At 61.1% G+C, this 56814-nt stretch carries 53 protein-coding genes, 1 tRNA gene and 1 pseudogene (2 of these 55 cut by a window edge); 25 read left to right on the top strand and 30 right to left on the bottom strand.

The annotated features are described in order from the left end of the window. A protein-coding gene (locus J3P73_RS09240) for an arylsulfatase (RefSeq protein WP_130717122.1) crosses the window boundary here: on the bottom strand, positions 1-1106 show its 5' portion. 574 nt of this gene lie to the left of the window's left edge; only the first 1106 of its 1680 coding nucleotides appear in the window; the start codon lies at positions 1104-1106; the stop codon falls past the left edge of the window. Between the two features lie 396 nt (positions 1107-1502). Here J3P73_RS09240 and J3P73_RS09235 point away from each other — a divergent pair, with 396 nt between their 5' ends. Both J3P73_RS09235 and J3P73_RS09230 read left to right on the top strand, forming a co-directional pair. Continuing rightward, positions 1503-2462 (top strand): formylglycine-generating enzyme family protein, encoded by a 960-nt coding sequence (locus J3P73_RS09235; protein ID WP_024321148.1) that lies wholly within the window; start codon positions 1503-1505, stop codon positions 2460-2462. A gap of 454 nt (positions 2463-2916) precedes the next feature. After that, on the top strand, positions 2917-3405 hold the full coding sequence (locus tag J3P73_RS09230) for a HEPN domain-containing protein (protein ID WP_075224201.1): 489 nt from the start codon (positions 2917-2919) through the stop codon (positions 3403-3405). A gap of 70 nt (positions 3406-3475) precedes the next feature. Here the strand turns inward: J3P73_RS09230 and J3P73_RS09225 are convergent, their stop codons facing one another. The 8 genes from J3P73_RS09225 to bcsN all read right to left on the bottom strand — a co-directional run bounded on the left by J3P73_RS09225 (position 3476) and on the right by bcsN (position 14213). Beyond that, entirely contained in the window at positions 3476-3964 is a 489-nt protein-coding gene (locus tag J3P73_RS09225) for a hypothetical protein (protein ID WP_029767859.1), read from the bottom strand. Between the two features lie 143 nt (positions 3965-4107). Next, positions 4108-4184: transfer RNA gene (locus J3P73_RS09220), tRNA-Pro, on the bottom strand. A 98-nt stretch (positions 4185-4282) separates the two neighbouring features. After that, entirely contained in the window at positions 4283-4951 is a 669-nt protein-coding gene (locus J3P73_RS09215; RefSeq protein WP_018070479.1) for an HAD family hydrolase, read from the bottom strand. A 74-nt stretch (positions 4952-5025) separates the two neighbouring features. Continuing rightward, positions 5026-7371: a cellulose synthase gene (locus tag J3P73_RS09210; protein ID WP_207579898.1), complete on the bottom strand. Its 2346-nt coding sequence runs from the start codon at positions 7369-7371 to the stop codon at positions 5026-5028. Then, on the bottom strand, positions 7368-8414 hold the full coding sequence (locus tag J3P73_RS09205) for a family 8 glycosyl hydrolase (RefSeq protein ID WP_024321152.1): 1047 nt from the start codon (positions 8412-8414) through the stop codon (positions 7368-7370). Before J3P73_RS09205 ends, J3P73_RS09210 begins: the two co-directional genes overlap by 4 nt. Further along, complete coding sequence (locus tag J3P73_RS09200; RefSeq protein WP_207579897.1) at positions 8411-10876, bottom strand: cellulose biosynthesis cyclic di-GMP-binding regulatory protein BcsB; 2466 nt, start codon at positions 10874-10876, stop codon at positions 8411-8413. Before J3P73_RS09200 ends, J3P73_RS09205 begins: the two co-directional genes overlap by 4 nt. Continuing rightward, on the bottom strand, positions 10873-13065 hold the full coding sequence (gene bcsA / locus J3P73_RS09195) for a UDP-forming cellulose synthase catalytic subunit (RefSeq protein WP_032997355.1): 2193 nt from the start codon (positions 13063-13065) through the stop codon (positions 10873-10875). Before bcsA ends, J3P73_RS09200 begins: the two co-directional genes overlap by 4 nt. 167 nt (positions 13066-13232) lie before the next feature. Next, the gene (bcsN, locus tag J3P73_RS09190) at positions 13233-14213 is read right to left on the bottom strand and encodes a cellulose biosynthesis protein BcsN (protein ID WP_207579896.1); all 981 of its coding nucleotides are present in this window, start codon (positions 14211-14213) and stop codon (positions 13233-13235) included. Positions 14214-14538: 325 nt separating this feature from the next. On the opposite strand from bcsN, the gene J3P73_RS09185 reads away from it, so the two are divergent. Next, complete coding sequence (locus tag J3P73_RS09185) at positions 14539-14853, top strand: DUF1236 domain-containing protein (RefSeq protein WP_018070485.1); 315 nt, start codon at positions 14539-14541, stop codon at positions 14851-14853. Between the two features lie 39 nt (positions 14854-14892). On the opposite strand, the gene J3P73_RS09180 is transcribed toward J3P73_RS09185, so the two are convergent. Continuing rightward, positions 14893-16539 (bottom strand): ATP-binding protein, encoded by a 1647-nt coding sequence (locus J3P73_RS09180; RefSeq protein WP_207579895.1) that lies wholly within the window; start codon positions 16537-16539, stop codon positions 14893-14895. A 273-nt stretch (positions 16540-16812) separates the two neighbouring features. Here J3P73_RS09180 and J3P73_RS09175 point away from each other — a divergent pair, with 273 nt between their 5' ends. Further along, on the top strand, positions 16813-17160 hold the full coding sequence (locus J3P73_RS09175) for a response regulator (RefSeq protein WP_024321156.1): 348 nt from the start codon (positions 16813-16815) through the stop codon (positions 17158-17160). Positions 17161-17252: 92 nt separating this feature from the next. On the opposite strand, the gene J3P73_RS09170 is transcribed toward J3P73_RS09175, so the two are convergent. The 6 genes from J3P73_RS09170 to J3P73_RS09145 all read right to left on the bottom strand — a co-directional run bounded on the left by J3P73_RS09170 (position 17253) and on the right by J3P73_RS09145 (position 21731). After that, positions 17253-17792 (bottom strand): MerR family transcriptional regulator, encoded by a 540-nt coding sequence (locus J3P73_RS09170; RefSeq protein WP_018070488.1) that lies wholly within the window; start codon positions 17790-17792, stop codon positions 17253-17255. A gap of 151 nt (positions 17793-17943) precedes the next feature. Next, positions 17944-18282 carry an integration host factor subunit alpha gene (locus J3P73_RS09165; RefSeq protein ID WP_003558352.1) on the bottom strand — a complete coding sequence of 113 codons (339 nt, stop codon included), beginning with the start codon at positions 18280-18282 and terminating at the stop codon, positions 17944-17946. Between the two features lie 104 nt (positions 18283-18386). Continuing rightward, complete coding sequence (locus J3P73_RS09160; protein WP_024321157.1) at positions 18387-19358, bottom strand: beta-ketoacyl-ACP synthase III; 972 nt, start codon at positions 19356-19358, stop codon at positions 18387-18389. Between the two features lie 20 nt (positions 19359-19378). Continuing rightward, positions 19379-20425 carry a phosphate acyltransferase PlsX gene (gene plsX / locus J3P73_RS09155; protein WP_020397442.1) on the bottom strand — a complete coding sequence of 349 codons (1047 nt, stop codon included), beginning with the start codon at positions 20423-20425 and terminating at the stop codon, positions 19379-19381. 98 nt (positions 20426-20523) lie between these two features. Then, the gene (locus J3P73_RS09150; protein WP_018070492.1) at positions 20524-21078 is read right to left on the bottom strand and encodes a YceD family protein; all 555 of its coding nucleotides are present in this window, start codon (positions 21076-21078) and stop codon (positions 20524-20526) included. Between the two features lie 11 nt (positions 21079-21089). After that, positions 21090-21731 (bottom strand): ubiquinol-cytochrome C chaperone family protein, encoded by a 642-nt coding sequence (locus J3P73_RS09145; protein ID WP_018070493.1) that lies wholly within the window; start codon positions 21729-21731, stop codon positions 21090-21092. 136 nt (positions 21732-21867) lie between these two features. Here J3P73_RS09145 and J3P73_RS09140 point away from each other — a divergent pair, with 136 nt between their 5' ends. Then, the gene (locus tag J3P73_RS09140; RefSeq protein ID WP_207579894.1) at positions 21868-22401 is read left to right on the top strand and encodes an outer membrane protein assembly factor BamE; all 534 of its coding nucleotides are present in this window, start codon (positions 21868-21870) and stop codon (positions 22399-22401) included. Between the two features lie 104 nt (positions 22402-22505). Here the strand turns inward: J3P73_RS09140 and J3P73_RS09135 are convergent, their stop codons facing one another. The 3 genes from J3P73_RS09135 to ribH all read right to left on the bottom strand — a co-directional run bounded on the left by J3P73_RS09135 (position 22506) and on the right by ribH (position 25784). Next, positions 22506-24644, bottom strand: coding sequence for a sodium-translocating pyrophosphatase (locus J3P73_RS09135; protein ID WP_024321158.1), 2139 nt, complete (start codon positions 24642-24644; stop codon positions 22506-22508). A gap of 198 nt (positions 24645-24842) precedes the next feature. Next, entirely contained in the window at positions 24843-25325 is a 483-nt protein-coding gene (gene nusB, locus J3P73_RS09130) for a transcription antitermination factor NusB (protein WP_024321159.1), read from the bottom strand. Positions 25326-25328: 3 nt separating this feature from the next. Further along, on the bottom strand, positions 25329-25784 hold the full coding sequence (gene ribH / locus J3P73_RS09125) for a 6,7-dimethyl-8-ribityllumazine synthase (RefSeq protein WP_018070495.1): 456 nt from the start codon (positions 25782-25784) through the stop codon (positions 25329-25331). Positions 25785-26130: 346 nt separating this feature from the next. Here ribH and J3P73_RS09120 point away from each other — a divergent pair, with 346 nt between their 5' ends. The 9 genes from J3P73_RS09120 (at position 26131) to rfbA (ending at position 34532) form a co-directional block, all read left to right on the top strand. After that, on the top strand, positions 26131-26490 hold the full coding sequence (locus J3P73_RS09120) for a hypothetical protein (protein ID WP_024321160.1): 360 nt from the start codon (positions 26131-26133) through the stop codon (positions 26488-26490). Between the two features lie 203 nt (positions 26491-26693). Continuing rightward, the gene (locus J3P73_RS09115; RefSeq protein ID WP_024321161.1) at positions 26694-27197 is read left to right on the top strand and encodes a cupin domain-containing protein; all 504 of its coding nucleotides are present in this window, start codon (positions 26694-26696) and stop codon (positions 27195-27197) included. A 27-nt stretch (positions 27198-27224) separates the two neighbouring features. Next, entirely contained in the window at positions 27225-27740 is a 516-nt protein-coding gene (locus J3P73_RS09110) for a GNAT family N-acetyltransferase (RefSeq protein ID WP_018070498.1), read from the top strand. A gap of 316 nt (positions 27741-28056) precedes the next feature. After that, entirely contained in the window at positions 28057-28863 is an 807-nt protein-coding gene (locus J3P73_RS09105) for a hypothetical protein (RefSeq protein WP_020397443.1), read from the top strand. 257 nt (positions 28864-29120) lie between these two features. After that, complete coding sequence (locus tag J3P73_RS09100; protein ID WP_024321162.1) at positions 29121-31097, top strand: CgeB family protein; 1977 nt, start codon at positions 29121-29123, stop codon at positions 31095-31097. A 23-nt stretch (positions 31098-31120) separates the two neighbouring features. After that, positions 31121-31699: a dTDP-4-dehydrorhamnose 3,5-epimerase gene (rfbC, locus tag J3P73_RS09095; protein ID WP_018070501.1), complete on the top strand. Its 579-nt coding sequence runs from the start codon at positions 31121-31123 to the stop codon at positions 31697-31699. Positions 31700-31705: 6 nt separating this feature from the next. Then, complete coding sequence (gene rfbB, locus J3P73_RS09090) at positions 31706-32761, top strand: dTDP-glucose 4,6-dehydratase (protein ID WP_207579893.1); 1056 nt, start codon at positions 31706-31708, stop codon at positions 32759-32761. 3 nt (positions 32762-32764) lie between these two features. Further along, on the top strand, positions 32765-33652 hold the full coding sequence (gene rfbD / locus J3P73_RS09085; protein ID WP_207579892.1) for a dTDP-4-dehydrorhamnose reductase: 888 nt from the start codon (positions 32765-32767) through the stop codon (positions 33650-33652). Between the two features lie 10 nt (positions 33653-33662). Further along, the gene (gene rfbA, locus J3P73_RS09080; RefSeq protein ID WP_207579891.1) at positions 33663-34532 is read left to right on the top strand and encodes a glucose-1-phosphate thymidylyltransferase RfbA; all 870 of its coding nucleotides are present in this window, start codon (positions 33663-33665) and stop codon (positions 34530-34532) included. Positions 34533-34653: 121 nt separating this feature from the next. Here rfbA and J3P73_RS09075 read toward each other — a convergent pair whose 3' ends face one another. The 7 genes from J3P73_RS09075 to J3P73_RS09045 all read right to left on the bottom strand — a co-directional run bounded on the left by J3P73_RS09075 (position 34654) and on the right by J3P73_RS09045 (position 41216). Continuing rightward, entirely contained in the window at positions 34654-35265 is a 612-nt protein-coding gene (locus J3P73_RS09075; RefSeq protein WP_026170782.1) for a riboflavin synthase, read from the bottom strand. Continuing rightward, positions 35265-36386, bottom strand: coding sequence for a bifunctional diaminohydroxyphosphoribosylaminopyrimidine deaminase/5-amino-6-(5-phosphoribosylamino)uracil reductase RibD (gene ribD, locus J3P73_RS09070; RefSeq protein WP_207579890.1), 1122 nt, complete (start codon positions 36384-36386; stop codon positions 35265-35267). Before ribD ends, J3P73_RS09075 begins: the two co-directional genes overlap by 1 nt. Before the next feature lie 3 nt (positions 36387-36389). Beyond that, complete coding sequence (gene nrdR, locus J3P73_RS09065) at positions 36390-36866, bottom strand: transcriptional regulator NrdR (protein WP_003547190.1); 477 nt, start codon at positions 36864-36866, stop codon at positions 36390-36392. A 9-nt stretch (positions 36867-36875) separates the two neighbouring features. Beyond that, positions 36876-38174 (bottom strand): serine hydroxymethyltransferase, encoded by a 1299-nt coding sequence (gene glyA, locus J3P73_RS09060; protein WP_207579889.1) that lies wholly within the window; start codon positions 38172-38174, stop codon positions 36876-36878. A 215-nt stretch (positions 38175-38389) separates the two neighbouring features. Beyond that, positions 38390-39691: a L,D-transpeptidase family protein gene (locus J3P73_RS09055; protein WP_075224211.1), complete on the bottom strand. Its 1302-nt coding sequence runs from the start codon at positions 39689-39691 to the stop codon at positions 38390-38392. A 443-nt stretch (positions 39692-40134) separates the two neighbouring features. After that, positions 40135-40650, bottom strand: coding sequence for a transcriptional regulator LdtR (gene ldtR, locus J3P73_RS09050; RefSeq protein ID WP_003547156.1), 516 nt, complete (start codon positions 40648-40650; stop codon positions 40135-40137). 128 nt (positions 40651-40778) lie between these two features. Next, complete coding sequence (locus J3P73_RS09045) at positions 40779-41216, bottom strand: DUF6163 family protein (protein WP_024321169.1); 438 nt, start codon at positions 41214-41216, stop codon at positions 40779-40781. A 231-nt stretch (positions 41217-41447) separates the two neighbouring features. Between J3P73_RS09045 and hemB the strand changes: the two genes are divergently transcribed. The 6 genes from hemB (at position 41448) to J3P73_RS09015 (ending at position 45747) form a co-directional block, all read left to right on the top strand. Continuing rightward, positions 41448-42461 (top strand): porphobilinogen synthase, encoded by a 1014-nt coding sequence (gene hemB / locus J3P73_RS09040; protein ID WP_130672339.1) that lies wholly within the window; start codon positions 41448-41450, stop codon positions 42459-42461. Positions 42462-42742: 281 nt separating this feature from the next. After that, positions 42743-43201 carry an RDD family protein gene (locus J3P73_RS09035; RefSeq protein WP_011651295.1) on the top strand — a complete coding sequence of 153 codons (459 nt, stop codon included), beginning with the start codon at positions 42743-42745 and terminating at the stop codon, positions 43199-43201. 207 nt (positions 43202-43408) lie between these two features. Further along, positions 43409-44185 (top strand): arginyltransferase, encoded by a 777-nt coding sequence (locus tag J3P73_RS09030; RefSeq protein ID WP_024321170.1) that lies wholly within the window; start codon positions 43409-43411, stop codon positions 44183-44185. Next, a complete protein-coding gene (locus tag J3P73_RS09025; protein ID WP_130661327.1) occupies positions 44186-45073 on the top strand; it encodes a DMT family transporter in 888 nt (295 codons plus the stop codon). It abuts the gene before it with no gap. Between the two features lie 57 nt (positions 45074-45130). Then, the gene (locus J3P73_RS09020) at positions 45131-45352 is read left to right on the top strand and encodes an AbrB/MazE/SpoVT family DNA-binding domain-containing protein (RefSeq protein WP_018070513.1); all 222 of its coding nucleotides are present in this window, start codon (positions 45131-45133) and stop codon (positions 45350-45352) included. Beyond that, complete coding sequence (locus tag J3P73_RS09015; protein WP_024321172.1) at positions 45349-45747, top strand: type II toxin-antitoxin system death-on-curing family toxin; 399 nt, start codon at positions 45349-45351, stop codon at positions 45745-45747. The genes J3P73_RS09020 and J3P73_RS09015 overlap by 4 nt, the downstream gene beginning before the upstream one ends. Here J3P73_RS09015 and J3P73_RS09010 read toward each other — a convergent pair. Both J3P73_RS09010 and parC read right to left on the bottom strand, forming a co-directional pair. After that, a complete protein-coding gene (locus J3P73_RS09010; RefSeq protein WP_207579888.1) occupies positions 45731-46189 on the bottom strand; it encodes an SRPBCC family protein in 459 nt (152 codons plus the stop codon). The two genes, J3P73_RS09015 and J3P73_RS09010, sit on opposite strands and share 17 nt — an antisense overlap. A 256-nt stretch (positions 46190-46445) precedes the next feature. After that, positions 46446-48701, bottom strand: coding sequence for a DNA topoisomerase IV subunit A (gene parC / locus J3P73_RS09005; RefSeq protein ID WP_018070515.1), 2256 nt, complete (start codon positions 48699-48701; stop codon positions 46446-46448). 235 nt (positions 48702-48936) lie between these two features. On the opposite strand from parC, the gene J3P73_RS09000 reads away from it, so the two are divergent. Then, positions 48937-50124 (top strand): YdgA family protein, encoded by a 1188-nt coding sequence (locus J3P73_RS09000; RefSeq protein WP_018070516.1) that lies wholly within the window; start codon positions 48937-48939, stop codon positions 50122-50124. A gap of 58 nt (positions 50125-50182) precedes the next feature. On the opposite strand, the pseudogene J3P73_RS08995 reads toward J3P73_RS09000, so the two are convergent. Both J3P73_RS08995 and aspS read right to left on the bottom strand, forming a co-directional pair. Continuing rightward, positions 50183-50374 (bottom strand): annotated as a pseudogene (locus J3P73_RS08995) (hypothetical protein); the annotation flags it as partial. A gap of 49 nt (positions 50375-50423) precedes the next feature. Continuing rightward, positions 50424-52214, bottom strand: coding sequence for an aspartate--tRNA ligase (gene aspS, locus J3P73_RS08990; protein WP_020397444.1), 1791 nt, complete (start codon positions 52212-52214; stop codon positions 50424-50426). Positions 52215-52469: 255 nt separating this feature from the next. On the opposite strand from aspS, the gene J3P73_RS08985 reads away from it, so the two are divergent. The 4 genes from J3P73_RS08985 to J3P73_RS08970 form a co-directional block, all read left to right on the top strand. Beyond that, a complete protein-coding gene (locus J3P73_RS08985; protein WP_130655142.1) occupies positions 52470-53861 on the top strand; it encodes a multicopper oxidase family protein in 1392 nt (463 codons plus the stop codon). A 161-nt stretch (positions 53862-54022) separates the two neighbouring features. After that, the gene (gene rnd, locus J3P73_RS08980; RefSeq protein ID WP_018070520.1) at positions 54023-55168 is read left to right on the top strand and encodes a ribonuclease D; all 1146 of its coding nucleotides are present in this window, start codon (positions 54023-54025) and stop codon (positions 55166-55168) included. Positions 55169-55354: 186 nt separating this feature from the next. Next, positions 55355-56416: an adenylate/guanylate cyclase domain-containing protein gene (locus J3P73_RS08975; protein ID WP_018070521.1), complete on the top strand. Its 1062-nt coding sequence runs from the start codon at positions 55355-55357 to the stop codon at positions 56414-56416. 154 nt (positions 56417-56570) lie between these two features. Beyond that, positions 56571-56814 carry the 5' end (the start) of an esterase-like activity of phytase family protein gene (locus J3P73_RS08970; protein WP_130661326.1) on the top strand. It continues 1115 nt past the right edge of the window, so 244 of the gene's 1359 nt are visible here — the first part of the coding sequence; the start codon lies at positions 56571-56573; its stop codon lies beyond the right edge, outside the window.

Here is a 56814-nt window from a genome sequence, read left to right as displayed (position 1 = left end):
ACCGTGCCGGGCTCGATGTGCCCGGGCCAGCGAACGACCAGCGGCGCACGCATGCCGCCCTCCCAGGTGCTCAGCTTGCCGCCCTTGAACGGGGTGGTGCCGCCATCGGGAAAGGTGATCGTCTCGGCGCCATTGTCGGTGGTGAAGACGACGATGGTGTTGTCGAGCTGGCCCATCTCCTCGAGCTTCTTGAGGACGTAGCCGATATTGTCGTCCATCTGCTTCATGCCGGCTTCGTTGACGCCCCAGTCCTTGCCGCCGGGCTCGCCCACCATGGCCTGGTACTTGTCCGGCAGCACGGTGGTGATGTGCATGCGCGCCGGGTTGTACCAGACAAAGAACGGCTTGTTGGTCTTCTTGGGATCGTTGCGGTCGAGGAAGTCGATGACCTTGGCCGAGATCTCCTCGTCAATGCCCTTCGAGCGATCCAACGTCAGCGGACCTTCGTCGGTGCAGCTCTGGTTGGCTGGGGATCCGTCGGACGACTTGCACGACAGCATCGGACGCGGCGGCGTCAGGCAGGTCGTGGTCTTCGGGTCCACGGCTGCGGGATTCTCCGCAAGTCCGGGGATCGGCGTGTTCTTGCAAGCCGGCGCGATCCCCTGCTCGGCCGCCGTCTTGTTGATGTCGGGGAAGCTCACCCCTTGCATGGCGTCGAGGTGGTAGAGGTAGCCCCAATATTCCTGGAAGCCGTGCGCCGTCGGCAGGGATTCGGTGGTATCTCCGAGATGGTTCTTGCCGAACTCGCCTGTCGAGTAACCGAGATCGTACAGGAACTTGGCGAGGTGAGGCGTGCCGGCCCGCAGGTAGGACGGGCTTCCGGGAATTTCCGGCAAAACCATGCCGACGCGCACCGGCTGCATGCCGGTGATAAAGGCAGTGCGCCCTGCCGTGCAACTCTGCTCGGCGTAGTAAGTCATGAACTTCGCGCCTTCGTGGCCGATGCGATCGATGTTGGGCGTTTCCCCGACCATCAGGCCCTCATGATAGATGCTCGGCTGCATCCAGCCGATGTCGTCACCCATGATGAACAGGATGTTGGGCTTCCTGTTCTCCTGAGCATGTATTGCCGCCGTGCTCGCCAACAGGCTGCCGGCGACCGCCATTGCTGCTGTTATGAACTTTGTAGTCCGTCTCATTTCGAATGCCTCCCTCAGGGGGTCGCCACATGGACGACCAAGGTTGGTTGAAAGACGAGTCGAAGCAAAAGAGGGTTTGTCGGCGACGTCCAATTTGCCGACTGGCAAATCGGACAGATCATTTCGGTAGAGACGCGGCTCTCGACCCGCGCGCGCGGTCACCCTCGACTTGCCGAAGAGGGCATGTCCACTCTTCCATCCATTTTCTACATTGTATTAGCGTAAGCAGATATTGCCCTTTGGGGAATCCCCGTGAGGGATTGCGAATTGCCACCGGAGCCGTCGCGAACACCCTCCCTAAAGGACAATAGGCACGATCAGAAACCGCATGTCATAGAGATACACAGGGACATTCAGGTGGGCATGGCCATGAGCGCAGCAGATGCATACGATCCCGCATTCGACGGGCTGGCCTGGGTGCCTGCACGGATGTTCACCATGGGATCGAACAGGCACTATCCGGAGGAAGCGCCTGCGCATCCGGTCAAGGTCGACGGCTTCTGGATCGACGCGACGCCAGTAACAAACCGCCAGTTTGCCGCCTTCGTCAAAGCCACCGGACATGTCACCGTCGCGGAAATGACGCCACAAGCTGCCGACTACCCAGGGGCACTTCCCGGAATGCTGCGGGCCGGCTCGCTCGTGTTCACCCAACCAAAGGCGGTCATCGGCTCCGACATAACACAATGGTGGTCGTTCAAGTTCGGCGCAGACTGGCGACACCCCTACGGTGGTCGCAGTGACATTCGTGGGAAGCTCGACCATCCCGTCGTTCATGTGGCCTACCGCGACGCCCTGGCTTACGCCCATTGGGCTGGCAAGGATCTACCAACTGAAGCTGAGTGGGAGCTGGCAGCGCGTGGCGGGATCGACGATGCCGAATTCGCCTGGGGCGACGAATTCAACCCAGATGGCAAGCTTATGGCCAATACGTGGCAGGGAACGTTTCCCACAATGAGCACGAAGCGGCCCGGCGCCGACAGGACTTCACCGGTTGGGTCTTTCCCCGCGAACGGGTACGGTCTTTACGACATGATCGGCAACGTCTGGGAGTGGACGTCAGACTACTGGTCAACCCGCCATCCTCAACCCGCGACCAAATCGTGTTGCATTCGTCAAAACCCTCGTGGTGGTGACCGAGAAGCAAGCCTCGATCCCCGCGAACCGAATGTTCGAATCCCAAGACGGGTGCTGAAAGGCGGGTCACATCTCTGCGCGCCGAACTACTGCCGTCGCTATCGTCCCGCCGCCCGTCATGCGGAACCGGAGGACACCTCCACCAGTCACGTTGGCTTCAGATGCGTCAAGCGAACCGAAATTTGACCCCCCCCACGGACCGCTCCAGTTCGATGACCGTCGAGGTGCCTGCTGCCTCGCTGGCGGCCCGGAAGGCCTAGCGAGGCGTCCTTGGAAAGCATCCAGCAGAATGGCGCCTTAGAAATCGTCGCCCGCCAACTTGATAAGGCCAACTGGCGTGGCCTCGCTTAGGCTTAAAAACAGTGGTGGCGTCCGACGAGCGATCAGCCGGACAAAGAGGGTCGGGCCGCCCAGCACCCCTGGGCCGCGGCTTGTCGGTCGAATGGCACTGCCTGCACTGCAAACGGCGCGCGCAACGGCCGCACGATGGCAAGAAATCTCTGGCATTGCCCAGACTACGGAGCGGCACCGATCGAAATCTTCGCGAAGACGCTGCGGAAGCGCTATCGCAAGCAGTTGGACATCGGCGCCGCGAAGCTCGAAGCCGCGCTGGTCGAGCGTCTTCTCCGCCTCGCAAGAATTGGAAGACGTTAGGAGGCTCTACAATCTCATCCTTGGACGGCGGGAAGAGAGGGTCGCGATAGCGCTCAAGCGACTGAACAGTTGCATGACGCGCGACGACGCCGTGGACGCGATCCTTGACGCGACGATAGGCCTTGAAGTGCTCCTCGGTGACCAGGAGAATCAAGCGCTCTCTTACAAGCTCCGCTTACGTGCGGGAGCGCTAGCAAGGCTCAGTGGAACGCGAAAACCAGCAGACGTCGTTGCGAGCGTTAAGAAAATCTATGAAGTTCGGTCAGCGATAGTCCACGGGCTGAAAACCAAGAAACCGAAAAAACGCCTCCTTGAGCCCGAGGCGGGACCATTTGCTGCTGAGCGTGCGGCGGCGGCGGACATGTTGCGATTCGCCATCGACCTCTTGCTTGAGCATCCAGTGTACTTGGATCCGCTAAAGATTGACGCGGACCTGCTAATCGAGCCGGCAGTGCCCGAGGGGCAAGGAGGATGAAAAGCCGCCGCGCTGCGATAAGGCCGAGCCGCGCGGCGCGGTCGGCATTCCTCTGCGGCAAAGCGGGACATCAGCGCCGCGTTGCCATCCGCCAGAGTTCGGCGAGATCGTCAAGGCTCATGCGCAGGCAATCCGCCGCAGTCAGCCGTTCCCGTTTTCGCGCGAAAATCTCAGTCAGTGCAAACCCCTCGCCGCAGACGGCGGAAACGAGGCCGTACATTCGGGCGCCGAGGAGAGCCCGACATCGGGCCAGCAAGTTGCCCGCATTCACTTGCCGTTCCGTGATGGGGTCGCGCGCCTTGCCGCCGTCGACATGTTCACGACCATAATCGATGGCCGAAGCACTTTTGCCACCCATCGATTCCCACCGCGCCCGGAAGTGCGTCGCGGCGGCCACCAGAGCAGCATCGAGAACACCTCTCGCCGCCAATGTCGTGATCGCGCTTTCGCGGATGTCCATCATCGCGGGAATCGTGCGCGGGTTCGTCGCATCTGGCGGATGGGCGCGGGAGAAGTACGGATTCTCAACGAGGGTGGGGCGAAGCTTCGGTGTGGGCATGTCGCGGAGAATGCCATAGCTGGGCCGAATCGTCACTAGGGTGCCGTGGCTGTCATGGCCCCAGAATGGCCCCAATTTTCGCAACCTGCCTCTTTCGAGGCTTTACTTTTTTCCGGAAAGACTAGGGTTTTCAAGGATTTAAATGGTCGGGGCGACTGGACTCGAACCAGCGACCCCTTGACCCCCAGTCAAGTGCGCTACCGGGCTGCGCTACGCCCCGACCTGCCGAAACGGCTTGCTTCGTTTAGTTTTTCAGCGCGTGCAATGCAAGCGGAAAAACCTTGCCTCCAACAAAAAGGGAGCGGTTTGCGCGAATGGTCAGATCGCCGCGAGCTTCAGCCGGCCTTCGGCGGTCTGGCGGGGCTGCCATGTCAGGTAGTTGGCGATCGAAAAATGCGGTGTTTCGAAGGGTGTGGCGTGGGTTTCGGTGATGACGGTGACGCCGGCGCCGGCAGCTTCGCCGGCGAGAATGCCGGCGACGGCATCTTCGAAGACCAGGCATTTTTTCGGATCGACGCCGAGGCGGCTTGCGCCGAGCAGATAACCTTCGGGGCTGGGCTTGCCTGATTTGACCTCTTGGCCGCTGACGATGACCTTCGGCATCGGGATGCCGGCGGCGGCCATGCGGCGCCTGGCGAGCTCGATCGGCGCCGAGGTGACGATTGCCCATCTGCCCTCAGCGATGGCGGAGAGGAAGCGGACGGCGCCGGGGATCTCGACGATGCCGGAGACATCCTCCATCTCCTCGGCGAGCAGCAGATCCGCCTCATGGGCCGGATCGACGCCGGGCAGGCCGAGCCCGCGGATCACGTCTGAGGCGCGGATGCCATGGATCGTCTTCAGGAAGACCTCCGGCTCGAAGCCGTGGCGTCTTGCCCATTCGCTCCAGACGCGTTCGACGACGGCAATGGAATTCAGCAGCGTTCCGTCCATGTCGAAAAGGAAAGCGTCGTAGGACCTATCGAGGATGTCATGGAGAGCGGGCACGGGTGTTCCTTCCAGCATGAGGCCGGGGCGGCCCCTGCGCAGGCGAGTAGCGGAGAGCTGCGGCGGCGTCAACGTCAGTCGTTGACGTCGGGATGCGTGACGTTTCTGACGTCGGCAAGACCGCGGGCAGCATCGCGGCTGCCGGTCGCGGCAGCGGCTTCGAAGATGCGGGTCGCATCGCCGTACATTTTGAGATTGAGGTAGCAGTAGCCGCGCAGAACCATCAGGTCGATGCGTTCCTGCTGCAGCTGGGCGCGCTGATCGAGATAGATCAGGGTTTCGCGGTAACGCCCGGCGTCGAAGGCCGAAAGCGCACGATCGGCGAGGATCGCCACCTGAAGCTCGGCGGCACGCTGGCGGTTCTGCGGCGCCTTGGTGGCTGCGACGGCGGCATTGCCCGAGAGGCCGGCGCGGAGATAAGCAAGGCTCTGGCCGTAGGCTGCGTCTTCGCGGACCTTGCGGGTCGGGCTCTGCAATGCCGCCTCGAAGGCCGAGATTGCCTCCATCGGCCGGTTGATATCCATCAGGCACCAGCCGCGCGACAGCGCGTCGGCCGGCTTAAGCTGCCCCGCATCGATTGTCGTTGAGCAGCCGCGTGTCTGGCGCGGACCACGCGGAACGGTCACCGTCTCCATCGCCGGCCTTGCCGCGCGAACGACCACTTGCGACCCCGGCTGCAGGGTGATGCGGCGCTCGGCCGGAAGCGGCTCGGTCGGGGGATTCTGCGTCGGCTGAGCCGCTGGTTGCTGTGCGGCAAGCGTGCCCTTCTCCGGCGGCGGCGTAACGGCATTCGGTATCAGGGAGGAGGTGTCTTCGAGATTGGTGATTCGGCTCGACCGGCCGGCCCAGGCGCGCTGAAGGTCGAGCACGGCCTTGCGGTCGCTCAGTTGCTCGCGGGTGATGACAAGACCATAGGCGGACGGCTCGTCATCGGGTTTCCAGGCAAGCGCCGTCTCGAACCAGCGTGCAGCAGTCTGGAACTGGTTGAGGGAGCGGGCATACCAGCCGAACTGCTGCGCCGTCGGCACGTATTTCCGGGCGATAACCTCGGTAGCGATGCGGTGCAGCACGTCTTCGGCCAGATCGGCCGGCGGCTGCAACGCCATCAGGTTGGCGGTGGCGGCGAGATAGGTTGATGTTGCATCCTCGGAATCGGCGCGCCAACGGAACATCACGTCCTCGGCTTCTTCAGGCGCCTTGCGGGCGATCAGCGCCAGCGCCAGTCCCTGCGAAGCGGCCGCCGAATCTTGCTTGGCTCGGGCAGCGCGGAACCACTTCTCGGCATCGGCATCGTTGTTGCGGCGAAGCTGGTACCAGCCGAGCAGTAACGCGTCGGAGGCGAGCCCCCCAGTCTCGGCGAGTTTTTCGAGACGGGCGATGTAGCCCGGCGCGATAACAAGCTTCGGATCGTCATTGCCCTCGGCCATGAAGCGTCGGGTGAGATTGTCGCGGATCGCATCGAATTCCTTGCTGCCGTCGGCAGCGGGCCTCTCCAGCGTGAGCAGTGCCTGCATCGGCTGGTAGGCAAGCAGCGTCGAGGCCTTTTCGACCGTCGCCTGCCGCTCGGCGGGATTGGCGCAGTTCTTCAGGATATAAGTGTAGGCGTCCTGGCCGCGCTGCGCCCTCTCCGTCTGGATGAAGGCTTCGGCGACGCGCCAGAGAACATTGACCTCGCTGCAGGTGAGCAGGCTCGGTGTTGCGGCAGCGATATCGACGACCGTCGCATATTGCTTGAGGTCCGACGCATTGACGAGACGGGCACGGGCCTCAGCGACGTCGAGTCGGTCGAGCAGATCGGCCGGCGGCTGCCATCCGGCATCGGCTGCCTGGCGGTCGGCGACCGCCTTGCGTAACTCCGCATAGCGACCATCGGAATAGAGCTGCCACATGGCCTCGAGTTGTTTGTCGCCATTCTGCGGCACGGCGAGCGGATCGGCCGGCGGAACCCAGTTTGGGTAGAGCGCCTGAAGGCGGGAGATTTCGGCTTGCAGGCGCACCTTGTCGCCGCGGCTGGCGAAATAACGAAGCGCACTTTCATCGACGGCAGGCTGCGCAGGCGCGGCCGCCTGTTGCGGTGCCGGCGGCGCGGAAACGATGGGGGGCGTGACCGGCGCCGGCTGGGCGACCGTCTGAGGTGCCGCCGGTTGCGGTGCTGCGGCATCCGGCTCGCGCGCGCCCGGCGCCGGCGGCGACGGGGATGTGATCGCCTCGATCTTGTCGGCCACCAGCTGCGCATTGAATTCAGGATTGCCGGCGGAAGCATCGGTCGGCTTGATGCGGCCCATCATCATCAGCTCCGGCCCCGGCTTGCTGGCAGACCCAAGGCCGAATCTTTCCTGCAGAGCGGCACGATCTTTCAGTCCGGTGACGAGGGTCGCCACCACGACTGCTGCTGAAATCGCCACGAGAGAAGACTTCACAGACACTCCGGATGCTTCTCCCCGATATAGGCCAGGCCCAGCAGCTGAAGCGTGGACGGATAATAGAGTGCGGGCGCAAATTGCAGGGCCGAGCCCGGCAGCTTGGCCCCATCGACTACACAGGCCACAACATCGTTAACAATTCGATAACCGGGATCCGGCAACACGGTCTTCGGCCGGCCGGTGGTCAGATCGATGGTGGCGGGAACGCCGTCTTGCGACATCCCCTCGCGCAGATGGGTCAGCAGCGCCTTGTCGGTGACGCCGCCACGAGCGAGATAGAGCGGGATGCGGATGGCGTTATAGGCAAACTCGGCGTCGAAACCCTGCGCCGGCTGCGGCTGGCCGCTGAGACTCACCCATTCGGCTGGAAGCTTGCGCGGGCCGAACTGCATCGTCTTCAATAGCGTTAGGCTATCCTCCGACAGCTTTTGCCAGGCATCCGACGGAGCGAGCGCCGCCATCACCGGGATCGCCTCGTAAATCCAGTAGGACGGGTTGACGACGGGACCGTCCTCACGGTCGGTAGCGGCAAAACCCTCACTCCCCGGCAACAGGAGTGTGTGCCCGGCCGCGTGCACGACGGTTTCGGCAAGCAGCGCCTGCGCCATGCGGGAGGCGGCGAGGATATAGTCGTTGCGTTTCCACGCCGTGCCGGCAAGCGCCAGTGCGTAGGCGATCAGCATGTCGCCGTCCGAGGCGTTGTTGGTGTCGGTGACGTGCGGCTTGACGTTCGGATCCCACTTCCAGACGGCCAGGCCATCGTCGCGCAGCAGCAGCTCGGTGCGGGTAAAATACCAGATCTGTTCGAAGTCGGCGGGGCTGGCTGCGAGATAGGCGAGCAGCATGCCATAGCCCTGCCCTTCGCTGTGGCTGATATTGCCGTTGCCGTTATCGATGATGCGGCCGGTCGCATCGAGAAATTTCGCCTTGTAGGCGGACCATGCGCCGGCATTGATCATCGCCTGCTGCGCGACGGCGGGCGGGTCTACAGGGGCAAGCGCGACCGTGGCCGCCAGCAGGAGTGCGCGCCACCGCCTCATTTGGACCGGCCCAGTCTTCTGAGCATGCTGGAGGTGGTGACGCCGATCAGCAGCACGAAGAAGACCAGCAGGAAGGCGTAGGAGAGGATATTCGTCGACAGCCAGTTGGCGGCGATCAGCCGGTAATTGGCGATCGACCAGGGGGTGGACGGCACGAAATCGAAACGGGTGACGGGCACGGTTTCGATCTTGCCTGTCTTGCTCGAATAGGTGGTGATGTGGCCCGATATCTGCGGCCAGTTCAGCTGCGCGGTCAGAACCTCGAGCCCTTCGCGCAAATCCTTCGCCGACGGCGCCGCCACCACGGTCCATGCGCCGGCTCCCGCGGGGCTGGAGCCCTGTGCAACCAGCAGCGTGTCGGCGTTGGCCGGCGTGAAAATCTGCTCGGCGCCGGGGATGAATTGCAGCGAGCTGCGGGAGATATCGAAATTGCGCGACAGCCACTCGCGGAAGGCGGTGACCCGGTTGTGCAAGACACCGCCGCTGACCTTGGAGTTCCACTCCTCGAAAGCCGTACCGGTATCGACGACGTTCGGCTGCGTATCCGCCACCGGACGCCACGAGGCCTGGCTCGTCGTGGAGATATTGGTCTGCGACAGTGCGGTTGTCGGCATCTGCGAGATGGAGCCGATGAAGATGGCATCGCGATCGCCGATCGTATTCGGCGAGGCGACGGTTTCGACGGCGATCGGATGGCCGGCCGTGATCGCCATCTGGCCGAGCAGCGTGGCGGCGGCCGAAAGCGTGTCGGCGTCGATGCGGTCGATGAAAAGCGGCGTCGGCTCCGTGGCCCGACCATAGGGATAGGCGGTGCCGGCCATTGCCGCCAGATTCGGACGCTGACCGACGCGGGCGAAATCCGGTATCTCCAGCTCGGAGGTATCGAACAGGGCAAAGCGCGGGGTCGCGCCGGCGGTCGCGCCCGGCGCGCAGACGGCGTCGTCCTTGGTCATCAGGATCGCTTCGATCGCCACCGAATTGAGGCCGGGCTTGAAGTGCCGCATCGTCACGCGGATCGGCAGATGACGGAGAATGCCGCCTGATGTCGTGGTGATCGGTACGGTGGAGGCGATGTTGTCGTTGACGTAAATATCGATGTGGCTGCCGGGCAGCACGTTATCGGTATAAGCGGCGTCGAGCAGCACCTTCGCCTCGCCATAGGCATTGGCATAAAAATCGGCCGGCACGGCGATATTGAAGCTGGTCCGCAACCGCCGGCCGGAGAATTCGGTGGTCTTCACGCCGAGCTGAGACAGGGCGATGTTCGTGTCGGAAAAGACCAGCGGCGCGTTCGGCGCGCTCCAGCGTTCGGTGGTCAGCACGTCGCGGCGGACATCCGAGGATCTGTCCGTCGGCGAGACGATGGTATCGATCGCCGAGGAGACCGCTTGCCAGGAAGGGCCGCTGATCAGAAGGACCGGCGAGCCGCTGCGCGGGTCGGTGACGAAAGCGGCGAGTGCTGCACTTTCGGCGCCGGGCGGCAGGCCGGGAAAGAGCGGCCGCAGTTCCGCCGCGGTACCGACGAGCACGCTGAGCTTGCCAGGCCCGGCGGCCGGAAGCGACGCGGTGCTGAAGGCAAAAATCTGGTTCGGCATACTGCTCAGCACCGACAGGCCCTGCGCCAGCCGTAGCAGCGGCTTGGTGGTTCCCGGCTGCTCCAGCGCCGGGACAACGATGTCGAACTCGGTCTTGCCAGCACCGTCGACGCCGATGGCGCGGATTGCGTCGGCGCTCGCTAGCGGGGCCGCATCCCTGCCGGCAAAGCTCAGATAGGTTCCGGCCGGATCGATGTTCGACCACAGTTCATAAGTCGATTGAATGCTGCAATCGGTGCGGTGGCGCTGATCGGCTTCGAAGGTGACGAGGTTAGCGCCGGGCTGCAGCAGACCGGGCGGAACCTCGAACGTGACGGTCGACGGGCCATCCGGCGAGCCGACGCGCTGTTGGCCGATCGGGCGGTTGTTGAGATAGACGGTCAGCGCCGAGGCCTCAGGCGCAACGACGATCGAATTCTGGTAGGCGAAGGTGAAGCTTGCCTTGGCCGCTGCCTGCTCCGGCGTCAGATAGACGGACCATGACCGTCGGTCGTATTCGCCGCCGAGGCCGAGTTTCGAAAAGGGCACGACAAAGCGACGAACATCGCCGGGGCGCGGCGGCGCAGCCGGGTTTACTACTGCTGCTGGCTGGAGCGCGGGCGTCGCCGGCTGCGGCTGGGCAGCGATCGGCGGAGGAACGGGAGCGGGAGCAGCCGGGGTTGCAGGTGCGGGTATGACGGAAACCGGAGGCGTGACGGGAACGGGCGCAATGACCGCAGGCGGCGCGGCCTGTGTGGGCGGCGTCAATCTCGGGCCAACGGACGCACCGGGCGGCCGCTCGCCGGACATGTCGAAGGGCGCCGTCTGCGCCTGGGCGAAGGCGGAGGCATTCAGCAGGAGAAGCGAGGCAGCGACGATCCTTCTCATCCGGCGTTGACCTTTGCCGCCTGCTGGTGGGCTTCCCGCTCCGGCCGCATGCTGCGGAAGAAGTAAACGAGGCCTCGGCTCGTCTGGTAGAACGACATGCCGAGAAACCAGATGGTGCCGCGGATCAGGCCCGGATTGCGGCGGCGCGAGGCCTGAAACTGGGTCCACTGGTCGGAATTGGCAAACATCAGATCGGCGATGAGGCGATGGTCGAGCGCGCTTTTCGGCACGTACTGGCAGCCGACATTGCTGATGTCGCCCGACGGCTCGATGTTACGGACGATGAGCGGCAGGGTTTCCAGATCCGCGCCGCTATAGGGCCGGAAGCGGATCTCGCCGACGGCGCCGACCAGCATCTCGTCGAGATGCTTGTTGAAGATGTGCAGCCTTGCGCCGTGGACGGAGACATCCTCGATCGAGGCCGTGTACCACTTGCCGTTGGCGCCGAATTCGCAGCGCCGGTTGACGCGGACGCGACGGGACGAGGCGCGCTCGCCGCGCTCCGACACGACACCAAGTGCGCAGCCGGCCATGATCAGGTTGATGACATTCCACCCGCCGACGACGAGCGTGACGTCGGCCTTATAGGGCTCGGCATAGATCTTGTAGATGGTGATGATGAGCGCGACGATCTGTACCGCAAAGATGACGAAGAACGGGCGGCTGATCTCCGACAGACGGCTGACGGCGATCGATTCGTCCTTGGCGGTGACCTTGAAGGTCGGCTTCCTCGGATTGAGCATGACGGAGACGACAGCCGGCAGCAGATGCACGGTCTGGACATATTCGTAGAGTTCGGAAATCCAAGGCCAGCGGAACGACCCGTAGAGGTAGTTCTGCATCATCAGATTCACGAGCATATAAGCAAGCGTATAGGCGAGGAACTCGCCGCCCGAGGCGGTGAAGATTTCCAGATCGAAGAACAGATAGAAGAGCGGCGCAAACAGAAAGATCGTGCGCGGGAACGGGAAGAGCCAGAACAGCGTGGAGGACATGTAGCAGAAGCGCTGCGGGATCGTCAGGCCGCGTTTTAGAAGCGGGAAGCGGAAGCGCAGGATCTGCATCATGCCCTGCGCCCAGCGGCTGCGCTGACCGATGAAGCTTGCAAAGGTGGCTGGCTGCAGGCCGGCGATCAGCGGCTTGTCGACATAGATGCTGTTCCAGCCGCTGCCGTGGAGCGCCAGCGCCGTCTCGCAATCCTCGGTGATGCTGATGCCGCTGAAGCCGTTCTGCGATTCGAGCGCCTTGCGGCTCAAAACTGCGGCCGAGCCGCAGAAGAAGGCGGCGTTCCATTTATCGAGGCCGCGCTGGATGATGCCGTAGAACATCTCGTTCTCGCTCGGCATCTTGTCGAAGGTGCGCAGGTTACGCTCCAGCGGATCGGGATTGATGAAGAAGTGCGGGGTCTGGACGAGGAAGAGCTTCGGATCGTCTTCGAAGTAACCGACGGTCTCGAGCAGGAAATCGCGGGCCGGCGCGTGGTCCGCATCGAAGACGGCGATGAGCTCGCCGGTCGAATGTTTCATCCCGTTGTTGAGATTGCCGGCCTTGGCGTGTTCGTTGCGGTCGCGCGTGAGGTATTTGACGTCAAGATCGTCGCAGAGCTGCTTCAGCTCGATATGGCGGGCAGCCGCCGCCTGGGCTTCGAGCAGCTTGCCGGAATTGCGCTTCTGCAAGGTGCCGCCGTCATCGAGCAGCCAGACATGCAGCTTGTCGGCCGGATAATCCATGGCCTTGGCGGCGGCTAGCGTGTTTCCCAGCAGGCCGGCATCCTCGTTGTAGGATGGCACGAAGACGTCGACATGAGGAAAACGTTCATTCTTGCCGGCGCGCGAGGGGCGCGACGGCAGCGGCGTAGCGACGATGAAGAGGCTGAGCGCCAGCATCGCAACGCTATACATTTCGGCAAGGTAAAGCAGCAGGCCGGGAATGAAATTTTCAGGCTGGTTCAGAGGCGGCAGCGTATTGGTGGTGCGCCAGTAAACATAGCGCAGCACGATCGACGTGCCGAAGGCGAGCGCCACCAGGCGCCACGTCCCCTCGCCCTTCAATACCTTGATCAGCGCCATGACGGTCACGACCGTGATGCTAGTGATGAGCTGGGTCTGCAGGTTGACCGGCAGCGTGATCAGCACGATCATGCAGAGCGAAACCACGGCCCATATGATGACACTGCGGGCTTTGCGCATTGACGTTCCTTCGAAATTGCTCAACCGACCAACGGGCGCCCGCGGGCATGCTCGCTAGAACAGGATGATTTTAGGCCGGGTCGGCCTAAAATCTGAATCCTGTTCTAAATTAAAGAGTTAGAGCATGATGTCGTCCGAAAACCGCTCACACTTTTCGGCATCATGCTCTATCTCCGGCAGGCGGCCGTCATGGCCGCGTCGCCTATGCAGTCCGGCGAAGGCACGGTGACGCCGATCGCCCTTACCGATTGTTCGATCGGCGCGGCGGCCGCATCCGGCCGTGCACTTGTCTGTGGCGTCTCGCCCGGCAGCGGCACGCGCGGGCCGATGGGCGCGGGCACCGGGGCGACGCCTTGAACCGGTTGCGGGATCGAGGCGCTGCGAACGGCAACTGCCCTCGGCCGGCTGACTATGGCCGGCGCCGGGTCGTAGCCGATCGGCATCGGGCTGGCGCGGTAACCGCCCTCGTCGGGATAGATCGGCTCGCCGGTGCGCCCGAGCGCGCCATCGGCAGGCGGCGGATTGCCGTAAGGGTTCCAGACCGCGCCGTCGAAGGTGCCTGATATGGTGTAGCCATAGACGATGCCGAGCAGCTGGCGCTCGCTCGCCCTCGCATCGCAAAGACGCAGGCGCAGCTGGATCATGCCGAAATTGCGCGCCTGGGTATTGGCAGCAGTGCTCGAGCGGATCTGCTGCCAGGCATAGACGCAGGTGTCGCCGGCCCTGCTGTGGCCGGAGGCATAACCGAACGGGCCATAGGCGTTCTGCAGGAAGGTCGCCGACGTCGCCATCGGCACGCTAGGGGCCGAACGGGCCACCTCGCGGGCAATGCCGCTCTCGTTGATCATGCTGAAGCCCGCGTTGCCAGTGCCGGGATTGGCTCCGGAAGCGCCGAAGAACTGGACCTTCAGGAAATTCTGACCGGGCACGGAGGATGAGGTAAACAGCGAGATCGTCTGCTCGACGCCGTTTCCACGCTTGCGCTCGACGACGCTGACGATCGACGGACCGCCCGGCGGCGGCAGGACCAATGCCTTTTCAGGCGCCACGGTTTCCGGCGCGGAAGGCTGGCGCACACCGCCTGTCGACGTGCAGCCGGCCATCATACCCGCCACTGCCACCAGCGATATCACCTTCCGCAATCGCATGTCTCGAGCCGCCGCAATCGTATTTCTAGAGATCCATTCGCAAGCCGAAACGCGACGGATCGTCGAATCAACGACCGGTTGGTCGTCCGTTCGGAATAAACGTCCAACATGGTTAGCGAAAAGTAAACAAGCGAGCCCTAACATCCCCGAATGGGCTTTTTTCGAACGTTGTTCAGGCAGCTCAACCGTATGATGTATAAATTAATTTAGTAACAACTTAATTACTCTCATTGCGCCTGTCTTCCGCTGCGGCGAAAAGCTCGCGGGGAACCATGCCGCATGGCCGACGTTGCCTTGATCTGGGGTAGGAAAAGGAGAACATCCCATGCGCAAGACCATGCTGGCTGCGGCCGCCATACTGACCATCAGCTCTGCCGCCTTCGCCCAGAGCACCGTCATCGTCACCGATCCCGCACCAACCGGCTCCGTCGTATTGCCCGGCGAGGTGCGCACCTATGTGATGGAGCAAAACACACCATCCGTCGTCTATGACGGCGATATCGTGGTCGGCACCACGCTGCCCGATACCGTCGAAGTGCACACGGTGCCTGACATGGACGGATACGGCTATACTGTCGTAAATGAGCGGCGCGTGATCGTCGAGCCGAAGACCCACCGCATTATCCAGGTGTTGGAATAACGCGATCGGGATTTGTGGACGTGCGGCCGTATTCCGGCTTCACGTCCGCTCGTCTCCCGCCCTCGCCGGTACATTCAGAAGTTCGCGGATCTTATGAGCGAGCTGCTCCAGGCTGAAGGGCTTGGCGAGCAGGGAAACGCCGTGATCGAGCACACCATTGTGGACGATGGCATTTCGGGTGTAACCCGTCGTGTAAAGGATCCGGATCGTCGGCCATTTCTCCTGGACGACATCGGCAAGCTGACGTCCGCTCATCTGCGGCATGACGATATCGGTGAAGATCAAGTCGACTGCCGGATTTTCTTCGAGCAACAGAAGCGCCTCTATGCCGCTTGCCGCCTGCAATACGGTGTAACCGAGTTCATGCAGGCTTTCGGCGGTCATGGTGCGGACGTGCTCATCGTCCTCCACCACCAGGATTGTATCATTGACGCTGCCGTGAGGAATCGGCAGGGCGCCGGCTGCACCCGACCGGGCGTCCGTCACACCGACACGACGAGGGAGATAGATCTTCACCGTCGTGCCCCTGTCGATCTCTGAATAGATCTTGATGTGGCCGCCGCTCTGTTTGATGTAACCATAGACCTGGCTGAGACCGAGCCCGGTGCCTTTGCCGGGTCCCTTGGTCGTATAGAACGGGTCGAAGGCGCGCTCGATCACATCCGGCGACATGCCGGTGCCAGTGTCAGTGATGCTGACCATCACATATTGGCCTGCCTCGACCTCCGAATGCATGCGGGAATATCGCTCATCGAGTTCGGTATTGGCGGTCTCGATCGTTAGATTTCCGCCGCCCGGCATAGCATCGCGGGCGTTGACGGCAAGGTTCAGGATGGCATTTTCGAGCTGGCTCAAATCGGCAAAGCTCGGCCAGAGACCGCCGGCAAGCACGGTCTCGATCCGGATCTGCTCGCCGAGTGTGCGCCGCAACAGCTCAGACATGCCGCCGACCAGCTTGTTAACGTCGATCACCTCCGGGGCGAGCGGCTGCTGGCGCGAGAAAGCGAGAAGACGCGCGGTCAGTACCGCCGCCCTTTGCGCGCCATCTTTGGCATTCTGGATGGAGTATAGCAGGCGGGGATCCTCGCTGCCGCTCAGGCGCCGCTGGGCGAGATCGAGGTTGCCGATGATGATCGCCAACATGTTGTTGAAATCATGGGCGACGCCGCCGGTCAGCTGGCCGATCGTCTCCATCTTCTGCAACTGACGGACCTGCGCCTGAGCAGCGGCATTCTCTTCCATCTCGTGTCTGAGCTCGGCAGTGCGCTGGACCACTGTCTCTTCGAGGCGCGTGTTGAAGCTGTTGAGCTCACTGCGAAGGCGGCTCTGCCGCTCATGCGCGATAATGATCATCTCCATCAGGCCGACGATGATTGCGGCATTGATGAGATATGTGGAAAGGCCGACCCATTGGCCGGCAGTGACCGGCCAGAAGATATTGTGCGGCTCGACGAAAAACTGCTGAACGATGAAAGCGGCAAGAATGGACGCGACCAGGCCCGGCCCGGCCCCGCCTATGAAACTGGCGAGCAATATCGCCGGAAGGAAGCTCAGGAAGGGAAAGCCGGAGAGAGTGTCGCTGGCGGCAAGCCTCAGAAGAAAGGTCAGGCCAACGAAGGCAACGGCCATCGGATAGGTAAAACCCGGCTTGTGACGCAGCCAATCCGTGGCACTCAGCAAATCCATTCGACACCCCTTCTTACAGCGCCGCGATGTCTTTTCAGACGCGCAAAGGACGCTGTAACACTTTGGATTACTGCATAATTTTATCCATAGATCGATTCCGATTTAAGGAATTATGCAGTCGCCGTTGCGGAGACGGCATCCCAGCTTTTGCACATCAAATTTCACCGGGCAATATGCTGTTTCTCGTACTGCTGGGCACGACGTCTTGACGAGCCGTGCAAGCAGTCCACATAAATCTCCATGCCCGGCAAGGGGAAATGGGTGGACGGGATCATGAAAGACATATTCATCGTCGAAGACGACACGCTGATTGCCATGCTGCTCGAGGACATGCTTGCCGATTTGGGTTACCGGGTCTGCGCCAGCGCGCCCGATCTGGAGCGGGCGTTGGCAACCGCCAGGGATACTGAGTTCGACGCTGCAATCCTCGACGTCTCGCTTGCCGGGCAGAGTTCGCTGCCGGTCGCAAAGCTGCTCGACGAACGCGGTAAACCCTATCTCTATGCGACGGGATATGGCACCGCACCTGATGGCAGCAGCCCAAGCACGTTGCCCGTGCTGCAAAAACCCTTCCAGCTCAGCGAACTCGAACAGGCCATGAAACAGCTTACCGAAGCCTGAACTTCCCTGCGCCGCGCGTCTTTTCAGACACGCAAAGGACGCTGTAACACTTTCAATCCTCGCATCGTGCTTTCCGAAAATCGATTCCGATTTTAGCGCACCTGATCGAGCAGGCGCTTGCATTCCAGGAGATCGTAGAGCGCCTCCTGCAGCAGCGCCCGGTCTTCCTTGCCGATGCTCGACTTCCCGATCGAGACTTCCTGCTCATCGTCTCCGGCGACGAAATTGAAGAACCGGCGGGTGATCGGCGGCTTGGCGCGGCCGACAATCTGGTCTTCATCGGCCATGCCGACGCGCGGTTCCCCGGCACCCACCTCCTGCACACCCGACGCAAGCGCCTCGACGCTGGCGAGATCGCCGTGGCCGACTGATATGACGAACTTGTTGCCGTTGGTTTTCAGAAGCTTCTGCACACCCTTGATCGTATAGCCGTGATCATACAGTAGATGCCGGATGCCCTTGAGAAGATCCACGTCCTCCGGCCGGTAGTAGCGACGGCCGCCGCCGCGCTTCATCGGCTTTATCTGGGGAAAACGCGTCTCCCAGAAGCGCAGCACATGCTGCGGCAGATCAAGATCGTCTGCGACTTCGCTGATGGTGCGAAAGGCATCGGGGCTCTTGTCCAACGTCATACTGCTACGCGACCTCGCGGCTCGATCCTACGGCGACTCATCATATTTCAACGGTTTGGCGCCGACAATTCAAGTCATGTCTTGACGTTGCGCACAAGGATGGAGAGTGCGAGGGAGAAAAAAAGCCGTTTCCGAAACGGGAAGCCGATTATCAGGGAGCCGGATTCTGCGGCTTCAGCTTGATCTTGCGAGCGACATGCGACTTGAGGATGCGTGTCTTCAACACGTTCGACGCCTTGAAGGTCATGACCCGGCGGGGGGAAATCGGAACCTCCTCGCCGGTCTTCGGGTTGCGGCCGATCCGCTCGTTCTTGTCGCGCACCTGGAAGGTGGCGAAGGAGGAAAGCTTGACGGTTTCACCACGCACGATGGCATTGCAGATCTCGTCGATGACGGTTTCCACAAGTTCGGCAGATTCTGTCCGGGAAAGCCCAACCTTTCGGAAAACGGATTCCGCCAGGTCTGCTCGCGTCACTGTTTTTCCGGTCATGGTTTCCCCGCCCATACAAATATTTTGTGAAATCGCACGAAGAGTATTTGTCTTGCGCCTTACGGTCAAGCTCTTGTTCGCCGCCAGTTTTTTAGGATTCGTGCCTACCAGCGCAGCAGAACCGCACCCCAGGTAAAGCCGCCACCCATCGCTTCGAGCATCACTAGGTCGCCCTTCTTGATGCGGCCGTCGCCGGCAGCGGTCGCAAGTGCCAGCGGGATCGAGGCGGCCGACGTATTGCCGTGAAGGTCGACTGTGATGACGACCTTCGCCGCATCGATGTTCAGCTTTTTCGCCGAACCGTCGATGATGCGACGATTGGCCTGATGCGGTACCAGCCAGTCGAGGTCATCGGCGGTGGTCCCGGTCGCATCGAAAGCTGCCTGAATGACGTCGGTGATCATGCCCACGGCGTATTTGAAGACCTCGCGGCCTTCCATGCGCAGCTTGCCGACAGTGCCCGTCGTCGACGGTCCGCCATCGACATAGAGCTTGTCCTTGTGCGAGCCGTCGGAACGCAGATGCGCTGTCAGCACGCCGCGATCGGCAACGGTGCCCTCGCCTTCGGTCGCTTCGAGTATGATCGCGCCGGCGCCGTCGCCGAAAAGCACGCAGGTGGTGCGGTCGTTCCAGTCGAGAATGCGCGAAAAAGTTTCGGCGCCGATGACGAGAACGCGCTTGGCAAGCCCGCCGCGAATATAGGCATCGGCAGTCGTCACCGCATAGACGAAACCGGTGCAGACGGCCTGGACGTCGAAGGCGAAGCCGTGGCTCATGCCGAGGCGGTTCTGGATGTTGACCGACGTTGCCGGAAAGGTGTTATCCGGCGTCGAGGTGGCACAGATGACAAGATCGATATCGGCAGGCGTCAGGCCGCCATTGGCAAGGGCTGCGCGTGCGGCGGCCTCGCCGAGTGACGCAGTCGTTTCGTCATCGCCGGCGACATAACGCTGGCGGATGCCGGTGCGCTGGACGATCCATTCGTCTGATGTGTCGACGATGGCCTCCATGTCACGATTGGTCATCACGCGCTTCGGGAGTGCGGCTCCGAACCCGCGAACCACTGAACGGATCATCTTTGATTGAACCCCATCGCTCATGCCGCTTCCGGGCCCATCGGGGGCAGCCGCTTGGCATGATATTTCTTAAGATCGTTTTCTATTTTCTGATTGAGGCCGTTCTTGGCCATGTCGTAGCCGACCTCGATGGCGGCTGCGATGCCTTCGGCATTCGCCCCGCCATGGCTCTTGATAACGATGCCGTTCAGGCCGAGAAACACGCCGCCATTGACCTTGCTCGGATCGAGCTTCTCGCGAAGCATGTCGAAGGCGCTTTTGGCGAAGAGGTAGCCGATGCGGGCCAGCAGCGTGCGCGACATGGCGGCACGCAGATATTCGCCGATCTGCTTGGCTGTGCCTTCGGCGGTCTTGAGGGCGATATTGCCGGAAAATCCTTCGGTGACGACGACGTCGACCGTGCCCTTGCCAAGGTCGTTGCCCTCGACGAAGCCGGAATATTCGAGCGAATCGATGTTCGCCTCGCGCAACAGCCGGCCGGCCTCCTTGACTTCCTCCTGGCCCTTCATCTCCTCGACGCCGACGTTGAGAAGACCGACCGTCGGACGTTCGACCTCGAAAAGCGCGCGCGCCATGGCGCCGCCCATCAGGGCGAAATCCATCAGCTGCTGAGCATCGGCGCCGATCGTCGCACCGACATCGAGCACGATGCTCTCACCCTTCAGCGTCGGCCAGATCGCGGCAATCGCCGGACGCTCGATATTGGCCATGGTGCGCAGACAGAACTTCGCCATCGCCATCAGCGCCCCGGTATTGCCTGCCGAGACAGCGACATCGGCGTCACCCGTCTTCACCGCCTCGATCGAACGCCACATGGTGGAGATATAACGGCCACGGCGCAGCGCCTGGCTCGGCTTTTCATCCATGGCGACGGCAAGCTCGCAGTCGTGAAAGAGCGATTTTTCCTTGAGTTTCGGAAATTTGGCGAGAACCGGGTCGCACTGTTCCTTGAGACCATAGAGAACGAAGGAAATATCCGGATGCCGATCCAACGCCTTGGCGGCGCCGGGAATGACAACCTGGGGACCAAAGTCGCCACCCATGAGGTCGAGAGATATTCTGATCACGCGTCCCTGATCCTTCTTTTCGCCGACGGCGAAATTTCGGCCAAAATACCGGTTTTGGCGTCGCTTACAACTGAATTGTGTCAAATGCCAGAGGGGCTTCAGTCCTTTTTCCAGTCCTTGAGGACGGCGAAAGCGGAAGGCTTTTTGTCGTCCTCGCCGCTGTCCTCGACATGGCCGGCGAATTCGATGCCCTGCTTGCGTGGGTAGGGATCGATTGCGAGAGCAGCGAATTCGGCAACCACTTCGCCGGCATCGATCGTATCGCCGACGAAGGTCTCGGGCAGATCGGGACCGTCCGGATCGAGCAGCATCTCGCCGGCGTCGTTGCCGGGCTGGCGGGCAAGCTTGGAGCCCTCCGGCACGAAGATCTGCTCGAAATTCTCGTCGATGGCGGATTCGACCGGTTCCAACGTCACGACGCAGGACTGGACGATCTTCGCCTGCACGCGGCCCTTGATGCGTACGCCGTCGCGCTTCCAGCGGGCAATCTGTAGATCGGCGCGGAGATCGTCGACGGAGACGACGTTCCAGGTCTCGGCAAGCGCCTTCAGTTCGCTGGCGTCGGCCTCGACATGGACCTCGACGGGGTTGGCCGAGATATGGCCGACCTTGACTTGATAGGAGAAGGGAACATCGTCCCGATCGTTCTTCATCGTTTCCTCCTTCAGATGACCGGCGGGAGCGTCGCCGAACCGGTTGCGATCACCTCTTCGGCAACGGCGGACAGATGCGATTCTGCGGTCATCATCCATCCGGCGAGGCCGGACATATCGGCCGGCGTCGAGGTTTCGGGGTAGATATTGCGCTGAAGGGCGAGAGCGAGCTCTTCGGCATCGCCTGTGTCCATCGCCTTCGAATAGGCTTCAAGGCGGCCGTAGAACATGCCGGCGAGCTTCTTCATGCGCTTCGGCACGCTGTTGTCGCCGATGCCGAGTTCGCGGATCGAATAGTCGATATCCTGGAAGAAAGCGTCGACGATCTCCTGGGCGATCTCCTGGCCGCTGGTGGCTGAAGCACGTGTGCGGCGAAAAAACAGAATCATGGCAATCGACAGCATCTCGAAACGACCCATGACCGTATCCGGCACATTGAGCCGCTCATAGATCTCCGGCATGCGCGCGGCCGCCGTCAGGGCCGCATATTGCCTGTCGACGATCGCCTGATTGTTGTTTTTCTTGCGGAAGAGCCCGAAGATCATTGTTTTTTCCGGAAATGCCTCATTCTTCATGCCGGCTGGCGTCTGGCCTTGTTGCATGATTTCGAAAGCTGGTTTACCGAAGCAGGCGCGAATTGCAATGCCGATCATGGCCTGTTTCGGGACGACGCCTTCGATGCGTCAGCGAAGCGAATTCGGGAAATTCGACCCGGAATGGCCACAATGGTTTTGCAGGAGGAAAGCGTGCAAGGCCCCAAATGGCTGCTATCGACACTCAAGGGAGTAGATGTCGTTGAATAAACGGTATTTCAAGTCTGACGTGAAATTCTTCAGCAGTGCGGCCATTGCCTTAATAATCGCCTCCACCACCGCTCTTTCCGGTTGCCAGACCAGCACCGTGCTCAATGGCGGCTACGTCGCCGACCAGCAGTCGCTGAACCTCGTTCCGGAAGGCTCCAGCCGCGAGCAGGTGCTGCTTTCGCTCGGCACCCCGTCAACGACGGCGACCTTCGATGGCGAAGTCTTCTATTACATCTCGCAGCGGCGCACGCGTGCGGTCGCCTTTCAGAAGCTGAAGGTCGTCGATCAGAGCGTTCTGGCGATCTATTTCGACAAGGACGGCGTCGTCAGCCGCCGCGCCAACTATGCGCTACAGGATGGCAAGGTGTTCGACACGATCGGGCGCGTCACGCCGACCGGCGGCAAGGAACTCACCTTCCTGCAACAGATGCTTTCCGGCGGCAGCGCCGCCAGTGCTGCCCGCAGCCTGTTCGGCGGTGGCGCCGGCGGCACGCCGCAGAACCCAAGCAGCCTGCGCTGATCGGACACACGCCTGATACGAAAAACCCGCCGGATCGCTCCGGCGGGTTTTTTAATGGCCTCTGCTTCTGCGTGAACTGTACCACGCCAAGCCGGCGGTCTTGTTTATCCGGCGAGAACGGCGAGCAACAGCAGCGCGACGATGTTGGTGATCTTGATCGCCGGGTTGACGGCGGGGCCGGCGGTATCCTTGTAGGGATCGCCGACGGTATCGCCGGTGACGGAAGCCTTGTGCGCATCCGAACCCTTCATGTGGCGCACGCCGTCCTTGTCGACGAAACCGTCCTCGAAGCTCTTCTTGGCGTTGTCCCAAGCACCGCCGCCCGATGTCATCGAGATGGCGACGAAAAGGCCGTTGATGATGACGCCGAGCAGCGATGCGCCGAGGGCGGCAAAGGCGGAGGCCTTGGAGCCGGAGATGAGCAGCACGCCGAAATAGACGACAATGGGCGCCAGCACCGGCAGCAGCGACGGCACGATCATTTCGCGGATGGCGGCCTTGGTCAAAAGGTCGACCGCCCTGCCGTAATCCGGCTTTTCCGTGCCCTGCATGATGCCGGGCTTTTCCTTGAACTGACGACGCACTTCCTCGACGATCGCGCCGGCCGCCCGGCCGACGGCGGTCATCGCGATGCCGCCGAAGAGGTAGGGAATGAGACCTCCGAAAATCAATCCCGCCACCACGTAAGGGTTGGAAAGATCGAAGGAAATTTCGCCGATACCGGCAAAATAAGGGAACTTGTCGCCATTCGCCGCAAAATATTTGAGGTCGTAGGAGTAGGCGGCGAAGAGAACCAGGGCGCCGAGACCGGCGGAGCCGATGGCATAACCCTTGGTGACGGCTTTGGTCGTATTGCCGACGGCATCGAGCGCATCGGTGGATTTGCGCACCTCCGGCGGCAGATGCGCCATTTCGGCGATACCGCCGGCATTGTCCGTCACCGGTCCGAACGCGTCGAGCGCGACGATCATTCCGGCGATGCCGAGCATCGCCGTGACCGCAATGCCGGTGCCGAACAGACCGCCGAGCTGGTAGGTGGCGAGAATGCCGCCAACGATGACGATCGCCGGCAGTGCCGTCGATTCCAGTGAGACGGCCAGACCCTGGATGACATTGGTGCCATGGCCGGTGACCGAGGCCTGGGCGATCGAGACGACCGGGCGCTTGCCCGTGCCGGTATAATATTCAGTGATCACCACGATCAGCGCGGTGACGACGAGGCCGATGATGCCGCAGAAGAAGAGGTGCGCGCCTGATATGTCGGCGCCTCCGACGGAGCCGATCGATCCCCAGCCGATGGTGAGCGAGGTGGCAGCACCAAGGCCGACGATCGACAGTAGGCCGGTGACGATGAGGCCCTTGTAGAGAGCGCCCATGATCGAGCCGTTCGAACCGAGCTTGACGAAGAAGGTGCCGATGATCGAGGTGATGATGCAGGCACCGCAGATCGCCAGCGGATAGACCATCGCAGACTGGAGGATCGGCGCGCCGGCAAAGAAGATCGCGGCAAGAACCATGGTGGCGACGACCGAAACCGCATAAGTCTCGAAAAGGTCGGCAGCCATGCCGGCGCAGTCGCCGACATTGTCGCCGACATTATCGGCGATCGTTGCCGGGTTGCGCGGATCGTCTTCGGGAATGCCGGCTTCCACCTTGCCGACGAGATCGCCACCGACATCGGCGCCCTTGGTGAAGATGCCGCCGCCGAGACGGGCGAAGATCGAGATCAGTGACGCGCCGAAGCCGAGCGCCACCAGCGCATCGATGACTTCGCGCGAGCCGCTCTCATGGCCGAGCCCAACGGTCAATATCGTATAGTAAATGGAGACGCCGAGCAGCGCCAGGCCAGCCACCAGCATGCCGGTGATCGCACCCGACTTGAAGGCGATGTCGAGGCCGGCTGAAAGGCTCACGGAAGCCGCCTGGGCGGTGCGCACATTGGCGCGGACGGAGACGTGCATGCCGATGAAACCGGCAGCGCCGGAAAGCACGGCGCCGATCAGGAAGCCGATCGCGGCCTCGGCGGAAAGAAGCAGCCAGGCTAAGATGAAAACAACAACGCCGACAATGGCAATGGTTCTGTACTGGCGCGTCAGATAGGCTTGAGCGCCTTCGCGGATATAGCCCGCGATCTCCTGCATGCGGCTATTGCCCTGATCGGCGGCAAGCACCGACCGGGTTGCCCAGGCGGCATAAACCACCGAGAGCAGACCGCATGCGATTACGCATAAAAGAATCGTCATTTCGCTCTTTCCTCCCAAAGGCCGGAGCTCACTCCTTCTCCGGCAGATATGCCGCCGAATCGCCTTCCTCTCCACAGAAATGCCACAGCTAGGCGGTGCGGAGATTGCGTGGTCGATCACGTGGCGTCAAGACCGCAACGGGCGAAAACCATTGCGGTGCGAAGAAAGACGCAGGGGGATTGTTTGGCGGCTAAAGACTTATTTCTTCGCCTCGCCGCGGACCTGCTTTGCGATGCGGTCGAGCACGGCGTTGACGAGCTTCGGCTCATCGTCATCGAAGAAGGCCTGGGCGATCTCGACATATTCGGTGACGATGACCGCCACCGGAACGTCCTTGCGGTCGGTGAGTTCGAAAACGCCGGCGCGCAGGATGGCGCGCACTGTGCTGTCGAGGCGCGACAAGGCCCAATCATCCTGCAGGGCTGCAGCAATCAACGGATCGAGACGGACCTGATCGCGCACGACGCCGGAGACGATGGAACGGAACCAGGCGGCATCGGCTTTCAGATAAGTCGCGCCATCGATTTCCTGACCAAGACGGTGCGCCTCGTACTCGGCCACGATTTCCAGAACGCCCGTGCCGCCGACATCCATCTGATACAGTGCCTGAACTGCAGCAAGACGGGCAGCGCCCCGCTGGTTCGCAGTCTTGACCGGCCGTTCCGTCTTGTCGTCGTTCATTCGTTATGCACCCAGTTTCTGCTTCAGCTCGATCATGGTCAGAGCTGCACGAGCGGCAAATCCGCCCTTGTCCTTTTCCGAGCGGCGCACGCGCGCCCAAGCCTGTTCGTCGTTTTCGACGGTCAGGATGCCATTGCCGATGGCAAGTGACTCGCTGACCGCGAGATCCATCAAGGCGCGCGAGGATTCATTCGACACGATATCGAAGTGATAGGTCTCGCCGCGAATGACCATGCCGAGGGCGACATATCCGTCATAATGCGTTCCGCCATTGTCGTCTCCATCAAGCGACATGGCAATCGCCGCCGGAATTTCCAGTGCGCCGGGAACGGTTACGACCTCGAAGGTGGCGCCGGCCTCCGTCAATGCGGAGGTCGCGCCTTCGAGCAGGGCGTCGGCCATGTCGTCGTAGAAGCGGGCCTCAACGATCAAAATATGGGGAGCGGTCTCTCTCGACATGGTTCACCTTCGGTTGGCGGGACATTTACCCGCTCGGCAGCCCGCGGTCAAAACATGCCTTCGTCCGAATGGCAAGCAATTTCGCCCGATGCCGCAATGGGAAAGAGGAAATATCTGCAAGGGGATAACCGCGCCCTGTATGCACAGCTGGGCAAGCCTCTGAAATCAGCTTTCGCGGACACCTGGAAAGCGGCAATTCGAAGGCAGTTTTCATGAACAATTCTTAATGGATTTTCAGTGGCTTAACCCATTGAATCGCGAATGGGAGAACGCCAATTCCATGTCGTGACGCAGACGATCCCCTGCAACGACAGCCGACCGTCTAAGCAGATGAAAGGATACAATCATGCACCGCGTTCTCACCATCACTATCGCTGCAGCCCTCTCCTCCCTCGCCTTTGCCGGCGTCAGCCGGGCCGAAAGCCTTGGGATGAATACCGCCCAGGGCATCGAGCAGACGCTCCGGACCTTCCAGGGCAATGACTTCAATGTCCAGGAGGTTTACAACTGGCGCAACTTCGACGACGAGACGAGCGGCCCACACTCCGCACCGCAACGCTCCGGCGAGGCTATCCGCGGCATCCAGGCGTCGATCGATGCCAACAGGTCGCTTGCCCACCGGCTCAACAATGAGGGTGTCAATATTCGCAACGTCGTCAATGCCGAGCAGGCGGCCGATGGAAGCCTGACCTTCTACGTTCGTTGACGGCTCCAGCGCATACCCCGAAAATCGGATCGATTTTTGGGCGATGCGTGGGATTGGAAGCGATCGAGCGTCTCAGCGTATTGAACGCGCGGCGCTCAAAGCATGGGCGGCGGGCTCCTCTCCGCCCATGCCGGGGATTTCCGAGATAAGCATTGAATTTTCCGGCGTGATGATAGTTTCTCCTCCTGCAACAGGAGGCTATCATGACGACGGAAGCAAAAGCGGTGATCAATACCGCCGATCTCAAGCTCGACCACTGGAAACAGGGCGAATTCTACGAAAGCGCCGACACCTCGTTCGGCAAGCTTCTGGGCCTTGCCGGCCTCGGCATCAGCTACAACGAGGTACCATCGGGCAAATCGAGCTGTCCCTTCCACAATCACCATGTCGAAGACGAGCTTTTCTACGTGATCGCGGGTACCGGCGAATACCGATTCGGCGACGCGCGCCATGCGATCAAGGCGGGCGACACGCTCGGCGCGCCGGCCGGCGGGCCTGAAACGGCGCACCAGATCATCAATACCGGCACGGCCACACTCGTCTATCTCGGCATTTCGACGATGGCGAAGACCGAGATCGTCGAATATCCCGATTCCGGAAAGTTCCTTGCCAAGACGAACAGGGACAATGCAGAAACCAAGCGCTTCCGCCACATTGGACGGCCGGAAGGCGATCTCGACTATTGGGACGGCGAGCCCGGCGCCTGAGGATGTGTTTTTTCACAAGGACCCGACGTGACCGACATTCCGACCCTCGAAACGGCGCGTCTGACGCTTCGCCCTCACCGCCTCGACGATTTCGACGCTCATGCGGCACTATGGGCGGACGAGGATGTCGTGCGTTTCATCACCGGCGTGCCGTCGACGCGCGAGCAGAGCTGGAGTCGCATGCTGCGCCTTGCCGGCATGTGGCATCATATGGGCTTCGGCTTTCTCGCGATCGTCGAAAAGGAGAGCGGCCGGTTCATCGGCGAAGCGGGCTTCCTGGAAGCCCGGCGCGAGATGGAACCGTCGATCGAAGGGACGATGGAGGTCGGCTGGGCGCTGATGCCTTCGGCGCACGGCCGCGGTTATGCCACCGAGGCGCTGACCGTCCTGATCGGCTGGGCGGAAACGCATTTTCCCGAAAAACGAATGAGCTGCATCATCAGTCCCGAGAACCAGGCCTCGCTGCGGGTCGCAGCCAAGCTCGGCTTCGGCGAGACGGCGCGCACTCAGTACAACGGCGAGATCATTCAGTTTTCGCGTTAGGGAATTCCACCAAGCGGGAAACATAGCGCGCGCCATTGCGGGCTTGCTGACATTTGCTGATATCGCCAGCAGCAACAGCAAGTTTAAGCAAAAGGATATCGACGACCTCAGCTTGCGGCACCCGACTTCATCCCCGGATGGGTCCGGGCTTCGCACCTGCTACGCGCAAGGAACGCGCTTTAGAGTCGCTGACAAGAGGCAGAAACGCTCGGAATACTGACGTCCGCCACCTTGACACAACTAAGCATTGACGGGCGAGCCGTGTGGTAATTGCAGCCGGCAGAAACTCCCCATCGATAAGAGGCTGATCACAAATATGACCATTTTCATTGTTTGCCACAAGGATTTGCCGAGCTACCCTCCTCCCGAGGGCGCGAAAATCATATGGCTCAATTCTAAACCTCCTTTGGAAAACAAGGGAATGGATGTCATTGCCGGCTATGATTTTTTCAGCGAGCCGGAGGAGCTTCACGCTAAATTGTCAGGATCGCTGGGAACGATCGTAATCGCGAAAGTCGTTTCCGAAGAATCAACAAAGCCTCGTAACATTACCATCTGGCAGTATCGTAAATTTTTAACACGACTAAAAATCGGAACACCTAATCCCGAATATCCCGGGATGAATACAACGACTTCAGAAGAAGTAGAAGTCACAAAGCCGGAGAATCCGGCGATTTTTACAGAAAACTTCTTCCTGCCTCGGCCGTTAAATCTCCATAATATATCTCAACACTATGCACGCTTCCACAATATTGTTGACTTCCTGAGATATACAGCGTTTTCAATCGAAGCAAACACTTTAACCCAAGCCGAAGCTTTGCATTTTTTTAATTCCAGCACTTTCGTTCCTGGAGGCATTGAACTCGGCACGTATCCGACGGACTGGTGGCTGGAGACTTTTGTGCGCCTTGTGGCGCCGTCTTTTGAATTTGCGAAACGATATCAACCGTTTCAAGCCGAAGACCCCGTGCAGAAACGTGCGATCTCATTCTGCCAGGAGCGTCTGGGAAGCTATCTTCTCATCAAACGAATAGCCGAACTCTATGGCAATAGCTTACCTGGGTCCTTGTTCGGAGAAATAGCTACCGTATCGAATGATGGGGTCTATAAAAGCGGCGTATGAACCGAGGCGGCCCAATTCCAAACGTAACATCGCAACTCTTTGCGGATACTGGCAGCAGAAGCGGCTGAGCCAATGAAGCTGGCTAGAGAAGACTGACCACGGATGGTCGAGCTCCCACACCCCCTCCAGGCTGACCAGCGAAAGTTCTGCGAACAGTGTGGCGCAAGCTTCACCTCAAATAGTAGACACCAAACAGGCTCGAATTGCCGTTCTGCGGATTTCCCATGCAGACGGCAGCCCTTCGCGAAGGACATACCTTGACGATCAATCAGCCCACCTCTTCTTTGCCGGCCGGTCTTCCTGATCTGGCGCTTCTCACGGAGAAGGCTGCCGGCACGGGATCCGTCATTGTCTATCAGCCTTATCTCGATCCTTCGCAGCGCAGCCAGCTCGATGCGGCTGCCATGCCGCTCGACATCTCGTTCAATACGCAGGCTACGACCCGCGAATATGAACTCTTCCTCACCCTGCATCAGCATCACGAGGCGATCGGCCTCAGTGACGACGTGTTTTGGGGGCTTCTCTCCAGCAAATTCGAGATGAAGTCGGTGACGAGTTTTCCGTCTTTTGTCACGGAGGCGGAAAAGGCCAGGGCAGAAGGTGCGGACGCCTATCTTTACAACCCGCTGATCGGCCACGCGGCGATCTACAGCAACGTCTGGGAACATTCGCTGCTTGGCGGTCATCCCGGCATGGACCCGATCTTCCTGCATATCCAGGAGCTAGGCCATCCGATCGCACCGCCACAAGACAAAACTGCCTTCGCGTTCTGCAACTATTTCTGCGGCAACAGGAAGTTCTGGTCCGGATATTTCGCCTTCTGCGAATGCATTCTGGAATCGCTGGAAAATGAAGCGCGCCTCGGCACGCCGGCGGGCACTGCCTATGCCGGTTCGGCGCACTATTCACGCGACGCCAACGCGACGATGCGTCCCTTCGTGATCGAGCGCCTGCTCGGGCTCTATGTCCAGCAAGCTGCTGCCAAAGGATTGAAGATCGCCGCCTTCGTGCCGGCGCCTGCCGATTTCGAGTGGAAGTTCGGCGTCCGCCTCGGCCGGATGCTGCATGGCCTCTTCGCCGCCAAGGAAGCTTTTCTGCGGAGCCGTGACGAGGCTCTCCTGACCTCGTGGCAGCAAGGTCGCCAGCCGCTCATCAAGCAGCCGCACCTGATCTGGGGGGCTGATGATCCGCCCGGCTGGATGCCGCGCGGCCAATTTATCGGTGGCCGCGAATTGATGCGCGCCTATGCCCAGCAGGCGTCAGGCGCTTCCCCGGTACAGCAGCAGCCGGTGCGGACGGAAAGGCCCGCTGTACCAGCCGCGCCGAAGATCGACCAGCAGCTGCGCAACCTGTTGCAGCCCTTTGCCGGCGGATGGCAGGCACACCGGGACCGTCATTGCATCTGGATCGTGACGCCCGACAACTACAATCACAGCCACGCCTTCGACGAAGTCGCGCTTGGCCTACAGGGCGCCTTCGAGGAACTCGGCGGCTCGGCACCGATCACCCGGGACATGAACGCATTCGCCGGCCGTGCGCCGATCATCTATGGCGGCAATCTTCTCCCCGCCGAAATCGTCAGCCATCTGCCGAAGGACAGCGTCATCATCAATCTCGAGCAGGTGTCCGAAGAAAGCATCTGGATCAATTCGCGCTACACCTCGATCCTGAAGTCGTTTCCGGTTCTCGACTACAGCCCGCGCAACCGGGAAAATCTCGCCGCCAAGGGCATTGATCACGCCGGCGTGCTCGAAATCGGCTATAGCCGCTGCCTCAGCCAGATACAGCACGCCGCCGTCAAAGATATCGACGTGCTCTTCTACGGCTCGATGAACGAACGCCGCCACCATATCCTGAAGACGCTGAAGGACGGCGGGCTCAAGGTCGAGCACCTCTTCAACATCTATGGCGCGGAACGCGATGCGGCGATTGCCCGCGCCAAGATCGTGATCAACATCCATCATTATGCGAGCGGCGTCTTCGAGATCGTGCGCATTTCCTATCTGCTCGCCAATCGCGTTTGCGTGCTGACGGAAGGCGACATCCGCGATCCGGACCTCCAGTCCTTCATCGGCGGCTTGGCAATTGAGCCCTATGACGACATGATCGAGCGCTGCTACAAGCTGATCGCAAATGCCGACGAGCGCGATGCCATTGCCGCGAAGGGCCTTGCGGCCATGCAGAGCCGCTCGCAGGCGGACATGCTGATGAGCGTCATGAGGGCGGGCGCCTGATGAAGGCCGCAAAAAGGTAAGTCATGCGTATTGAGATTTCGGCCATCGAGGGCATCGTTGCGATCACGCCGCCACGCTTCGGCGATCACCGCGGCTACTTCTCCGAGGTATTCAAGGATGCCTGGTTCCGGGAAAATGTGGCTGACGTCACGTTCATCCAGGACAATGAATCGCTTTCGGCGCAGACCGGCACCGTCCGGGGGCTGCATTTCCAGATACCACCCTTCGCACAGGGCAAGCTGGTGCGCTGCCTTGCCGGCCGGATCATGGATGTCGTCGTCGATATCCGCGAGGGATCACCGAGCTTCGGCAAATGGCTCTCTCAGGAGCTTTCGCCGGAAAACGGCATGCAGCTCTGGGTACCGGCCGGATTCGCACACGGATTCGCAACGCTCGAGCCGAACAGCGTCATCAGCTACAAGGTAACCGCACCCTACAGCCCGCAGCATGATCGGGGCATCGCGTGGAACGATCCGGCGATCGGCATCCGCTGGCCCTTCGATGAGAGAGACATGGTATCGTCCGACAAGGACAAAACGCTGCCGCGGCTCACCGATCTGCCAAGCCATTTTTCCTATTCAACACAGCAACCCAAGGATTGATCGACGATGCGCATCCTGGTCACGGGCGGAGCGGGCTTCATCGGATCGGCATTGGTGCGTCATCTCGTCGGCGAGATCGGCGCCGAGGTCCTGAATGTCGACACGCTGACCTATGCCGGCAATCTGGCGTCACTAAAATCCGTCGAATCGGCGCCGAACTATCAATTTCTGCGCGCCGACATCTGCGACCGCGCCAGGATGCAGGAAGCATTCGCGTCCTTCCGCCCTGATATCGTCATGCATCTCGCGGCCGAGAGCCATGTCGACCGCTCGATCTTGGGCGCGGCCGATTTCATCCAGACCAACATCGTCGGCACATTCAGCCTGCTGGACACCGCACGGCACTATTGGGATGAGCTTGACGCTCGCCGCAAGAGCGCCTTCCGCTTTCTGCATGTCTCGACGGACGAGGTCTACGGCTCGCTCGGCGACGAGGGCCTCTTCGAGGAGACGACGCCTTACGATCCGTCCTCGCCCTACTCTGCCTCCAAGGCCGCCAGCGACCATCTGGCGATCGCCTGGCATCGAACCTACGGCCTGCCCGTCGTCGTCTCCAATTGCTCCAACAACTACGGCCCGTTCCATTTCCCCGAAAAGCTCATTCCGCTGATGATCCTGAACGCACTGGAGGGCAAGCCTCTTCCGGTTTACGGTAATGGCGCGAATGTCCGCGACTGGCTCTATGTCGAAGACCACGCCCGCGCACTCTTCACGATCGCATCCAGAGGGCGCCCCGGCGAAAAATACAATGTGGGCGGCCGCAATGAGCGCAGGAACATCGATGTCGTTCATCGCATCTGCGCTATTCTCGACGGCGTCTACAGTGACAGGGGACCGCATGCACGTCTGATCACCAACGTCACGGACCGCCCCGGACACGACGCACGCTATGCGATCGATGCCTCCAAACTCGAAAGAGAACTCGGCTGGAAGGCGCAAGAGACCTTCGAAACCGGCATCGAGAAGACCGTGCACTGGTACCTGGAAAACGAATGGTGGTGGCGGCCGCTGCGCGAAAACGTCTACTCCGGCGAACGCCTCGGCGTTTTCAAGGGACGATAAGCGATGCGCATTGCCGTCACCGGCAAACAGGGCCAGATCGTTCAGTCGCTGCTCAGACGTGGCGCCGAAATGGGCGTCGAAATCAGCGCGGTCGGGCGCCCGGAAATGGACCTCGCGGATCCTGCAAGCATCGCAGCCGCCTTCTCGGCTCTGCGCCCGGATGTGATCGTCTCGGCGGCCGCCTGTACGGCGGTCGACAAGGCCGAGAGCGACCCCGAGCTTGCTTTTTCCGTCAACGCAGCAGGCGCCGGGGCGGTTGCCGAGGCTGCTGCGCGGATCGGGGCCCCGGTCATCCACATTTCGACCGACTACGTCTTCAGCGGCGACAAGGCCTCCGCCTACTCCGAAGAGGATGCGACGGCGCCGGTCTCCGTCTATGGGCGTTCGAAGCTCGCGGGCGAGAAGGCCGTCGCGGCGGTGAACCCGAACCATGTCATCTTACGCACCGCCTGGGTCTATTCGCCCTTTGGCAACAATTTCCTGAAAACGATGCTGCGTCTTTCCGAGACGCGCGATTATCTTCGCGTTGTCGCCGATCAGACAGGATGCCCGACCTCGGCACTCGACATCGCCGACGCGATTCTTGCGATCGCAACCCGTATCGCAGCGGACCCTGAGCCATCGCTCCGCGGCACCTTTCACCTGACCGGCAGCGGCGAAGCAAGCTGGGCGGACTTCGCCGAAGAGATATTCACGGAGCTTCATAAATCCGGCGGCAGAAACGTCGGCGTCGAGCGCATCCCGACGGCGGACTATCCGACACCGGCGAAGCGTCCCGCCAATTCACGTCTCAACGGTGACAAGCTCGCCAGAACATATGGAATCCGGCTCCCGGAGTGGAAGCAGTCCATGACGATTGTCATGCAAGACCTTTTGACTAAGGGTTTTTAAGGAGATGGGCATGAAGGGAATTATTCTCGCCGGCGGCACAGGCACGCGTCTGCATCCGATCACGCAGGCCGTTTCGAAACAGTTGATGCCGGTCTACGACAAGCCGATGATCTACTATCCGCTGACGACGCTCATGCTCGCAGGCATCAGGGAGTTGCTGATCATCACCACGCCTCACGACGTCGAAGCCTTCAAGCGCCTTCTTGGCGACGGCTCGCAATGGGGAATTTCACTGACCTATGCCGTACAGCCGAGCCCGGACGGCCTCGCCCAGGCCTTCGTCATCGGCGCCGAGTTCCTGCACGGCGACAGCTCGGCACTCGTTCTCGGCGACAACATCTTCTACGGGCACGGACTGCCGGAAATCATGAAATCCGGCACGAGTCGGCGGGAAGGCGCGACGGTGTTCGCCTATCACGTCACCGATCCGGAACGCTATGGCGTTGTCGGCTTTGACGAAAAGATGAATGCGCTGTCGATCGAAGAGAAGCCGAAGAAGCCAAAATCGAACTGGGCGGTGACCGGCCTCTATTTCTACGACCAGCAGGTGGTCGATATCGCCGCCAACCTGAAGCCGTCACCGCGCGGCGAATTGGAAATCACCGATGTCAACCGCACCTATCTCGAGCGCGGCCAGCTCTTCGTGGAGCTGATGGGCCGGGGCTATGCCTGGCTCGATACCGGCACGCCGGACAGCCTGCTCGATGCCGCAGGTTTCGTCAGCACGCTAGAGAAACGCCAGGGCTTCAAGATCGCCTGCCCCGAAGAAGTCGCCTGGCGCATGGGTTACATCTCGCAGAACGACCTCGCCAAGCTCGCGGAGAAGCTCGGCAAGAGCGCCTACGGCCAGTATCTTACGAAGCTGTCCCCGGATTGGTGAGCTATCGGGCCGGCGCCGCGTCGCAGACGTGCAGTTGGATGCGTCGACGAGCGCCCGATGTTGTTCCGCGCCCAGCATGCCAGTCGTGGCGTGACCCTGGAAACGGTTACAGGTTTTTGATTCAGGTGCTTGGGAATTCCGCCAGCCGGGCGGCGTAACGCGCCATGGTGTCGACTTCGAAATTGACGAAATCGCCGGCCTTGCGATCGCCCCAGGTGGTCACCTCGAGCGTGTGGCGGATGAGCAGCACGTCGAAATCCGTGCCGTCGACCGCATTGACCGTCAGCGAGGTGCCGTCGAGTGCAATCGAACCCTTGGGGGCGACGAATTTCGCCAGATGTTCAGGCGCGCGCAGACGGTAGCGCGTGGCGTCGCCCTCTGCAGTCACCGAGAGGATTTCCGCCTTGCCGTCGACATGGCCGGAAACGATGTGGCCGCCGAGTTCATCGCCGATCTTCAGCGACCGTTCGAGATTGACGCGGCTGCCCTCCTGCCAGGTGCCGATCGTCGTCAGCCGCAGCGCCTCTTCCCAGGCCTCGACCTCGAACCAGCGGCCGTTGCTGCCCTCGGTCGGAAGGGCGGTGACAGTCAGGCAGATGCCGGCGTGAGAGATCGAGGCGCCCATGTCGATGGTTGAGGGATCATAGGCGGTCGCGACCCGCAGCCGGATACCTTCCTTCAGCGGGGAAACGGATTCGACCGTGCCGATATCGGTGACTATTCCGGTGAACATCAAAGCCCTCTTTCGTATTCGTCCAGGCGATCGCCGCCGAACATCAGCGTGCCCGTATGGGCAAAACCCGATGGTATGTCGGTTGCATCAAGCGGAGATTCAATACCGCCCTCGCCGATGACAACAGGCGCCTGATAAAGCTGGATGCGGTCGACGACGCCAGCCTCAAGGAAAAGCCGCGCCGTTTTTGCGCCACCCTCGACCAGAAGCGAGGAAATACCGCGAGTCGCGAGTGCCGGCAGCAGGACTTCCGGATGATAGGGATTGCAATGGACGACCTCGACGCCGGCGGCTTCGAGGGCTGCGCGGCGAGATTCCATCTCTGTGGATGCGATATCCCCCTCTGCCTGCGACAATGATCCTTCCTCACTCGCCACCACGATGACCGGCACGTCCCGCGCCGTCCCGACGAGCTTGCTGGTCAGCGGCAATGCCAGGGACGGATCGAGGACGATGCGGATCGGCGATTGCGATTCAAGACCTGGCGAACGCACCGTCAGCAGCGGATCATCCGCAATCGCGGTACCGATGCCGACCAGGATCGCATCGGTTTCGGCGCGTAGCGCCTGCACCTGGGCGCGAGCCTCCGGGCCTGTTATCGCCACCTGCCCTGCCCCGTGGCGGCCGATCATGCCATCGGCGGAAACGGCAAGCTTGAGAGTCACATAGGGCCGGTTCTTCGTCTGGCGGGTGAGATAGGCGGCAAGCGACTGCCGGCCCTCCGTCTCCAGCACGCCGGCATCCACCTCTATGCCGGCTTCGCGCAGCACGGCGATGCCGCGGCCGGAGACACGCGGATCGGGATCGGTGACGCTGATGACGACGCGGGCAACGCCATAGGCGATCAGCGCCTCGGCGCAGGGCGGCGTCCTGCCGTGATGCGAGCAGGGTTCGAGCGTCACATAGGCGGTGGCGCCGCGGGCGAGCACGCCGGCTTCGGCGAGCGCCTGCGTCTCGGCATGCGGGCGGCCACTGAGCGCCGTCACGGCACGGCCGACGATGACGCCGTCCTTGACGATCAGACAGCCGACGGAAGGATTGGTGGCAGTGCGGCCAAGATGCCAGCGCGACAGACGGATCGCCGCCGCCATGAAACGTTCGTCATGCGGCGTGATGCTCATGGCTCACCTGTCCAGCGGGTCGCGGGCAATCTTGGCGTTGATTTCGGAAATGACTTTCTCGAAATCCTCGGCAAGCGAGAAATCCCGATAGACCGAGGCGTAGCGCACGAAGCCGACATCATCGAGGCTCTTCATGGCTTCCAGCACCTGAAGGCCGATCTGCTCGGAGGAGATCTCGGTCTCGCCGGAGCTTTCAAGCCGCCGGACGATGCCGGAGACGGCGCGCTCTATGCGGTCCCGCTCGACGGGGCGTTTGCGTAGCGCCACTTCGAAGGAGCGCACCAGCTTGTCGCGGTCGAAGGGCACCTTGCGGCCGGTCTTCTTGATGACCATCAGCTCGCGCAGCTGCACGCGCTCGAACGTGGTGAAGCGGCCGCCGCAATCCGGACAGATGCGCCGCCGGCGGATGGATGTGTTGTCCTCCGCCGGGCGCGAATCTTTGACCTGGGTATCTTCCGAACCGCAATAGGGGCAGCGCATCCCTACTCCTTATCCCAAGTAATCATACATGGGGAAGCGGTCGGTGAGGCTGACCACCTTGCCGCGCACCGCGGCTTCGACGGCGGCGTTGCCTTCATCGGAATTGGCGACCTTCAGGCCGTCGAGAACCTCGACGATCAGATTGCCGATCTCGCGGAATTCGGCTTCCTTGAAGCCGCGGGTCGTGCCGGCCGGTGCGCCGAGGCGCACGCCCGAGGTGACGAAGGGCTTTTCCGGATCGAAGGGAATGCCGTTCTTGTTGCAGGTGACGTAGGCGCGGCCGAGAGCTGCCTCGGCGCGCTTGCCGGTGGCGTTCTTCTTGCGCAGGTCGACCAGCATCAGATGGTTGTCGGTGCCGCCGGAGACGACGTCAAGGCCGCCCCATATCAGCGTTTCGGCAAGCGCCTTGGCGTTCTTGACGACCTGGGCGGCATAGTCCTTGAATTCCGGCTGCAACGCCTCGCCGAAGGCAACAGCCTTAGCAGCGATGATGTGCATCAGCGGACCACCCTGCAGACCCGGGAAGACAGCCGAATTGAACTTCTTCGCCAGATCCTCGTCATTGGTGAGGATGACGCCGCCGCGCGGGCCGCGCAGCGACTTGTGGGTCGTCGTTGTCGCGACATGGCAATGCGGGAATGGCGACGGATGAACACCACCGGCAACGAGGCCGGCAATATGGGCCATGTCGACCATGAGGTAAGCGCCGACCGAGTCGGCGATCTCGCGGAAGCGCTTCCAGTCCCAGATGCGGGAATAGGCAGTGCCGCCGGCGATGATGAGCTTCGGCTTGGTTTCCTCGGCCTTGCGGGCGACTTCATCCATGTCGAGCAGGTTGTCGCCTTCGCGCACGCCGTAGGAGACGACGTTGAACCACTTGCCGGACATGTTGACCGGCGAACCATGCGTGAGATGGCCGCCCGAATTCAGGTCGAGACCCATGAAGGTGTCACCCGGCTGCAGCAGTGCCAGAAACACGGCTTGGTTCATCTGCGAACCGGAATTCGGCTGGACGTTGGCGAAATTGACCCCGAACAGCTTCTTGGCGCGCTCGATCGCCAGTTCCTCGGCGATATCGACGAACTGGCAGCCGCCGTAATAACGCTTGCCGGGATAACCCTCGGCATATTTGTTGGTCATGATGGAGCCCTGGGCTTCCAGCACGGCGCGGGAGACGATGTTCTCAGAAGCGATCAGTTCGATCTCGTGCCGTTGGCGACCGAGTTCCTTTCCGATCGCGCTGAAAATGTCCGGATCGACGTCCGCAAGCGAGCGATTGAAGAAGGATTCGGTGGAAGCATTGGTCATGGGCGGGCTCCTCAACTGGAATGCGCTGAGGTATTAGCCTTCCGCCGTGGCGAGGGCAATACGAAGAACGACATTTGCTGAGCAAAGCGCGCGCTCACGCTCTTTTGCGGTCGCGCCGCGCCGATACTTGGCGACCACATCGAGGGCGTCTCCTCGGACATAAAAAAACCGCGCCCGAAAGCGCGGTTCTCAAATTGCGATGCAGAGGTCGCCGCTTACTGGACCGGCTGTTCCATGCCAGCCGTGGTGTCGAGCGCCAGCTCGGCATTGCCGTCCATCTGATAGATGTCGTCGCGGAACTGGACGATGCCGTCGGGCATGCCCCAGGCGGAGATATAGACGAAATAGACCGGAACTTCCGTGGCGAGCTTGACCGGCGTGTTGACGCCGGTTGCGATCACCTGCTCCATCTGCTGGCGGTTCCAGCCGGGGGTCTCGCGCAAGAGCCAGTTCGACAAGTCGCGCACGTTCTGGACGCGGACACAGCCCGACGATTCAAAGCGCATCAGCTTGTTGAACAGGCCCTGCTGCGGCGTGTCGTGCATGTACTCGCCGTTTTTGTTGTAGAAGTTGATCTTCGTCGACGCCATGGCGTTGGTCTTGCCGGGGTCCTGACGGAACATCAGGTTCGGCGCCTCGCCGTTCCAGTCGATGGTCTCGGGGGCGACTTCGTTGCCCTTGCCGTCGATCAGGCGGATGGCGTTCTTTTCGAGATAGGTCGGATCCTTGCGCATCAGCGGCATGATGTCTTTCTCAACGATCGAGCGCGGCGCAGTCCAATAAGGATTGAGGATGACCTCGTAAATCTTCGAATTGACGAGATGCGTCGGGCGGCTGAGGCGGCCGACAACCGCGGTGTGGCGCGTCGCGACACTGCCGTCCTCGACAGCCTCCACATAGGCGGCCGGGATGTTGACCATCAGGTGACGGCGGCCCATGTCTTCAGGGAAGGTCTGCAAACGGACGACGTTGGTGTTCAGCTGCTGCAGGCGGACATCGGCGGGGATGTTCATCGCCTTCAGCGTGAATTCGCCGAGAACACCATCGGCCGGCAGGCCGTGACGCGCCTGGAAGCGCTTGACGGCGCCGTCGACATAGGAATCGAAGGCGTTGGACAGGCCGGCTTCGCGCGGCAGGTCGCCGGTGATCGCGAGACGCTGGCGCAGCGCCTGGACGGCGGGAGAGCTGACACCGAGCTGCAGGCGCTGATCACCGGGATTGACCTCAGGCCAGCCACCGGCTGCGGCAATCTGCTGATACTGCATGATCGCCTGCTGCGCGCTTGCGACCGACTGCGGGCCGAGGATCGGCGTGTTGGAAACCATGGCGTTTGCCGTGCGCGAAGCCGCCTTGGCGTCGAACTGGTCGTCCCAGTTGCCGCGGCGCGGCGCATTGATCAGCGTATCGAGCGCCGATTGCGCGAATGCCGGCGCGGCAAGCGCGCTGGCGCCAACCGTTGCCGCAGACGCAAGGAAGGCGCGGCGCGAGAGAGCTTCAATTCCGTTTTTCTTCGACATAGTCCCAACCACTGACTGCGGCGATAAAGAAATGCCGCGGTTCTTTGCGATATCACTGCGCTTTAACGCAGATCCCAGTCCATTCGTTGTCCGGCGCATCAAAAAATTCCGCTTGCCCCATCACAAGATTGCGATGCGACAGCCTGAGCATTCCTGATCGGCACATTGAAAGCACCGGTTGTTAAGCCTTCCGCTGCCACACCAATATGGCCAATTCGTGTTGTCGGGCCGGAAGGCAGACTGCCGACTGCCGGAAACAGGACGCGACGAAGCATATGATGGGGTAAAGCGTGCCGGTTAATAACGGCTAAAAAACGGCTTGAATACAGGCCTTTGTGCTTGCCTGCCATGCGTTGCAAAGATGCCACGCGGATGCAAACGGCAAATCGGACGTGCAGGGAACACGTCCGATTTTCTGCGACCCTGAAAGGAGGTCAGGGGTCTTAGAGACGGTAGAGGATCTGGTCGTTCCAGAAACGGTCCAGACGCTGGAGCAGTTTGTTCATCTGGGTGAACTCGTCGGTGCCGATGCCGCCGACCTTGTCGATCGAGGCGATGTGGCGTTCGTAAAGCTTGGCCACCGTTTCGGCGATGTCCTGGCCGGTTTCGGTCAGGCTGATGCGGACCGAGCGGCGGTCGATGCGCGAGCGCTGATGGTTGATGAAGCCGAGATCGACTAGCTTTTTGACGTTGTAGGAGACGTTGGAGCCGAGATAGTAGCCACGCGAGCGCAGCTCGCCGGCGGTTAGCTCGGAATTGCCGATGTTGAAAAGGAGCAGCGCCTGGATGGCGTTGACGTCGCTGCGACCCTGACGGTCGAATTCGTCCTTGATGACGTCGAGAAGACGACGGTGCAGACGTTCAACGAGATGAAGGGATTCCATGTAAAGATCACGGATGTCGTGGTCCTGCTGGTCACGGAAGGTCGATACCGCCTGCGGCTTGATTTTCGTGTTCATATTGACTGCCTCACTGTTTGTTTGGCGGTGTGTTTTCTTCCCGCCTTGAGTGAGACCCTATCGAATACATATAAAATTCGACTTAAACCGCAGGCTTAACGGAGCCTTACCGGTAACCCCACGTTGTCTCAGGGTAAATCAACACTTACCTGGCGGCGGTGACGGCGCTTTTCCAGCCACAGCAGCAGGCGGAAAATCAAGTAGACGACGGCGACCATGACATGCAACAGGATGATCATCTGGTTGGGGCCGAAAATATCCGGCAGCAGGCCATACATGAGGATTTGTCCGCCGGCAGCCAGCACCCAGATGACCGGTCCCCAGGAGACGGTGAGCCAGAGGCCGAGGGAGGCGACGGGGAAGAGCACGGCGAGGCTGGTGCTCGCCACCTTCCACGGCAGGCTCAAAAGATCGAAGCGACCGGCGCCGACCAGCGAATAGCCGACGAGCATCGCCCAATATTGCAGGCCGAACCAGAAGCAGGATACGGCAACCAGTCTCAGGAAGAGAATGAAGAGGATATCCGCCAGTGTGCGTTTCGGTATCGTCGGGGAATCGGTTTCCATAGCGCAGACATCGGTTTGGGGTTGCATCTTCACAAGGGCGCCCGAGCGTCTGGCAAGACGCGCCAAGGACGCTCTATAGCATTGAGTTGGCGCATAACCCCGAAAATCCACTCCGATTTTCGGGGTTATGCGCCAGAGGTTTTTCCGCCGCGGCCAATCGTCCGGTTTGGATTTTCCAGGCGCCATGATAATGAGCGCTCCGATAAATGGAATGGGCCAAGGACAGATATCATGCAGGACAGGACGCATCTCGTCGACGACATCACCGGTCATCGCCGCATGCGGCGCAACCGCAAGGCGGATTGGACACGCCGGCTGGTGCAGGAGAACCGGCTGACCGTCGACGACCTGATCTGGCCGATCTTCATCGTGCCGGGCTCTGGCATCATCGATCCGATCCCGGCCATGCCGGGCGTCAACCGGATGAGCATCGACAAGGCCGTGGAAGCCGCGCGGGAAGCCGCCGGCCTCGGCATTCCGGCGCTTGCCACCTTTCCAAATATCGAAATGGAACTGCGCGACGAGACCGGTTCGAACAGCCTCGAGGCCAACAACCTGATCAACATGGCGACGGCGGCGATCAAAAAGGCGGTGCCTAATATCGGCGTCATCACCGACGTCGCGCTCGATCCCTTCACCAGCCACGGCCATGACGGCATCCTCAGAGGCAGCGAGATCGTCAACGACGAGACGGTCGACCAGGTGGCGCGCGCCGCCGTGATGCAGGCGGATGCCGGCGCCGACATCATCGCGCCGTCGGAGATGATGGACGGACGCATCGGCGCGATCCGCATGGCGCTCGATGCGGCCGGCCACCAGAGCGTCGGCATCATGAGCTATGCGACCAAATTCGCCTCCGCCTTCTACGGTCCCTATCGCGAGGCGATCTCGACGGGCGGGCTGCTGAAAGGCGACAAGAAGACCTATTATATCGACCCTGCCAACGGCACCGAGGCAATCCGCGACGCGGCCCTCGACGTCGAGGAAGGCGCCGACATGCTGATGGTCAAGCCCGGCCTGCCCTATCTCGATATCTGCTGGCGGATGAAGGAGGCCTTTGGCCTGCCGACCTTCGCCTACCAGGTTTCCGGCGAATATACGCAGATCAAGGCGGCGGCGATGAATGGCTGGATCGATGGCGAGCGGGCGATGCTCGAAACGCTGCTGTCGTTCAAGCGGGCGGGATGCGACGGTGTCCTCACCTATTTTGCAGTCGAAGTGGCGAAAATTCTCGCAAAGCGGTGACTGCATAATTCCATAAATCGGAATCGATTTAAGGATAAAATTATGCAGCGATTCAAAGTGCTACAGCGTCCTTTGCGCATCTCAAAAGACGCGCGGCGCTGTAGTGCATGATGCCGAAAAGTGTCCGCGGTTTTCGGACGACATCATGCTCCATTTCTTTGATTTAGATGCGGATGGTTTTAGGCCGATCCGGCCTAAAACCATCCGCATCTGGGGCAGATTATTGCATTTTGCCCTGCCGATACCATATCAGCGGCATCGCTTTTCCTGAGGAGATTGAGATGAGCTACAACCCCAATCCGCTTTATGCCGCACCGGAGGACTGGCGCGCCTATAGCGGCGTGTTGAGCCGCCGGGTCTTCGCTTTCATTCTCGACTATGTCATCGTGGCGCTGCTGTGCATTCCCGCGGCGATCGTGCTGTTCTTCCTGTCGATCGTCACGCTCGGGCTCGGCTTCTTTCTCTACCCTGCCCTCTTCGTCATCGTCGCCGGCATTTACTTCGGCCTGACTGTGGGCGGGCCGAGCCAGGCCTCGCTCGGCATGCGCGCGATGGGGATAGCGATCGTGCGTGTCGACGGACGGCCGATGGATTTCATGACAGCGATCGTGCATCTGGCACTGTTCTGGATCCTCAACTCGGTGCTGACGCCGCTCATTCTGCTTGCCGGCCTGTTTATCGAACGCAGCCGTCTCATCCACGACCTGCTTGTGGGCACGGTGACGGTGCGCACAGCCTGAGACTTTGGCTGAGAGACTCAAACTGAGACTAGGGGCGGAGACCAAATAAAGTCTCCGCCTTCCCTTTGCCGGCGGGCGCCGGCGCTCCATATCTAAACTTAGAAGACTGATATGAAGGGCGAAACGCGCCCCGCTGTTGACGTTTTTTATTCTTAGGTCATGCTGTCAGGAAACGGCACGGTCTCGACAGGGAAAATTCCGCGACAAATGAATACGCAGACGACGCCATCCCCGCAGTTTTATCTGACGGCTCCGGCTGCGTGTCCGTACCTGCCGCATGAGATGGAGCGAAAGGTGTTCACCCATCTGGTCGGCCCGCGCGCCGCCGAGATGAACGATATCCTGACGCAGGGCGGTTTCCGCCGCTCGCAGAACATCGCTTATCGCCCGGCCTGCGAATCCTGTCGCGCCTGCGTTTCCGTGCGAATTCTCGCCCAGGAATTCGAGCCGACCAAATCGATGAAACGGGTGCTTGCCGCCAATTCCGACGTCATCGCCACCGAATTCGCAGCCCAGCCTTCCAGCGAGCAATATTCACTCTTCCGACGCTATCTCGATTTTCGCCACCAGCAGGGCGGCATGTCCGACATGACCGTGCTCGACTATGCCATCATGGTGGAAGACACGCATGTGAATACGAGAATCATCGAATACCGCCGGCGCGAAGAAGGATCCGGACTGGAGCAGCGGCCGAAGGGCGAGTTGCTTGCCGCTGCGCTGACCGACACGATGAGCGACGGGTTGTCGATGGTCTATTCCTATTTCAATCCGGCACTCGAGCAGCGTTCGCTCGGCACTTTCATGATTCTCGACCATGTCAGGCGCACGAAAGCGCTGGGACTGCCGCATGTCTACCTCGGCTACTGGGTTCAAGGGTCGCGGAAAATGGACTACAAGACGCGCTTCCAGCCGCAGGAGCATCTGACCCCGCGCGGCTGGGAACGTTTCGATCCCGAGTCCATGCCCGAGAGCACCCACGACTGAATGTTCCCCACCGCTCTTTCCGACCATCGGAAGGGCCTGCTGCTGACGGCGATCGGCGGGCTGGCGCTTTCCGTGGATATCCCGCTCATGCGGCTCGCTGACGGCGAGCTGTGGTCGATCCTTGCCGCGAGAAGCATCGCGACCCTTGGCGTGACGCTTCTGGCCGCGGCAGCGCTGCGGATTGCGAAAGGGCGATGGCCAGTGCTCGTGCCGGGCTGGCCGGGTCTTGTCACCGGCCTGCTCTACAGCCTGACGACGGTGGTCTTCCTTCTCGCCGTTTTCAACACCTCGACCGCCAATGTCGTTTTCATCGTCGCCTTCAATCCGATGTTCGCCGCGCTTCTTTCCTGGATTTTCCTCAAGGAGCGGCCGGCCCTAGCAACGCTGCTCGCCATGGCGGCGATGACCTTCGGCGTCGGCCTGATCGTGCGGGACGGGCTTTCGGGCGGCCATCTCTTCGGCGATGCCATGGCGCTCCTTACCGCCTTCATGATTGCCGCCGCCATCACCATCAGCCGCGCCTCCCGCCGGGAGATGGGCTTCGTCTCGCTGCTTTCGACGGTGCTGCCGGCGGCGGTCGGGCTGATCTCGGTCATGCCGGCTGGCGGTTTTTCGATCGAGCATCCCGCCTGGATCCTCTTCAACGGCGCGGTGATGATGCCGCTTGCCCTCTGGTGCCTGGCGACCGGGCCGCGTTACCTCTCCGCGCCTGAAGTCGGCATGTTCTACCTGCTCGAAACCGTGCTCGCACCGATCTGGGTGTGGCTGATCTTTGCGGAAACGCCGGCGCCGATGACACTGGTCGGCGGCGGCATCCTGGTGGCGGCGATCGCAGCCCATTCCGTCTGGATGGTGCGGAGGAAAAGCATCGTTCAAATGGCAGGCTAGGACGTTGTCGCCTGCTCCGCCTCATGTTATAACGCCGTTATCACAGAGGACAAAACGATGAACGTCACAATCCGCAAGATCGGAAATTCCGAGGGTGTTATCATCCCCAAAGAGGTGCTGCAGCGGTTGGGCCTGAGCAGCGGCGACAGCCTCGAACTGCGAGAGATCGAGGGTAATATTCAGCTTGTACCGGAATCGGCGGATCTTGCCGAGCAAATGCGGGCGGCCCGCATCGGTATGGAAAAATATCGGGTGGCACTCCGCGAACTCGCGAAATGATACAGCTTAAGTGGCTGAGCCGCCAAGCGATTGAAAATATGCACGATGAGCAAATCGCCGAGCATGGCGGTTTGCCTGGCCTGCGGGATGCCAATGCATTGGAAACCAGCTTGGCGCGCCCGCTTAACAAGGCTGCATACGGCGAGACCGACATCTTCATACTCGCCGCAGCCTATCTCTATGCCATTGTTAGAAACCACCCATTCGTGGATGGAAACAAGCGTACCGGCTATCTCGCGGCGTTTACGTTTCTCTACATCAACCGCTATGTCATCAATGCCGACAACGCGCAGGTCATTGCATTTGTACTAGAGGTAGCCGCCGGCGAGATCGACGAAGAAGGTGCGACCCGCTTCCTTCGAGATTTCAGCATACCGCTCAACCCGTCGCCTTGAACTGCTGCTGCTCCAGTTCCCTGCCAAGCCCTTCGACCACATGCGCCCAGCCTTGCCGGGTCTTTTCCTCGTGCTCGGCCCATTCGGCGCACATTTCGTGGGTCAGCGTCAGACGGCTGCCGCCGCCGAGAGGCTCGATATTTATTTCAACGCGGTCGCAATTGTGGTCGTGCTCCTCGACGGAAAAGCTGAAGACCATGCGCTGCGGGCGCTTCAGTTCCAGGAAAACACCCTGGTGAAAGGCGTCGCCGGTCGGGCGGCGGTCGACGACGAAGAAACGGCCGCCGACATGCGGATCGATATCGGCGCGGATGACATGACCGTCATCCGTCGCAAACAGGAAACGGCGGGCGATTTCAGGGTTGAGCCAGGCGTCGTAGACGACAGCAGGCGTCACCCCGTAGGTGTGGCTGACATGCAATTTGATGGTGCTGGCGGGCATCGATTTTCCTCCGGTAACGGCGCGCACACTCCTCCCGTGCGCGGCCTGCGGCCATTCCGTCCGCCTCCGGAGCCGGCCTGCTCATATTTTTGCTAACAGGATTGAGATAGAGGAATTGTCGCGGCCGCCAAGAGTCGGGCGCGGAATTTACTGCATCATTCCTTCAAGCGGACTCGATTGAGAGATAGATATCCAGCAATTCAAAGTGTTACAGCGTCCTTTGCGCGTCTGAAAAGACGCACAACGCGGTCGTGCTTTAGCCGGCGAATTTGCCGCTGCGCGGGAAGCCCTTGGGCACGGTGCGACCGGCGGTGGCGCGGTCGGCCAGCCACTCTGCGAGCTCGTCCTTGTTCTTCGTGAAGGTGCGGCCGGCGCTGTCTTCCCAGATGAGGCCGTCTGATATCGCGAAGCAGCGGACGTCGGAAATGCCGCCATCCTTGTAACGCTGCAGGCGCACGCCCTTGCCGCGCGACATTTCCGGCACCTGCGCCAGCGGGAATACCAGCAGCTTGCGGTTTTCACCGACGACGGCGACATGGTCGCCGCTGACAGGCACGAGCAGTTGCGTTTCCTCGGGCAGCGCGACGTTCATGATCTGCTTGCCCTTGCGCGTATTGGCGACCAGTTCAGCCTCCGGAACGACGAAGCCGTTGCCGGCGGTCGAGACGATCAGCTGCTTGCGCGAGGGATCATGCAAGAATGCGGTCAGCACCGCCTGGTCGTTATCCATATCGACCATGATGCGCAGCGGTTCGCCGTGACCGCGGCCGCCCGGCAGCTTGTCGCCGCCGAGCGTGAAGGCCTTGCCGCCTGTCGTGACGATCAGAATCTTGTCCGTGGTCTGTGCCGGGAAGGCGATCTTCAAGCCGTCACCTTCCTTGAAGGTCAGTGTCGCCGTGTCGGCGATATGGCCCTTCAACGCGCGGATCCAGCCCTTTTCGGAAATGACGACGGTGATCGGTTCCTTCTCGATCATTGCCTGCTGGACTGCTTCCTCGTCGGTCTCGGGCGCGTCGGCAAACTGGGTGCGGCGGCGGCCGACCTCGGTCGCCTTGGCGAATTTCTTCTTCACTTCGCCGATTTCCCAGGCGACCGTCTGCCACTGCTTGTCGTCGGAGGAAAGCAAAGCTTCGATCTCGCCCTTTTCATTGGTGAGTTCGTCGAATTCCTTGCGGATCTCGAACTCCTCCAGCTTGCGCAAGGCGCGCAGCCGCATATTGAGGATCGCCTCGACCTGATTGTCGGTGAGATCCCAGCGCGCCATCATGACCGGCTTCGGCTCGTCCTCCTCGCGGATGATGCGGATGACCTCATCGATGTTGAGGTAGGCGACCAGCAGGCCGCTGAGGATTTCGAGGCGCCTGTCGATCGCCGCCAGGCGGAAGCGCGAGCGGCGCTGCAGAACTTCGCGGCGGTGGTCCAGCCACTCCTTCAACACCTCGTTCAGCGCCATGACCCGCGGGATGCGGCCCATGGAGAGCACGTTCATGTTGAGCGGGAAGCGGCTTTCGAGTTCCGTCAGCTTGAACATCGATTCCATCAGGATCGTCGGATCGACGCTGCGGGTCTTCGGCACCAGCACGACACGGATGTCTTCGGCCGATTCGTCGCGGATATCTTCCAGCAGCGGCAGCTTGCGGGCGATCAGCAGCTCGGCGATCTTCTCGATCAGCCGCGATTTCTGCACCTGGAAGGGAATTTCGGTGATGACGATCTGGTAGCCGCCGCGGCCGAGATCTTCCGTCTGCCATTTCGCCCGCACGCGGAAACCGCCGCGGCCGGTGCGGTAGCTCTCGATGATGCTGTCGCGGTTGTCGATGATGATACCGCCGGTGGGGAAATCCGGGCCGGGTATGAATTCGACGAGCTTTTCGACTGTTGCATCCGGATGCTTGATCAGATGCAGGGCTGCGTCGCAAAGCTCGTGGGCATTGTGCGACGGGATCGAGGTCGCCATGCCGACGGCGATGCCGGACGATCCGTTGGCGAGCAGGTTCGGGAAGGCGCCGGGAAGAACGACCGGCTCGGAATTCGATTCGTCGTAAGTGTCTCGGAAATCGACGGCATCCTGATCGATGCCTTCGAGCAGCAGTTCGGAGACCGCCGTCATCTTCGATTCGGTGTAACGCATGGCGGCGGGGCTGTCGCCGTCGATATTGCCGAAATTGCCCTGGCCGTTGACCAGCGTGTAGCGCTGCGAGAAATCCTGGGCGAGACGGGCAAGCGCGTCGTAGATCGACTGGTCGCCGTGCGGATGGTAGTTACCCATCACTTCGCCGACGATCTTGGCGCATTTTCTGAAGGCCGAGTTCGGCCTCAGCCCCATCTCGTTCATCGCATAGACGATGCGGCGATGGACAGGCTTCAGCCCGTCGCGCACGTCAGGCAGGGCGCGGTGCATGATGGTCGACAGCGCATAGGCAAGGTAGCGCTGCTCGAGCGCCGCCTTGAGGTCGACCGGTTGGATGTGATCGTCGTCTCCGCCCGAAGGCGGCAAAATCTCTTGTCCCATAGGTTCTGACTAGCCCAGAAGAGGCCGGCGGGCAAGGAATCCGGGCCATTGCAGCTGTGGATGAAGTCTTGGGACTGACATCAAAGGATGAGACAAACGCTCCGCCGCAATTTGGACTTCGTTTGCCGTTCCTTTCAACAGAAATTTAGAAGTCCGCAAATATAAAGCTGGCCTAATCCGTAGTAGCGTAACTGCAGATTTCCAACCGCCACCACGCCACCAGAGGAATCACCCCATGAACTTTTCCCGGACAACGCGGCTGATGCTGTCGGGCGCCGCCTTTTTCTCGCTCGCCGGTTCGGCTTTCGCTCTCGACGGCGCCGATCTGCTGAAGAAGCTCAATGCCGCCTATGCCGTACAGGGCGGAACGATTTCGGCTGACGCAGTCGACATCGACGGCACGACCGCGACGCTGAAGAATGTCAGCGTCAAATCGGCCGGCGGCGAAAGCCTGGCAGTCGGCGAAGTCACCCTTTCCGGCGTCGAAGAAGACGAGGATGGCGGCTATTACATCGAAGAGGCAGCCTTCCCCGATATCAACACCACGAAAGACGGCGTCACGGTCACGGCGCAGGAGCTGACGCTCGGCGGCATCTCGATCCCGGCAACGGCGGGCGGCGACACGCTCGATACCATGATGCTCTACGAAACCGCCCATACAGGCCCGCTGAAGGTGGTCAAGGACGGCGCGGAAATGTTCTCGCTGCTGCAAAGCGACGTCAATCTGACACTGCGCGAAGACGAATCCGGCTTCGATTTCGATGGCGCCTTCAAAAGCATGAAGGCCGATCTCAGCAAAGCCGAGGATCCGCAGAGCAAGGACGCGATCGAGAAGCTTGCCCTGCAGCACATCCAAGGCGACATCACCATGAAGGGTGCCTGGGAACTGGCCCCCGGCACGATCGACATTTCGGAATTCGCCTTCGACTTCACCAACATCGGCAAGCTGAACCTTGGCTTCAAGATCTCGGGCTACACGATGGCCTTCGTAAAGTCGCTGCAGGATGCGATGAAGCAATCCGAAGCCGGTGCGAACAAGGAAGAATCGCAGCAGGCGCTTGGCCTTGCCATGCTCGGCCTGATGCAGCAGCTGTCCTTCGAGGCCGCGCAGGTGCGCTTCGAAGATGCCTCGATTACCAAGCGCGCGCTCGATTATGCCGGTTCGCAGCAGAATATGTCCGGCAAGCAGATGGCGGATTCGCTGAAGGCGATGACGCCGATCATGCTGGCGCAGCTCAATATCCCGGAACTGCAGAACGCCGTTTCGGCTGCCGTCAACACCTTCCTCGACGATCCGAAAAGCCTGACCGTCAAGGCCGCTCCCGAAAAGCCGGTACCGTTCCCGACGATCGTGGGTGCCGCCATGGGCGCTCCGAACACGCTGCCGCAGGTGCTTGGCGTCAAGGTTACCGCCAACGACTGATCGCTTCGATCTTGCGACGAAAGGCCCGGCAGTTCGGTACTGCCGGGCCTTTTCGTTTTCACGCGCGATGACGGGCGACCTCGGCAATGGCGAGGACTGCGATATCAAGCAATTCCTCTAGCGATGCTCCGTCCCTCGCCTGCACCGACATGCCCTGGATGATGGCACGGAGGAACCGTGCCAGCGCGCGGGGGTTCGTCTCGGACTTCATGTCGCCCTCGTGGATGCCGCGCTCGACGACCGAACCAAACAAAAAGCCCGGCGATTTGCCGGGCTTTTGCATTCGGGATCAGACGATCTCAATCCTTCTTGACCGGCGGGATCGGCCGGATCGAGAGCTCGCGCAACTGTGTCGGCGTTGCCGGGCTCGGCGCGCCCATCAGAAGGTCCTGGGCCTGCTGGTTCATCGGGAACAGCGAGATTTCGCGCAGGTTCTTCGCGCCGACGAGCAGCATGATGATACGGTCGATACCGAAGGCAGCACCGCCATGCGGGGGCGCGCCGTACTGGAAGGCACGGTAGAGGCCGCCGAAACGATCCTCGACATCCTGCTGGCTGAGGCCGACCTTCTCGAAGGCGGCAACCATGGTTTCCGGCGACTGGTTGCGGATCGAGCCCGAGGCGATTTCGAAGCCGTTGCAGACGGCGTCATACTGGAACGCCTTGATGGTCAGCGGATCCTGGTTCTGAAGCGCATCGAGGCCGCCCTGCGGCATCGAGAACGGGTTGTGGGCGAAATCGACCTTCTTTTCTTCCTCGCTCCATTCGAAGAACGGGAAGTCGACGATCCAGCAGAGTTCGAAACGGTCGCGATCGACAAGGTTCAGTTCTTCGCCGGCCTTGGTGCGGGCTTCACCGGCAAACTTGTAGAACTTCGCCGGATCGCCGGCAACGAAGAAGCAGGCGTCACCGTCATCGAGGCCGAGCTGGGTACGGATGGCGTCGGTGCGCTCCTCGCCGATGTTCTTCGCAAGCGGGCCGGCGCCCTCGAGCTTGTCACCTTCCTTGCGCCAGAAGATGTAACCGAGACCAGGCTGACCGGTCGACTGCGCCCAAGCATTCATACGATCGCAGAACGCTCTGGAACCGCCGGTCTTTGCCGGGATCGCCCAGATCTCAACCTTCGGGTTCGAGGCGATCATGCCGGCGAAAACCTTGAAGCCGGAGCCGGCGAAATGTTCGGTAACCGCTTCCATGACGATCGGGTTGCGCAGGTCCGGCTTGTCCGAACCATACTTACGGATCGCCTCGTCATAGGGGATGCGCGGCCACTCCTTGGTGACCGGCTTGCCTTCGGCGAACTCCTCGAAAATGTTGGTCATCAACGGACCCATCGTGTTCCAGACGTCTTCCTGGGTCACGAAGCTCATTTCGAGGTCGAGCTGGTAGAATTCGCCCGGCAGGCGGTCGGCGCGCGGGTCTTCGTCGCGGAAGCACGGCGCAATCTGGAAATAGCGGTCGAAGCCCGCCACCATCAGCAGCTGCTTGTACTGCTGCGGCGCCTGCGGCAAGGCATAGAAGGTGCCGGGATGGATGCGGCTCGGCACCAGGAAGTCGCGCGCGCCTTCCGGCGAGGAGGCCGTCAGGATCGGCGTGGTATATTCGGTAAAGCCGACATCGCCCATTTCGCGGCGCATGGCCGAGATGACCTGGGTGCGCTTGACGATGTTCCGGTGCAGCGTTTCGCGGCGAAGATCGAGGAAGCGGTACTTTAGGCGCACGTCTTCGGGATAGTCCGGCTCGCCGAAGACCGGCAGCGGCAATTCCTTGGCGGCGGAGAGGACTTCGATCTCCTGCGCGTAGAGCTCGATCTCGCCTGTCGCCATGGTCTTGTTGACAGTATCGTCGGTGCGGGCCTTGACGAGGCCGTCAATGCGGATGACCCATTCGCCCCGCACGGTTTCCGCCATCTTGAAGGCCGGGCTGTCGGGATCGGCGACGACCTGGGTGATGCCGTAATGGTCGCGAAGGTCGATGAAGAGAACGCCGCCATGGTCGCGAACGCGGTGAACCCAGCCGGAAATACGGACGGTCGAGCCGACATCCGTCTTGCGGAGGGCGGCGCATGTGTGGCTGCGATAGCGATGCATGATCTCAAATCCTGGCATGTGGCTTAAGACGGCAGCAAGGGTTTTCAAAACCCTCAAGCGCCGACAAGAAAATCGGGCGGAAAAGCGCATGGACGCTCCGATTTGTCAAGGCTTGGCGCACGCGGCCGGGCGTTTGACACGCGTTTATGGAGAGGCTGCGACCCGTATGCTGCGGCAGTTTGGCCGCGCTTCCTGTATTGCTGAAGCTGACGGTCAACTTTACAAGGATCGGCATTCTCACCGTGGAGCCTCCGCATGCCTCTCCTTAGCCGCCGCAACCTTCTCAAGGCATCCGCTGTCGCGGGCGCCTATGGCGTCGGCATCGGCATTGCCAGTAAATTCGGGTTTGCCGAGGCGGCTCCCGAGCCGCAGCTGCTGACGGCGGTGAAGACAGAAGCCGTGCTGACCGAGGCGGGACCGACCAGGGATATCATGAGCTGGGTGCATGACGGCATGCCGCCGATTCTCAGAATGAGGAAGGGGCGACCCTATGCGGCGCGGCTGAAAAACGGGCTCGACGAGCCGACGACAATCCACTGGCACGGCCTTCGCATCGACAACCGCATGGACGGCGTGCCCTTCATGACGCAGCCCTACGTCTATACCGGCGACAGCTTCGACTATGCCTTCACGCCGCCCGATGCCGGCACCTTCTGGTATCATCCGCATTGCAACACGCTGACGCAGATGGGGCACGGCATGACCGGTATCATCGTCGTCGAAGATCCGGCCGATCCGGAGTTCGATGCCGAGGTGGTGCTGAACCTGCGCGACTGGCGGCTGGGCGGCGACGGGCAGTTCATCGCTCCCTTTCGGCCGCGCGACGCTGCCAAGACCGGCACCTACGGCACGGTGCGCACCGCCAACTGGCATCAGGAGCCGCGATATGACGCGCCGGCCGGCGGGCTGGTTCGGCTGCGCATTGCCGTGACCGACGTGACGCGGATCTTCTCGCTGAAAATGGAAGGCGCCGACGCGACCGTGATTGCGATCGACGGCAATCCGGTGCCGAAGCGTTTTTCCCTCGACCTCCTGCAGATCGGACCGGGTCAACGGCTCGATCTTGCCGTGCGCATGCCGGATGGTGAAGGCGCAGTCGCGACGCTCGAGGATATCCGCGGCACGGCGCCGAAGACGATCGCCGGCCTGCGCGCGGTCGGATCATCGTTGAAGCGCGCGATCGGCGATCTTGGGCCGCTTGTCGACAACCCCGTCCCGAAGGCCGATCTTTCCATCGCCGAGCAGATCCCGCTGATACTGAGCGCCACTGCCGAGAATGCCGCCGTCGAAAGCATCTGCGGCACGCTCGGCTACAGTTTCTGGGCAATCAACAAGGTGCCATGGCCAGGCGACACGCCCGATCCGACGGCACCGCTTGCGGAATTGAAGCTCGGCAAGAGCTATGTCTTCAACCTCGAGAATACCACGCCGCATGCCCATCCGATCCATCTGCACGGGATGAGCTTCACGGTGATCTCCTCCTCGACGCGGGAGGTGATGCCGCTGGTGTCCGATACCTATCTCATCCAGCCGGACGAGAAGGTGCAGCTTGCCTTCGTCGCCGACAATCCCGGTGACTGGCTGCTGCATTGCCATATCATCGAGCATCAGAAGACGGGGATGACGAGCTATCTCAGGGTAAGCTGAGGCAGTGCGCCTTCACTGCGGTTGGGCTGTGCTTCGCGCCTTGCCTCAGTTTGGACGTGATTCTTGGCCAGCAATGCTCGAAGCGTATGCTGTTGTATTGACATATCGAACCGAAAGGAGAAGGAAGGTTTAACCGACCTTTTCCTTGCGAATGAAATGATATGATCGAAACCACCGCCGATTTGGCGGCCGCCTGCAAAGAGCTGGCCAAGTCCGACTTCATTACCATCGACACCGAATTCCTGCGCGAAACGACCTTCTGGCCGGAGCTCTGCCTGATCCAGATGGCAAGCCCGACGACGGAAGTTCTCGTCGATCCGCTGGCCAAGGGCATCGATCTCGCCCCCTTCTTCGAGCTGATGGCCGATACGAAGGTGCTGAAGGTCTTTCATGCGGCCCGCCAGGACATCGAAATCATCTTCAATCGCGGCAATCTCATTCCGCATCCGATCTTCGACACGCAGGTCGCCGCCATGGTCTGCGGCTTCGGCGACAGCGTCTCCTATGACCAGTTGGTCAGCCGCATCAAAAACGTCCATATCGACAAGTCGTCGCGCTTCACCGACTGGAGCCGCCGGCCGCTGTCGGACAAGCAGCTGGATTATGCGCTGGCCGACGTCACCCATTTGCGCGACGTCTACCTGTCGCTGAAGGCGGAACTCGATCGTGAAGGTCGCAGCTCCTGGCTCTCCGAGGAAATGGACATTCTCGAGTCGCGCGAAACCTACGACATGCATCCCGACGATGCCTGGCAGCGGCTGAAGATGCGCCTGCGCAAGCCGCAGGAGCTGGCGATCCTGAAATATGTCGCCGCCTGGCGCGAACGCGAGGCACGGGCCCGCAACGTGCCGCGTTCGCGGGTGCTGAAGGACGATGCGATCTACGAGATCGCCCAGCAGCAACCCAAGGATACCGAGGCGCTCGGCCGTCTGCGCACCATTCCGAAGGGTTGGGAGCGCTCGACTTCCGGCGCTGCAGTCATCGAGGCCGTCAACACCGCTCTTGCTCTTCCGAAGGCCGATATGCCGCATGTGCCACGCCAGGCGCAGGCGCCCGAAGGGGCCGCCGCTGCCGTCGAATTGTTGAAGGTGCTGCTGAAGCTGATTTCGGAAAAACACGGCGTAGCGCCGAAGGTGATCGCCAACAGCGAGGATCTCGACAGGATCGCCGCCGAGGGCGAAAAGGCCGAAGTCGCTGCCCTGCACGGCTGGCGGCGCGATCTTTTCGGCGAGCCGGCACTGCAGCTGATCCAGGGCGCGATCGCCCTGCGCTTCGTCGACCGGAAGGTCGAGACCGTCAGCCTCTGAGACTGCTGCAGAATTCCTTAAATCGGAATCGATTTGAGGTTAAAATTGTGCGGCAATTCAAAGTGCTACGGCGTCCTTCGCGGCTCTCGAAAAGACACGCCAAGGACGCAGTAGTTTCGAATTCGCTTGACGGTTTTTTCCGGCCTGAAACAATGGCGGGAGGAAACATCACGGCGCAGAGGCGGCATGCGGGAAATATCTCCGACACAGAATTGGATCCTGATCGTGATCGTCCTCGCGGTCAGCGGCGTCATCTATGATATGATGTTCTACTCCAATCAGACGCCGGTTATCGGGGCGATCTTCGCGCTCTTCATCGGCATGCCGATCCTCGCCTTCGAGCGCAAGGTGCTGTTTCGAACGCTTTATAGACGCATCCAGAAGCTGCCGACCTTCGCCTTCATCATCACCGAACTGGTGATCTACGAGATCCTGATGAGCATCGGCTTTGCCTGCGCCGGCCTGCTGCTCTGGTCGCTCGGCATGGTGAAGCCATCGTCGCTCCTCGACCTCGTCATCATGCCGTTCGAGGTCTTTCTGTATGCACTTGCGGTCTGCACGATGCTGATCTTCGTCTTGCGTGTGCGAGAACTGCTTGGTCGTGAAGTCTTCCTCAGCATGCTCATCAGCCGCTACCGCAATCCGGTCAAGGAAGAGCGCGTCTTCCTGTTCATCGACCTCGTCGATTCGACGGCTTTTGCCGAGAAGCATGGCGACCTCAGGGCGCAACAACTGCTGAGCTCGCTGTTTGCGACCTTCGCCGAGCCCGTCAGGCGCCACAAGGGCATGATCAACGACTATGTCGGCGATGCGGCGATCATCACCTGGCCGCTTGCCCGCGGCGTCAAGAATGCACGTTGTGTGCGCTGCATCTTCGATATCCTTGCCGATATCGAAGCCAATGCCGCGGGCTGGCGGAAGAGTTACGGGCAGGTGCCGAAGCTTCGCGCCGCCCTTCACGGCGGCGAGATCATCACCGCCGAAATCGGCGTCGACCATCATAAGATCAGCTATTTCGGCGATACGGTGAACACCACCGCCCGGCTGGAGACGCTCTGCCGCAGTCTGAACCGGTCGGTTCTGATCTCCACCGAGCTTGCCCGGCGCATGAATTTTCCCGACGACATCGCCTGCGAGGATCTCGGCACCCATGCGGTGAAGGGGCGCGGCCAGGCGCTCGGCGTCATGGCGCTTACCTCGCGCGCAGTCACCATGCTGAACACGCCGGCGGTCATTCTGCACGGCTGATGCGTAAATTCAAAGCGTTACAGCGTCCTTTGCGCGTCGGAGAAAGACGCGCGGCGCTGTAAGTACGTCACCAAAGCTTCACCCAACCGTCAATTCGCTGACACGGAAGCCCTGCTAAGCGGAAGGCCTTTGCAATCCGTTCCACGGGGATATTATGAAGAACGTCCTTTTTGCTTCCGTATCGCTTTTCACCCTGGTCGCAGGCTCCGCTTCGGCCGACCAGCAGCAGTTCTCTGCCAAGCTCGCCGGCCAGGCGATCCTGCCTGCCAACACCATGGTTCCGGCACCGGCCGATGCCCCCGAATTCCTCAAGCATTCCGGCAAGTTTACGACGCCGGACCGCAAGCGCACCGAAGCGCTCGGCACCGTTCCCGGTAAGGACGGCGCCCGCATCACCG

Origin of the sequence: Rhizobium ruizarguesonis, from assembly GCF_017357285.1 — a bacterium.
GTDB lineage: Bacteria > Pseudomonadota > Alphaproteobacteria > Rhizobiales > Rhizobiaceae > Rhizobium > Rhizobium ruizarguesonis.
This window is presented reverse-complemented; position numbering and strand designations above follow the sequence as displayed.

Bases quoted from the DNA above. Each gene is read 5' to 3' on its own strand.
- J3P73_RS09170 (WP_018070488.1), bottom strand. From the start codon at position 17,792: ATGACGTTGGACAAGAGCCCCGATGCCTTTCGCACCATCAGCGAAGTC.
- J3P73_RS09045 (WP_024321169.1), bottom strand. From the start codon at position 41,216: ATGGAAACCGATTCCCCGACGATACCGAAACGCACACTGGCGGATATC.
- parC (WP_018070515.1), bottom strand. From the start codon at position 48,701: ATGGGACAAGAGATTTTGCCGCCTTCGGGCGGAGACGACGATCACATC.
- ribD (WP_207579890.1), bottom strand. From the start codon at position 36,386: ATGAGCATCACGCCGCATGACGAACGTTTCATGGCGGCGGCGATCCGT.
- J3P73_RS09025 (WP_130661327.1), top strand. From the start codon at position 44,186: ATGTTCCCCACCGCTCTTTCCGACCATCGGAAGGGCCTGCTGCTGACG.
- glyA (WP_207579889.1), bottom strand. From the start codon at position 38,174: ATGACCAATGCTTCCACCGAATCCTTCTTCAATCGCTCGCTTGCGGAC.
- J3P73_RS09010 (WP_207579888.1), bottom strand. From the start codon at position 46,189: ATGCCCGCCAGCACCATCAAATTGCATGTCAGCCACACCTACGGGGTG.
- J3P73_RS09180 (WP_207579895.1), bottom strand. From the start codon at position 16,539: ATGGATTTGCTGAGTGCCACGGATTGGCTGCGTCACAAGCCGGGTTTT.
- rnd (WP_018070520.1), top strand. From the start codon at position 54,023: ATGATCGAAACCACCGCCGATTTGGCGGCCGCCTGCAAAGAGCTGGCC.
- J3P73_RS09235 (WP_024321148.1), top strand. From the start codon at position 1,503: ATGGCCATGAGCGCAGCAGATGCATACGATCCCGCATTCGACGGGCTG.
- J3P73_RS09020 (WP_018070513.1), top strand. From the start codon at position 45,131: ATGAACGTCACAATCCGCAAGATCGGAAATTCCGAGGGTGTTATCATC.
- rfbA (WP_207579891.1), top strand. From the start codon at position 33,663: ATGAAGGGAATTATTCTCGCCGGCGGCACAGGCACGCGTCTGCATCCG.
- J3P73_RS09160 (WP_024321157.1), bottom strand. From the start codon at position 19,358: ATGATCCGTTCAGTGGTTCGCGGGTTCGGAGCCGCACTCCCGAAGCGC.
- J3P73_RS09105 (WP_020397443.1), top strand. From the start codon at position 28,057: ATGACCATTTTCATTGTTTGCCACAAGGATTTGCCGAGCTACCCTCCT.
- J3P73_RS09150 (WP_018070492.1), bottom strand. From the start codon at position 21,078: ATGAAGAACGATCGGGACGATGTTCCCTTCTCCTATCAAGTCAAGGTC.
- J3P73_RS09015 (WP_024321172.1), top strand. From the start codon at position 45,349: ATGATACAGCTTAAGTGGCTGAGCCGCCAAGCGATTGAAAATATGCAC.
- J3P73_RS09120 (WP_024321160.1), top strand. From the start codon at position 26,131: ATGCACCGCGTTCTCACCATCACTATCGCTGCAGCCCTCTCCTCCCTC.
- J3P73_RS09205 (WP_024321152.1), bottom strand. From the start codon at position 8,414: ATGAGGCGGTGGCGCGCACTCCTGCTGGCGGCCACGGTCGCGCTTGCC.
- J3P73_RS09055 (WP_075224211.1), bottom strand. From the start codon at position 39,691: ATGTCGAAGAAAAACGGAATTGAAGCTCTCTCGCGCCGCGCCTTCCTT.
- J3P73_RS09175 (WP_024321156.1), top strand. From the start codon at position 16,813: ATGAAAGACATATTCATCGTCGAAGACGACACGCTGATTGCCATGCTG.
- bcsN (WP_207579896.1), bottom strand. From the start codon at position 14,213: ATGCGATTGCGGAAGGTGATATCGCTGGTGGCAGTGGCGGGTATGATG.
- J3P73_RS09000 (WP_018070516.1), top strand. From the start codon at position 48,937: ATGAACTTTTCCCGGACAACGCGGCTGATGCTGTCGGGCGCCGCCTTT.
- J3P73_RS09140 (WP_207579894.1), top strand. From the start codon at position 21,868: ATGTCGTTGAATAAACGGTATTTCAAGTCTGACGTGAAATTCTTCAGC.
- ribH (WP_018070495.1), bottom strand. From the start codon at position 25,784: ATGTCGAGAGAGACCGCTCCCCATATTTTGATCGTTGAGGCCCGCTTC.
- rfbB (WP_207579893.1), top strand. From the start codon at position 31,706: ATGCGCATCCTGGTCACGGGCGGAGCGGGCTTCATCGGATCGGCATTG.
- aspS (WP_020397444.1), bottom strand. From the start codon at position 52,214: ATGCATCGCTATCGCAGCCACACATGCGCCGCCCTCCGCAAGACGGAT.
- J3P73_RS08985 (WP_130655142.1), top strand. From the start codon at position 52,470: ATGCCTCTCCTTAGCCGCCGCAACCTTCTCAAGGCATCCGCTGTCGCG.
- J3P73_RS09135 (WP_024321158.1), bottom strand. From the start codon at position 24,644: ATGACGATTCTTTTATGCGTAATCGCATGCGGTCTGCTCTCGGTGGTT.
- nusB (WP_024321159.1), bottom strand. From the start codon at position 25,325: ATGAACGACGACAAGACGGAACGGCCGGTCAAGACTGCGAACCAGCGG.
- J3P73_RS09185 (WP_018070485.1), top strand. From the start codon at position 14,539: ATGCGCAAGACCATGCTGGCTGCGGCCGCCATACTGACCATCAGCTCT.
- J3P73_RS09225 (WP_029767859.1), bottom strand. From the start codon at position 3,964: ATGCCCACACCGAAGCTTCGCCCCACCCTCGTTGAGAATCCGTACTTC.
- J3P73_RS09200 (WP_207579897.1), bottom strand. From the start codon at position 10,876: ATGAGAAGGATCGTCGCTGCCTCGCTTCTCCTGCTGAATGCCTCCGCC.
- rfbD (WP_207579892.1), top strand. From the start codon at position 32,765: ATGCGCATTGCCGTCACCGGCAAACAGGGCCAGATCGTTCAGTCGCTG.
- J3P73_RS09165 (WP_003558352.1), bottom strand. From the start codon at position 18,282: ATGACCGGAAAAACAGTGACGCGAGCAGACCTGGCGGAATCCGTTTTC.
- hemB (WP_130672339.1), top strand. From the start codon at position 41,448: ATGCAGGACAGGACGCATCTCGTCGACGACATCACCGGTCATCGCCGC.
- J3P73_RS09115 (WP_024321161.1), top strand. From the start codon at position 26,694: ATGACGACGGAAGCAAAAGCGGTGATCAATACCGCCGATCTCAAGCTC.
- ldtR (WP_003547156.1), bottom strand. From the start codon at position 40,650: ATGAACACGAAAATCAAGCCGCAGGCGGTATCGACCTTCCGTGACCAG.
- rfbC (WP_018070501.1), top strand. From the start codon at position 31,121: ATGCGTATTGAGATTTCGGCCATCGAGGGCATCGTTGCGATCACGCCG.
- J3P73_RS09035 (WP_011651295.1), top strand. From the start codon at position 42,743: ATGAGCTACAACCCCAATCCGCTTTATGCCGCACCGGAGGACTGGCGC.
- nrdR (WP_003547190.1), bottom strand. From the start codon at position 36,866: ATGCGCTGCCCCTATTGCGGTTCGGAAGATACCCAGGTCAAAGATTCG.
- J3P73_RS09030 (WP_024321170.1), top strand. From the start codon at position 43,409: ATGAATACGCAGACGACGCCATCCCCGCAGTTTTATCTGACGGCTCCG.
- J3P73_RS09075 (WP_026170782.1), bottom strand. From the start codon at position 35,265: ATGTTCACCGGAATAGTCACCGATATCGGCACGGTCGAATCCGTTTCC.
- J3P73_RS08975 (WP_018070521.1), top strand. From the start codon at position 55,355: ATGCGGGAAATATCTCCGACACAGAATTGGATCCTGATCGTGATCGTC.
- J3P73_RS09145 (WP_018070493.1), bottom strand. From the start codon at position 21,731: ATGATCGGCATTGCAATTCGCGCCTGCTTCGGTAAACCAGCTTTCGAA.
- bcsA (WP_032997355.1), bottom strand. From the start codon at position 13,065: ATGCGCAAAGCCCGCAGTGTCATCATATGGGCCGTGGTTTCGCTCTGC.